A 56482-nucleotide genomic window follows, 5' to 3' on the forward strand; every position below is an offset into this window, starting at 1 on the left:
TCAACGCTATTAACAATTTCCATAGATTTACACATTATTCCTTTAAATAATATCTAACATAAGTTACTTTTAAAGTAAAGTATACTCGTTTAATTTGAAAAATTGGCGGCGTTGTCCTACAAGTACGCAGGTAACTCACGTACTTAAAGTGTACGCTCCGTTCCTCGTCTTGTGGACGTCTTGCTCTTTTCCAAATTAATACTATCGTCTACCCAGTTCTTCTCTTACTTAGGATTATATATTTATTTAAAGAGGTAAAAATGAAAGATTAAGGTAGTAGTTATAACCGGTTCAACAAGTGGTATTGGGTTTGAAATAGCAAAGCATTTTGCAAAACTTGGTACTAAGTTAGTTATTAATGATTTTGCAAAAGATGATGAAGTGAAAAAATTTCTATGGAATTAAAAAATCTTGGTGCGGCTAACGTATTTTATCAAGGAGTAAATCTTGAAAAGCCGAGCGAAATAAAAGCTATGTTTGAAAATATAGTAAAAGAATTTGGAAAAATAGATATATTAGTGAATAATGCCGGTATTCAACATGTTGCTCCTATCGATGAGTTTCCAGAAGATAAATGGGAACAGATTTTGCGTATAGATTTAATCTCTTAGGGTTTAATTCCCCGAAGGTCTGCTTCGTGATATACTAGATGCATGGAAGAAAGCAGTTATATACATAAAAGTCATAATGTCATAGTACTAATATATCATTTAGTAACACCGGCAAAGTATAGAAGAGTAATATTCAAAGAGGAACTAGACGATTATTTATGTAAAATTTGTGAGGACATAGAAGCTCGTTATGAAATTAGATTTTTGGAAATAGGAGTAGATAAAGATCATGTACATTTTTTACTACAGTCAATACTAATGTATAGCCCAACAAAAATAACAAAACTTACGCTATGTTTGGTTCTAAATATCGTAAAGATGGAGAACGAAGCTGTTGTTGCATATAGTCATCTAAAAGCCCTAACTTTATTTGGTAGACCGTTTTACCTATTTTATTTGCAGTTCTTTTGAGAAAAGCCCAAACTAGAAATGCACAACTAATGTGATTACGTTGGATACGCTGTTTTCTGCATTGGCAACGTTCTATACCAGTCAGTTGCTTAATTTTTCTATGCATGCTCTCAATTACCCATCGCAAGCCAAAATCATCTTGTGCAGCTTTAGAAGATTTTTGAGTTTTGTTATTGGTAACAACATAATCAACTCTGTTGGTAGAAACAGTAAATTTAAACAAATTAACATGCTTATTTTTGGCAAATCCTTTTATATGAATCTCCATTCCATTCTTAATTTCTTCATCTGAAAACGTCAACTTGCTAACAGCTTTATAAGGCTCGTAATCACACGTTTTACTAACATTTCTATTGGCTTTAATAGGGGCATAATAATATTTGCCCAAGGAGTCAACATGTTGCATAATTTTGTGTGTAGCATACCATGTGTCAAAAAGTACAGTTTGAAAAGGAATCTTTTTACTATAAACAGCATTATTGAACATCTTTAGTAGGTGATCTAGTTTCGTCGCTCCATCATGATCAGGTGAAAAAATGCGATAATCTATTACCCAAAACTTATCAATATCGGGGTTATAATATACAAGACTCACTACTCCTATACCGGTAGTAACTCCACCTGTAGCTCCACTATACTGCGATCTAGCAACCTCTATTTTCTTTGTGTTCCTTTTGTTTAACACCGTATCATCAAATATTGTATATCCGTTAGATGAAAAGATAACATCATTCTTAATGTGTTCCCATAACAAAGAAGGAGTATATTTTTCATTTTCTAAAAATCTATTAATAACATCATGGCTACATTTCTTGGCATGTTCAGCGTAGTAGGTTAAACTATAATTCTTTTGGCTAATTGTTAAAAATTGACAGTAATCTGTTCTATTAATTGGTATTGCTTGCAATCTGTTCCTCTTTTACATGTTTAATTATTCTTACAATAATTTATCACTCTTCCACTCATAGCGTAAGTTTTGAAATTTTACATAAATAATCGTCTAGTTCCTCATTGAATATTACTCTTCTATACTTTGCCGGTGTTACTAAATGATATATTAGTACTGTGACATTATGACTTTTATGTATATAACTGCTTTCTTCCATGCATCTAGTATATCACGAAGCAGAGCTTCGGGGAATTAAACCCTAAGAGATTAACTATTAAGCAATAACTAATGTTAGAAATTTCTTGAAAAGTCATTATTTACCTCATTACACTAAAATAAATTAATTTTTATTTCAGGAGGAAGTTATGACACAAAAAGAGCATTCACAAACAATCGAACTAAATCAAATAAAAAACGCTAAAATACTACACTTTAAAGATGAATACGGCAAAGCTGTAGATGGGCATTTAATTATAGGGGAAGTAGAACATAAAGAAAAAATAAATCTAGAAAGAAAACTATCAAAACTTACGCTATGAGTGGAAGAGTGATAAATTATTGTAAGAATAATTAAACATGTCAAAGAGGAACAGATTGCAAGCAATACCAATTAATAGAACAGATTACTGTCAATTTTTAACAATTAGCCAAAAGAATTATAGTTTAACCTACTACGCTGAACATGCCAAGAAATGTAGCCATGATGTTATTAATAGATTTTTAGAAAATGAAAAATATACTCCTTCTTTGTTATGGGAACACATTAAGAATGATGTTATCTTTTCATCTAACGGATATACAATATTTGATGATACGGTGTTAAACAAAAGGAACACAAAGAAAATAGAGGTTGCTAGATCGCAGTATAGTGGAGCTACAGGTGGAGTTACTACCGGTATAGGAGTAGTGAGTCTTGTATATTATAACCCCGATATTGATAAGTTTTGGGTAATAGATTATCGCATTTTTTCACCTGATCATGATGGAGCGACGAAACTAGATCACCTACTAAAGATGTTCAATAATGCTGTTTATAGTAAAAAGATTCCTTTTCAAACTGTACTTTTTGACACATGGTATGCTACACACAAAATTATGCAACATGTTGACTCCTTGGGCAAATATTATTATGCCCCTATTAAAGCCAATAGAAATGTTAGTAAAACGTGTGATTACGAGCCTTATAAAGCTGTTAGCAAGTTGACGTTTTCAGATGAAGAAATTAAGAATGGAATGGAGATTCATATAAAAGGATTTGCCAAAAATAAGCATGTTAATTTGTTTAAATTTACTGTTTCTACCAACAGAGTTGATTATGTTGTTACCAATAACAAAACTCAAAAATCTTCTAAAGCTGCACAAGATGATTTTGGCTTGCGATGGGTAATTGAGAGCATGCATAGAAAAATTAAGCAACTGACTGGTATAGAACGTTGCCAATGCAGAAAACAGCGTATCCAACGTAATCACATTAGTTGTGCATTTCTAGTTTGGGCTTTTCTCAAAAGAACTGCAAATAAAATAGGTAAAACGGTCTACCAAATAAAGTTAGGGCTTTTAGATGACTATATGCAACAACAGCTTCGTTCTCCATCTTTACGATATTTAGAACCAAACATAGCGTAAGTTTTGCGAGAAATTGAAGTAAAGCGTGATTTAGGGAAATTTAAAAAAATTCTAGCTTTTTTAGGTATAATTAAACGTACGGAAAAATTACTGTAAACGAAATATTTCCGGTGGAAGCAGTCCGAAAAGAAGAACAAATTATAGGTGCTTTTACTAACGATAAAAAATCAATAGAAAATTTTTTAAACGAATTAGATTTTCATGGAACAAAACTTTATGCTTATGATCTTAGTGGTAAAAAAGTTGAAGAGGTAGGTGATTTTGCAAAAATAATATTAGATGATGGTGTTAAGTTTGATGAAACTATCCTCGAAAAAAATAAAAGTATTTGCTGTTAAAAAAAATAGTGAGTTATTAAAATCATTTTCTGCAGAAAAAGATAATAAGTTTTTAGATTTAAAAGGCAAACCAATATCAAACCAAAATCAGTTTAAACAAGAAAATAATAAAATTTATTATTTAGAAAGCACTAGAAATGAAAAGCAAGCTACTAAAAATACTTTAAAAAGCGATAAACGAACTGTAAAAATAGCAGAAAAAGTAGCAACTAAAACTTTTCATAAAAGCGAAAAGGTCGATACTTCAAAAGGTAAGAAAAGTCTTGATAAAAAACCAGCTAGAAGTGCTTTAAAAGGTAGTAGAGAAGTTGCAAAAAAAATAGGTGAAGAATTACGTAAAGAGCAAGAAAAGAATTTTGCAAGAATTAATAAAAAACCGAAAGCTGCTGTACTTAAAAAAGTAGAAAGTCCAAAAGTTCCTACAAGATAAATTTAATTTAAAGATAATTTTATGGCTGGATTATTTAAAAAGAACCCTAAACTAAAAGCTAATGCTACTGATCATATTAAAAAACATCATAATACTGAGCAAAGAGAAACTCATAGAGATGTGTATGTTGATACCAACAAAGGAATTGAAAATCTAAAAAACCAACCTATTAAAGGTATTTTGAAACCAAATGAACCGCTTCCGGATTATGATTCAGACGATTCAGGCTATGGTTCTGATAAATCTAATAAGAATAAAAGAGCTGAGCCAGTACCGGATTATGATTTAAATGAGGAAAAAAATAGAGCAAGGGATAATTGGAATAAGTTAATAGGTAAATTCAAGCGAGCTGTAGTACCTGAGCAATATGAATCTGGGAAATTAACTGAAGCAATTGCTGATAGTGTACAAGTTAAAGTAACTCAACAAGAAAATTATCTTAGAGAGATAGGGCAAGGTAAGCATGTGCATGGCTCAGCAGAATTTAATATGTTACGTATGGATTCAGAACAACTAAAAACCTGTAAATTATCATACGATAAATCTCATCAAGCTCTATTTGACCATACAGGAAAACCTGCTTCTACTATTGGCAAAGAAAGTAAAGGAGTACAAAATCTTCAAGCATTTGTAATGAGTAAAGAAGGAGAAATTTATATAGCTTCCCATAAAGGAGTATATGAAACTAATAAAAAAATTCCTACTCTTAGTCATGCTTCGTTTTTAGAAGGAAGACCGGCTGAAGCAGCTGGAATGATTTTAATAAAAAACGGGAAAATAGGATATATTAGCGATAATAGCGGTCATTATCAACCTGAGGAGATAGACATGTACCGTGGTATAAAAAAGATACAGGAAAAAATGCCTGGAGCTTTAGATAAAAATTGTTTAATTCATATTCATGGTAAAAAGCCTGAGCCTTTAAGGATTTTGTAGCAAAAATGGAAATAAAAGTGCGGGGAGCAGGTGGTAAAACTCATTATGAACTGTTACGTGAAGACCGAATAGCAAGAATTAAAGAATATCAAGCTAGGTTAGAAAATGTTTCTAAGAAAACTGCAATAGCACAAGCAACGAGAATAGGTAAAAATTTAAAGAATACATTACAACAAAGAGATCAAGATGATAAAAATGCTGCTAGAGATATAGCTGCAAATGCACGACGTGCAAAAAGGGCAAATTTTATTAGATAAAAATTTACACTTTATAAATGATAGAATTTGTTTATAATAGCTAATTAGTAATTAAGTTATTTAGAGTTCAATGAACAAATCTAAATTCATTTTTCTATCTGCTATTTCAGGAAATATACTTGAATATTATGACTTTACTGTATATTCAGTTTTCTCGCCAATTATAGGGCGAGTTTTCTTTCCTGGGGAGTCAGAATTTATCCAAATTATTTTAAGTCTTGCAGTATTTGCCGTTGGGTTTTTGACAAGACCTATTGGTGGCATATTATTTGGTTATATCGGTGATAGATATGGTAGGCGTATTGCCTTGATAATATCTATGCTTGGTATGACTATCCCGACCTTTATCATGGGCTTGATCCCTTCATATGCAGATATTGGAGTTTATGCACCTTTGACTCTAATCATAATGCGGCTTATTCAAGGGCTTTGTATTAGCGGCGAAGGAACAGGAGCTGCTATTTTCATTTTAGAGCATCGCCAAAATTTAAGACCAGGATTTACAGCAGGTTTAGTAAACGGCTCAAATATCGCCGGGACTTTAATCGCAACCTTTATCGGTATTATTATAGAGCGTTATTTTTCTCATATTGATTTTGCGTGGCGGCTTGCTTTCTTGCTTGGTGGATTTATGGGGCTTGTTGGTTTTTATTTGCGATTACGCGTTTCAGAGACTCCTATTTTTAAAATGCTTGAGAAGAAGAAAAAAGTTCTTAAAGCTCCTTTTTCTAATGTAGTTAAAACAGCTTGGAAATCTATGTTTTTAACTATATGCATGGGTGCTATAGCAAGTAGCATTATGTATTTAGTAAAAACGTATATAAACGTATTTTATTATAGTGTTATGCATCTTAGTAACACTACTGCTTTATTATATATGGCTTACGGCTCCTTTATTGCTATGATCACAATGCCTTTTGCTGGGGGTATTGCTGATATTATCGGAAAATTTAAAATGAGTATGCTTGCCGGAATTGCTAATTTATTACTAATTTTACCGACTATGCTGCTTATGTCTTCAGAAGAAACGTGGCAACAGATTACAGCACTTACTATTCTTGGCATGCTTGCAGGAAGTATAGCAGGTACGGCATATATATTCGTTATTTCTTTATTTACGGCAGAACAAAGATTTACCGGCGTTGCTTTTAGCTACAACTTTGCGATAGCAATATTTGGTGGTACGTCCCCGATTATTTCTCGTTGGCTTGTAGAGCATACAAAGTTATTTTATGCTCCAGCTTTCTATATCATGATTATTGCAGCTATATTTTTAATTATTATGTATATGATGAAAAGAGTAATTAAACAGTTGTTATATAGTTATGAACATAAAAAATAGAGAACTAACAAGTAGCTGGTTTACTAATTTACGTGATTTATTATGCACGGAATTTGAGAAAATCGAAGAAGAATATGCAAAGGCAAAGGGTTTAAAGGCTGGTAAGTTTGTCCGCTCAAGCTGGGAACGTGATGGCGGCGGTGGCGGTGTTATGTCTGTCATGAAAGGGGAAGTGTTTGAAAAAGTCGGCGTTAACATATCCACTGTATTTGGCGAGTTCTCACCAGCGTTTCGTGCCGAAATTCCAGGAGCGGAGTTAGATGGTAAGTTTTTTGCCACTGGCATTTCATTAGTTGCTCACCTTAAATCTCCTTTAATCCCCGCAATGCACTTCAATACCCGTTATATTGAAACCTCAAAAAATTGGTTTGGCGGCGGTGGTGATTTAACGCCTTTTTATCCAGAAGAAGACGAGACAGCAAAATTTCATGCAGCTTTCAAAGAAGCATGCGATAAATATGATTCTGGTTATTATTCTAAATTTAAAAAGCAATGTGATGAATATTTCTATTTGAAACATAGAAAAGAACCAAGAGGAGTTGGCGGAATATTTTACGATTATCTAAATAGCGGTGATTTTAAGCAAGATTTTTCTTTTACGCAAGATGTAGGCAAAGCGTTATTATCAGTATATCCTGAAATCGTTAGAAATAAACTATTTTTACCTTGGACGGATGAGCAGAAAGAATATCAGCTCATAAGACGAGGTAGGTACGTAGAATTTAATTTGCTATATGATAGAGGTACAAAGTTCGGCTTAATGACTGACGGTAACGTTGAGGCAATATTGATGTCTATGCCGCCAGAGGTGAAATGGATATAAGGAAAGTTTCGTATGCTGCGGAATTTTCCTTGACTATTTTTTAATTTCGTTTTATTCTGCTCTACTTAGAATATTATAATATCTTGATTAGGCGATAAGCTAATGGCAAAGAAAAATAAAAACATTTTGGTAAGGTTAGTAAGTACCGCAGGTACAGGCTTTTTTTTAGTGAAAAAGCGTAATCCAAAAACGCAAACCGAAAAGCTTTCTTTTCGTAAATACGATCCAAAAGTAAGAAAACATGTTCTTTTTAAAGAAGAAAAAATAAAATAATCGAAGTAATATATGGCAGTAAAAATTCGTTTAGCTAGAGGCGGTGCTAAAAAGCGTCCTTTTTACCGTGTAGTAGTAGCTAACGCAACCGCACCACGTGATGGTGATTTTTTAGAAAAAGTTGGAACTTATAATCCGATGCTTGCTAAAGATAGTAATGAGCGTGTAGTTCTAAAGGCGGATCGTGTAGAATATTGGCTTAAATCTGGTGCTAAACCAACAGATAGAGTTGCAAAATTTATCGAGCAAGCTGGTATAGCTCTTCCTGAGAAAATCAAAAAAGAGATGGAAGTTAAGCTAAAAAACCGTAAAGCTAAACCAAGCAAAAAAGAAGCTAAAGAAGTATAGTGTTATCTAGTTGCTTGACCAGTGATACCAAATCGTCATTGTAAGCGACTGCAAGGAGTGTGCGACAATCTAGAAAAAATAATAAAAAATGCTATAAGTTAGCGTTTTTTATACTTTCTTGCTTCGTCAAAACTTACAATTTTTTCCTCGCAATGACGTTTTCAGTTCAAGCAATAAATAAAAAATAAGCCGGATTAGCTCAGTGGTAGAGCAACCGCCTTGTAAGCGGTAGGTCATCAGTTCAAATCCGATATCCGGCACCACCTTTATAGGTGAGAAATTGTAAAAATATTAGATTGCCGAGTTGAGAATTTCCGGCGTTGTTACATGATTCCGATTTCATTCCCGCTTAAGGCTTCTTTGTGTGGATCGAAAGTCGTCATTGTGAGCAAATGAAATGAGCGTGACAATCCAGTAAATAAATCACGGGATGACAGGGATAGAATGATCCACGCGGGCAATGACATAACAGGATGACACTAATAATAATGGTTTTAGAGCCATAAAAACACTGTACAGAAACACATAAACCATATCCACCCATTTCAGCGCCCTTAGCTCAGCTGGATAGAGCAACGGATTTCTAATCCGTAGGTCAGAGGTTCGAATCCTTTAGGGCGCGCCACTCTTCAATTTTATAATCCTAAAATCGTTTTGTATGTAATATACCACATTTATATGTAATGGACCCTTCTTTAATTGGTAGCAAAGTTTTAGATACTTTTCCACAAATATTATCATATATAGCTTAATGCGATAAGGTAGTGACTTTTTTAAGAGCATAGTAAACCGCATCAAAAAAGTGCTCAAAATTAGAAACAGTTTTTCTTATTTCGTTCTTGATTTTAAACCAGTAATGCTCAATAGGATTTAAATCTTACTATTACCCACAAATTTTACCACTAACAATTGATAGCATCATTACGCTCTCTTGAAGGATTTCATATCCCCGCCATAAAGACATTGCTCCGGGCAACCCATCACTCTTTCTTGCCATAAAGCCTCCTAATTTACCAAGCAAAATAATAGCTTCTTTTATATTTGGAGGCTTGCCAGGAGTATTATTTGTTCTGTGCACGCGCATATAAAGCGTTTTCCATTCTTGGGTGGTAAGTATGCTATCGCAGCTCTCTTCAGGACAAGTTGAGGCTATTTTTGATAAATATAAAATTTTAAAAGCAATGAGGCTTTTTATGGCAATTAATTTTTGTAGCTTTGTTTCGGCAGATAAGCGAGAGGCTTCTATCTTGCATCCTGATTTCAGAACTCTAAAATATTCTTCTATTTTCCATCTTAGCTTATACCAAGTTATACGCTCAACAGCATCTTCAAAGCTACTCACGGGGATGTTGGTCAGTATAGTCCAATCGATTGCCTCTACTCCAACAGGGGCATTAATTTCTTTAGCGCTTACAACATAAACAGCTAATTTGTCACTGATTTTGTGATCAGTATTTTCAGGGCCATATAAAGATACAGACCTAATTGGTATGTGCCCATATGTGTATTTAATTTCAACATTTGCTTTTCTTGCTTTATGAAGTCCATTGCCTGGGATTTTCAGTCTAATCTCTTTCTTGGACTGTAGCTTACTTATTTTCGTTTGTATTTTTGTTTTACCATTTTCCGGGCAAATAAATTTCCTATCCTGTCTGTTGCGAATTACAAATTCTGCAGCTGATTCTTCAATTTTCCATAACAAATCAAAGATATCTGCTTCTCTATCTCCAACCGTAATAACTCTAGTATTTTCAGGAATATTGGCAATTGTTTCCTCAAACGCGTTAATCCATTTATAGCTTTCTTTATCTTTGATGTGAGTGATATACTTACGCCTTGCTTTTTCCTTCTGATCCTCTTCCCTTGCGATACGTGCCCAACATTGCTGAGAGGTAAGGCCTAAAGGCAGACCTCCTGGCGTCACTATAATAGTACTATGCATAATAAGACCCTGTTTGTGCTTTGTATAAGCTTTGGAGATACTGCCTAGCCCTTTTGTCTTAATATGAGTGTCATAATCCAGGTAAGTTGTATCCTGAATTGCAAACACTAAATTTTTGCCTTGGATTCTATTTTGTGTTTCCACATGATGCGAAGAATAGACTTCATCTATATCAAACTTATCATTGCTAAATAGTCTGTAAGCTCCCTTCGCATCTTTCCAGGATCTGCAACTTTGATTTATTGTGCCGGATGCTTTGCTATCAAGTAAGTTACTGGTTTTAATAAGCCGATTTATAAGTCTTTTATCTTTAAAGTCAACATGCCTGAGCTCATTCTCTAACCAACCAGTGCTTGATATATTTATCCCGTATGTTACTATATCTTGCATATCGCCTATCCTTCTTATTTAAAATGATCAGTGAATACTCTAGCAGCATTTTATAATTGTGGGTAATAGTAAGGATTTAAATCAGGAGAGTAAGTTGGTAAAAATAAAATACTGCAACCAAAAGATTCAATTAACGTTTTCACTTTTGTACTTTTATGAAAATTAATATTATCCATTACTACTATCTGACCAGGCTTTAACTCTTTGATCAATATCTCTTGTACATAAGTTTCAAAAATGTCCTTATTACATGTCCCATCAAATATTATTGGGGCAATAATATCTTTGGCAGACACCCCAGCAATCATACTAATCAGTGATTTATGTTGATAGACCCTTTCACCATAACATCTTTGACCGATAATGCTCCACCCGTGTTCTCTACAGCTATTATCTTCTATCCCAGATTCATCGATAAATACTAAATCTTGTTTGTCTATAGTTTTTAGTTTCAATATAAACTCATTCCTTAGACCAACATCTCTTTTGGGATGAAGAAAAGTTTTTTTTATAACTATAACCTAATTTATTAAGCAATCTTGATATCGTACTTGCAGATACTTTTTGACTCCAGTTGTTAGCTAGTTCCATGGTGGTTTTATCAAAATTTAATTCTATAAATTTTTTAAATCCCTCTATGTCTCTTATTATTCTACGATGTCCTGTATGATAACCACTTTTTGCTTTGATATCGCCGGTTTGTTTCTTTAATTTTTTCCATTCTATTATAGTCTTCCTACTAATAGAGTATATCTCAGAAGTCTCTTTTATTGTTTTACCATCTGTTAAACTTTTTATTACTCGTATTCTTAAATCGTATGAATATGCCCATAGTACCCTACAATTTTGTAGAGATATTGAAGAAAGGTTGATTTAAAGGGTAATAAAGTAGTATAAGGTGGATTTTTTGGAAAACAATGCACCAAATACTACTTCGAGAATTAATTTTATATATAGATGGAAATAAATCAAGATTAAAATGTTTGTCTGGAATGATAATCAGTCTAATGACTGGAAGTTCTATTTATCAAAAAGGTTTAGCCCTTGGTATTGTAGGTGATGCTAAAATATCATCAAAAACCCATAGGATTTATCGTTTTTTGAAAGAATTTACTTTTGATTATATGAAAGTTGCATCATTGATATTAAGCTTTTTTTGTATAGAAAATTATGTTGTAGCAATAGATCGAACAAACTGGAAATTTGGGAAATCAGATATTAATATTTTATTTTTAGTAAACAAAACTTACGCTATGAGTGGAAGAGTGATAAATTATTGTAAGAATAATTAAACATGTCAAAGAGGAACAGATTGCAAGCAATACCAATTAATAGAACAGATTACTGTCAATTTTTAACAATTAGCCAAAAGAATTATAGTTTAACCTACTACGCTGAACATGCCAAGAAATGTAGCCATGATGTTATTAATAGATTTTTAGAAAATGAAAAATATACTCCTTCTTTGTTATGGGAACACATTAAGAATGATGTTATCTTTTCATCTAACGGATATACAATATTTGATGATACGGTGTTAAACAAAAGGAACACAAAGAAAATAGAGGTTGCTAGATCGCAGTATAGTGGAGCTACAGGTGGAGTTACTACCGGTATAGGAGTAGTGAGTCTTGTATATTATAACCCCGATATTGATAAGTTTTGGGTAATAGATTATCGCATTTTTTCATCTGATCATGATGGAGCGACGAAACTAGATCACCTACTAAAGATGTTCAATAATGCTGTTTATAGTAAAAAGATTCCTTTTCAAACTGTACTTTTTGACACATGGTATGCTACACACAAAATTATGCAACATGTTGACTCCTTGGGCAAATATTATTATGCCCCTATTAAAGCCAATAGAAATGTTAGTAAAACGTGTGATTACGAGCCTTATAAAGCTGTTAGCAAGTTGACGTTTTCAGATGAAGAAATTAAGAATGGAATGGAGATTCATATAAAAGGATTTGCCAAAAATAAGCATGTTAATTTGTTTAAATTTACTGTTTCTACCAACAGAGTTGATTATGTTGTTACCAATAATAAAACTCAAAAATCTTCTAAAGCTGCACAAGATGAGTTTGGCTTGCGATGGGTAATTGAGAGCATGCATAGAAAAATTAAGCAACTGACTGGTATAGAACGTTGCCAATGCAGAAAACAGCGTATCCAACGTAATCACATTAGTTGTGCATTTCTAGTTTGGGCTTTTCTCAAAAGAACTGCAAATAAAATAGGTAAAACGGTCTACCAAATAAAGTTAGGGCTTTTAGATGACTATATGCAACAACAGCTTCGTTCTCCATCTTTACGATATTTAGAACCAAACATAGCGTAAGTTTTGATTTATCCCTTGAATATCTTTATTACTTCATTTGCTTTTCTTCCTACATTCGCAATTGTTTTATATAATTATTATATGTTATAATAAACTTATTTAACCGCATAGCGAAAATCTAGGGAGCTTGCTCCCTAGATGGATAGCGTTATAATATAAGCGTTGGCATATTATAATTTAGTAGAATGGAATTGAGGCGTAATAGTCATCATGTTTTTAGAATAATGTATCACTTTGTGTGGATACCAAAATATCGTCATAAAGTGTTTATTGAACCTTATAGAGAAAGCTTAAGGTTAATAATAAAGAAGATTGGTTACGATTATAATATAGAAATAGTGGAGTTAGAGATACCTACTGATCATATTCATATGGTAGTAAAATCTGAGCCAAAAGTTTCTCCGTCGTATATTATGCAAATAATAAAAAGCATATCTGCAAGAAATTTTTTCAAGCTTTATCCAAAAATAAAGCGTAAATATTTTTGGGGTGGTAAACTTTGGACGCAAAGTTTTTTTGTAGAAACTGTAGGTAACGTTAATGATGAGGTAATTCGTGAATATGTACGAAATCAAATAAACGCAATGGATAAAATTGAAAAAGAAACAAAGCAGTTTAACCTGTTTTGAAACTCGGTCGCTTGCGGCCGAGTTCTTCATCTTAAATATGTAAAAATACAATAGTTTTTCAAGTTTAAGTTATAGTTATATTTTTGGTGCAAATGATACTCCTCGCAGCAGAGCTACGAGGTATCTATCCAAAAAGGTTTAACTGTTTTTGTTGAAATGCTTTATAAGAAGGTTTGCCTGAACCTTGATTTTTTACATAATTACGTAATTTCCGCTCATCACCATGTTTACCTACTGTGCTCATAAAATATCCTTTACTCCAAAACTCACTTCCCCATAATTTTTCTTTAAGATTTGGATATTTCTTAAACATTTCCTTAGATGTAATACTTTTTATGATTTGAGTTATTTTTGTTGGGCTATACATTAGTATTGACTGTAGTAAAAAATGTACATGTTCTTTATCTACTCCTATTTCCAAAAATCTAATTTCATAACGAGCTTCTATGTCCTCACAAATTTTACATAAATAATCGTCTAGTTCCTCTTTGAATATTACTCTTCTATACTTTGCCGGTGTTACTAAATGATATATTAGTACTGTGACATTATCACTTTTATGTATATAACTGCTTTCTTCCATGCATCTAGTATATCACGAAGCAGACCTTCGGGGAATTAAACCCTAAGAGATTAATAGAACTAGTAGAACAAAATGAATATGAAATAAAACTAGTCCAATATTATGAGCAGATAGATAGTTATAAAAATTTTGATGATATAACAAAAAATACAGAAATACCAGGAACTCAACCTACTATGTCTGTGCCAGGCTATAAAGCATTAATACAACTATATATGGCTTCACACGATGGTGATCATAAAGAATTAGAAAATTTTAGTGATAGTTTAGAAAAAATCTCTACATATTTATTTAACGACAATCATGATAAATTTATAGAACAAGTATTTAATGATTTAGAGAGAAGAATAAATCTTTTATATTTTATAATAATCTTAATAATTCGCATGCAAATTTTATAAAATATTCTAAAGAAAATAATCAATATTACAGGATATTTTATAATGTAGGTAGTGGTGATATCGAAAGTAAAAATCAATCAATACAAAAATTTGTCTCAGGAGCAGGAGTTTTATTTCAAACAAAAAAAATATTGGTTGGAGGAAAGTCTGAAATTCAAAAGAAAATAAAACAAGATATAGTTAATAGTGCTAAAGGAGTAAATAATGAGCCTGATGAGTTACTAAAAAATCAACCTTTTGAGGTTTCAGATATACAAGTAAAAGAACAGCGATATAATAATTGTAGTACAAGAGCCCTACGTGAGACTTTACGAGATAATATTTCAACAAAAGAATTTAGGGAATTTTATGAATTTATTTCAAACAATTCTTATTCCGATATGCTAAAAACAGCAGGAATTGAAAAATTAATAAAACAAGAGGATATAAAAGATTTTGAACCAGCTTTGGAAAAATACATTCAGCTTCAGAAAAAAAAGTTTGATATGACTCAAACTAATTTGAAAAAAGAAGAAGATAATAAACTGACTCAAAAGTTTAACGATCTTAAAGTTGAGTATGCAGAAGTCGTTAAAAAAATTAAAGAGCTAAGAGCTCAGCTTCCGGAATCTCAAGATAAAATAAATACTCGAAAAAAAATTAAAGAATTATTAAGTCAGCAAGGAAAATTATTAGATCAACAAACTAAAATAGTTGACCAGCAAGAACAAGAAAAACTTCTACAGAATCCTACTAATACTAGCCTTAATGGGGTCGTTGAAAGATAATTTTTGATAGTAAAATAAGAGGAAAGGAGGTAATAAATATTTTAAAAAAGAAATTCTGTTTAATATAGAGATAAATGTTATTCAATAGTGTAGTAATTTAATAGAGATTTGTTTACAGAGTTAGAATTTTTATTAATAAATTTCTTTAAGCCATTAAAGTTGTTAAAACCACTAATCGTTTTAAATTAAAACATATGGCATTCATAAATTCGGAGAATTGATTTTTGGCAATTCCTATATATCTAACCCGCTTATTATCTTTTGAAAATACCATCTCGAAAGGTGCTCTGATTTTCGTATAATATTTATCAAGGTCAAAATTCTTATCTTTCATATTATTTTTCTTTATTGCACAAAGATGGACTCCCTTTTTAGCTGCTGCATTCTTGGTAGAGATTGTACAATAACCTTTATCAACATATGTAGCACCAGAACTTGGCATAACATGCTTAAAACCTTTGCTATCGGTAACATTTGCAGGGGTAACTGCAACCTTATTGATCATGCCTGATTGAATATCAACACTCACATGTTTTTTATAACCATACCAAAATTTATTCCCTCCCTTACAGCCAATTTTGGCTTGTTTATCCTTTGCAACCTTAGGCAAAGTCTCATTATTCAATTTATCATATTTTTGTGCTCTTAGTTTATCACGTTCCTCCCAGAGATTAGCTTTTGAGATTAAATGAGAAGCATCTACAAAGGTAAATACTTCACCCATATAGCCTTGTACTCGTAGTTGATCGCGGAATTTTGTAAATATTTTTGATAGTAAATTAGTACCTATTTTTTTACGTATTTTACTAAATACACTATAATCAGGTGTCTTTTCTGTAAGAGCAAAATTACAAAACCATTTCGCCGCTGTGCTATCAGCTAAATAACGTTCTAATTCCCGATCAGATAAGTCTTCCATAAATTGTAGCAGCAAACATTTAAACAGCCTCTCTATACCATATCCTTTATAATTAGCTTCGCATTCTAATGCTAATAACTCAGCTTCAACTGCTTTGAATTTGAATAAACTTTTGAATTTACGATATTGATGATCCGCATTTACTAACTCATCTAAACTTACCATTAGCATTTGATACTCTGACATATAAACATATTTTTTATTTTTTTATTATACCTGCTACCCTCTCATCTCGCAACAGTCCCTTAATATGAAAAATCATATTTCTAATTTTAGAGATCAAGGCTTTAATATTTTGACGAAACAACAATTATTAAATGAAACAGCAAACCAATATTCAGAAGAGTTAGGTAAAGAAAGAAGCCAAAACTTATGGCTTAAGCTTTTTAAAGAAAGCTTAAATGATATTGATTTACCTTTAACTAAAGAACTAATAGAACCGGTCAAAAGACATTTTTCAAATTGTCTTGATAAAAGCAGTGATGATAATGAAATATTTAATAAATGGAAAAAGAAGTGTATAGAAGATTTTAGGATAGATCCAATAATCAAGGCACCTATTATAAAGTTGATGATTGAGAATAAAGAAGATTTACCAAAATCAATCAAACATTATGCCAAAAGCGATAATGCAGAAATAAAAAATTTAAAAGTAAATGACATATATAAAAACCTTTTAAAAGAAAATATAGCTCAAAGAGATATTAAAGCAGCTCATCGTCAACAAGAGATGGAAGAAGCTAAAAGACCTCATGAAAAAGCTTATAAAAGATATATTGAAGCAGAAGCTTCTAAAAAAACTCTCGACGATATTAAAAAAACACTAGACTCTCATTTTACAAAAAAACAGTCTAGTCCTAATATAGGACCAAATTTAAAAAAACAAGAAAGTAACAAATCTAATACACGCTAGTTATATTACATAAACGTTTATCATCATCTAATAATTCTAGATTTACCTCCATTAAAGGCATAGGTAGGAGGTGTTTAATAATTTCAGACCATTCTATTAATGTTAAATTACCACCTAATGCCTCTTCAAGTCCTAATTCATAAATTTCTTCAGGCGATTTTAGACGATAAAGATCATAATGATAGATAGTAAAATGAGGGGCTTTATATGTTTGTAATAAGTTAAAGGTTGGGCTTATAATTGAGGTATTGTCACCACAGAAATGTTTAATAATTTCACGACAAAAAAATGTTTTGCCTACTCCAAGATCACCATTTAATAATACAATATTATTAGGTTTTAAGGTTGCAGCAAAAGCCCTAGCAAAATTTTTTGTTTCTTCTTCACTATTTAATATGGTTTGATTATTTAACATTTTGAGACTATAAGCTCGATTTATCTGACTTTGTGCTAGATCCAGTTTCCAAACCATAAGTATGACAATGGATTATAAAAATGACATTACCAATTTTTCAATCTCTATCCGAGCATATCACAGATACTTTAAGACCCAGAAGCCAAACAAAGCGGTTACAGTATGCTGAAATTTGACATACCAAATCTTGAAGTATTAAATTATCTCTAGGAAATAAAGATTTTAGACGGAGTTTTATTTGAAAAAGAGCATGGAGTCTATAAGCCGAGGAGCGGAGCGTACAAAAGTACGTGAGCATCTGAGGATTACAAAGACGACATAGCCAATTTTCCAAATAAAACGAGTATACTATGCTACGAGCTTTTCGCGTAATACTTCTACTAACTTATTAATAGCTTCAGCTGAATCTATGTTTTCAAGGATAGCAAGTTCACCTGCAAGTCTATTTAGAGCTGCTTCATAAAGAGTTCTTTCACTGTAAGAGCGATCATTATCAACATTTTTGTGTAAGTCACGTAATACCTCAGCAACTGCTACAATATTACCTGAGTTAATCTTTCCTTCATATTCTTGAGCTCTTCTGCTCCACATTCTATTACCCTGTTTCGGCTTACCTTGAAGTGTGGAATATATTAAATCTAGATCTTTTTTGCTTGCAACTGCTCTAAGCCCTACAACTGTAGCTCTACTAACTGGTACTTTTAGAGTCATTTTATCTTGAGGAAAAGAGATTACATATACCTTTATCTCAGTACCTGCGATAGTATGGTTCTCTATATTTGTAATTTCACCTACTCCGTGTGCAGGATAAACAATTCTTTGTCCTATTTTAAACTCAGATTTTTGTTGTTCTGTTTTATCTTCGGATTGTGCTATATTTGCCATTATTAATTCCTCCGTGGTAATTCTTAGTGCTTAAGAATACAATGTTAGACTATTATCCTGACTAGCATAGCACATTTTGCACAAATGATAAAGCAGATAATTTTATATGACAAATTTATTTACTGTTGAAATAAAGTAAATAAAACCTTATTGTATTGTTAAATCAATATTATAAAGGGTTAAATTATGCGAAATAGTTTTATTACGTTAATATTTCTATTGCTTTTGAGTGGTTGCTCAGAAGAGAAAGTAGTAGAGCAAGAACTATCTGAATCTACAACTCCGGCTCAAGCTTCAACTTCAGATGAAAACAATAGTCAAACCACCGAAATAACAACTCCAGCTGTAATAACTCCGGTTGTGAAAGAACAAATAGAGCAAAAGCCTGAAGTAAAAACTTTTAAGGTTACTTTTAAAATTGATGAAAATGACATGGTTCTTGGGAATAAAGACTCTAAAATAGTTGTAGTGGAATATTTCTCTCCTACTTGCCCACATTGTGCTTATTATCACTCTACAATTTTTCCTGAACTCAAACAAAAATATATAGACACTAATAAAATAGCATATGTTACTAGAGAATTTATTGCTACTAAACAAGATTTAGATGCTTCTATTTTAGCACGTTGCAAAGGTGACTTAAATAGCTTTATGCTATTTCATGATATTATGTTAAAGCAACAAGATAAATGGTCAGTTAGCAATAAATATAGAGAGTTATTAACTGATATAGGTCAGCTTGGTGGCGTTACTCCAGAAGAGTACAAAAAATGTTTGAGCGATGATAGAATTACTGAAACCTTAATTGCTAACACTAATTTTATAACAAAAGCACCAAAATTTATAGGCACTCCTTCTTTCTTTGTTAACGGAGTACAAACTGATAATTATAGTATAAATAGTATTTCAGCAGCAATAGATAAAGCCATAGAAGAATCAAAAAATAAAATAGATTTATAGTGAATAATGATAAATTAAAAGATATTAAAACAAGAATTAATGAGTTAAAAACTGATAAAACCTCTAATTCTAACTTGCAACAGGAAATAAGTCCGTTTACTATAGCTATAGACTTAGTTTCCGGAACAATGATAGGGTTTGTTATTGGTTTATTAACTGATAGATTCTTCCATTCTAAACCTTTATTTATTATTATATTTACTATAATCGGAATTATAGCAGGATTTAATATAGTCAGGCAAAGACTAATCAGTAAGAAATAACAAAATGCTTCATAATCCTTTAGTACAATTTGATATAAAAAAACTAATAGAAATCAGAGTTATGGATTTCGATATCAGCTTTACTAATTCAGCTGCCTATATGCTACTTGCTAGTGTTTTAGCTTCAACTTATTTTTACTTAGCTTTTTCAAACTCTAAGTTAGTTCCATCAAGATTACAAATAAGTGGTGAAATAATCTATAATCTTGTAACTGATATGCTAAATCAGAATGTAGGCAGCAAAGGACGCAAATTTATTCCTATAATTTTTATGCTATTTGTTTTTATTTTATTTTGTAATTTATTTGGCATGATACCTTATGGGTTTACTGTTACCAGCCATATCATTATTACTTTTGCTTTAGCAATTCTAGTATTTTTAATGGTGACTATAGTTGGCTTTGTAAAGCACGGCATGCATTTTCTTTCTCTTTTCTTGCCTCATGGTACGCCTTTATGGCTTGCTCCACTAATGATCATAATTGAATTATTTACATATCTAGCAAGACCGGCTAGTTTATCCCTAAGGCTTGCGGCAAATATGATGGCAGGTCATATTTTATTAAAAGTAATTGCTAGCTTTGTTGTAACATTGATGATTTACTTGAAATTTCTACCAATACCTCTTATGGTTATATTAATTGGGTTTGAAATTTTTGTTGCAATTCTTCAGGCTTATATTTTTACTATTTTATCTTGTGTATATCTTAATGATGCAGTTAATTTACACTAGAATTTTTTAATTAATTAATTGAGTTTTTTTATGGATATGGTTTCTTTAAAGTTCATCGGTGTTGGTTGTATGGCTATCGGAATGCTTGGTGCAGCTTTAGGCGTCAGTAATATATTTAGTTCACTACTTAGTTCAATAGCTAGAAATCCTTCAGCTACCGAACAGCTTCAGAGAATGGCACTTATTGGTGCAGGTCTTGCTGAAGCAATGGGGCTTTTTTCTTTTGTAATTGCAATGCTACTTATTTTTTCCTAAAATTTGCTTTTAAATAATATGCCTCAATTTGATATTAATACATATTATTCACAAATTTTTTGGCTAATAGTTACTTTTAGCTTATTATATATTTTTGTCTACAAATTTATAGTTCCTAAAATTGAAAGAGTTTTAAATAATAGACAATCCAATATTCAAGATAATATTGCAAAAGCCGATGAATTAGCTTTAGAAATCGAAAAGTTAAATAAATACTACAATGAAGAAATAACAAGAATAAGTACTGAAATAGATAGGTTAAAAAAAGAAAAAATAGATTCTTTAGAAGCAGAATTTTTGATTAAAAAAAGTAATTTAGAACAAAACCTAAAAAAGCTAATAAATCAAAATATTAAAGATATAAAATTAGTTGCAGAAAAGTTTAGAACTAGTAACGTAGATGCAACTATAACTCTTGCTGCTAGTATTATCGAAAAAATCACTGGCAATAAAGCAGATATAAACTTACTAAAAAATATAAAATACAATAATAATGCATTTTCTAGACGAAAGCTTTTGGCTTGCTATTAGTTTTATAATTTTTGTGTGCTTAATTTATAGACCAGCAAAAAAAGCAATTTTAAAATCTTTAGATACGAAAATTTTAGAAGTACAAGAGAGAGTTCTAAAAGCTAAAAAACTAAAAGATGATGCAAAATTATTATTTGAACAAACTGAAGAGCAAATAAAAAATTTAGAAGCTTTGCAACTTCAAATGACAAAAGAAAATAACGAAATCACAGAAAAAATAGTTCAAGAAAAAACTAAAGAAATTGAAGAATTTTTAGAGCATAAGAAAATTGAAACTATTAAATTAATTGAAAGTCAAAAATTATTAGCAAGTAAAGAATTACAAGATGAATTTTCTGATGAAGTTGTTAAACTCGTTTTAGAATATTTTCACTCAACCAAAAATAATAATCTCTCAGAAACTGACATAGCTAAGAATTTAATGGATAAAGTATAATTATTAGTATTACTCACAATGACGATTTGAAGCCGCTTAACATACTTATAATAATAAAATTGTCCGGTATCATAGTTAGGTACCGGAGTACTTATAAAACTTTGTGCCAATTTTTCAATTAAACAGGTATATCACTGCCTAATTAGTCTTTTAGAACTCGGTAGAGTATAGTTTGAATCAGTTGTACGATAAGGGCAAATATCTACTCCACCTCGTCTTGTATATATTATATAGATAGAAAGAAATTCTGGATTTATAGCATTTTTGATATCAGTAAAAATACGCTCTGCACATTGTTCGGCAAATTCATTACAATTTCTAAAAGATACCAAATATTTTAAAAGTGCATCGTGTTTTAACTTTTTTCCTTTATATTTTATTATTATTGTTCCCCAATCCGGTTGCCCCGTTACTAAACAGTTTGATTTTAGTAAATTAGAGTTAAGTTCCTCTTCTACAATAGCATTCTCGCATTTGACTAAGCTATTATCAGGTAAATCAGGTCTATCACACTCTATATCTAAATCATCAATATTGACACCGCTTGGGCTACCAAATTCTATCTTTGTATTTATAGGAAATATTTCTCCTGTCACTTCGGCATGTGTAGACTTACTTAAATCCTGCAAAATAATTCTTTTTAACTCATCGATGGAATCAACAACGAAATTATTAAAAGAATTAAGATATAATTTTACTGATTTAGATTCTACGATATGAGAAGAAGTTGTTGGCACAAAAAAGGTAAAGATCGCAACGCACGGCTTACCTTTTTTATCAAGCCAAGATAGCTCATAAGCATTCCAAATATCTACACCATAAAATGGAAGCTTATCATTAACAAAGCCTAATTCTTTACGATTATCTATGCGTGGGATTTTAAATAATAAAGTTGGATCGTAAGTATCTTTATAAGTACTTTTTTTTCCAAGAGCGGAATTAGATAATGTCATAATATATTAGAGTAAATGAAAAGTTTTTTTGTCATTGCGAGGAGATGCGTAGCATTGATACGGCAATCTCAGGAATTTTATACCACTTCATGAGATTACTACGCAGCCTACAGTTGCTCGCAATGACGATTCAGTATTCACGCAACAACACCTATTTCTAAATGAAAATACATTATGCTCCTTGGGCTAAAGCTTCCTTATGTCCATTCTCATCATACTCTTTTAACATATAACCACGTCCCCAAACTGTATCTATATAGTCTTTACCACCAGCAGCATCGCTTAATTTCTTACGCAATTTACAGATAAATACATCGATAATCTTCATTTCAGGCTCATCAAGACTACTATATAAATGATTTAAGAACATCTCTTTAGTTAAAATTGTCCCTCTACGCAATATTAATAGCTCTAAAATAGCATATTCTTTATTGGTTAAATGTACTTTTTTATCATCAATTTCAACGCTTCTAGTATCTAAATTTACACTGACTTTATCAAATCTAAATACTGATGCAGCATGCCCTTTAGAACGTCTAACTATAGCTTTAATTCTAGCGATTAGTTCTTCCCTAACAAATGGTTTGGTTAAATAGTCATCAGCCCCTGAAGAAAACCCAGTAATTTTTTGATCTGTATCAGTTAAGCTAGATAAGATTAAGATAGGGGTTTTTATCTTTGCTGCACGCAATCTTAGTAATATTTCGAAACCATTAATATCAGGTAACATTAAATCTAAAATCATTAGATCATATCGACCAAGTTTACCTAGCCTTAAACCTTCTAAACCAACCGAAACTTTATCGCAAACTATTCCTTCTGAAGCTAAAGTCAGCTCAATTAGATTAGCCATTTCTGGTTCATCTTCAATTAATAAAACTCTCATTTTATTTTCTCCTAAAATTCAATTTTTATGTTCGTGCTATAATTTAATTACAGTTAATTATTGTTAAATAAATTATAATTTTTTATTAGTGCTTTATACATTTATTAGCAACGTAAGTAAAGAATTTTTAATTATATTGATAAAATTTTTACTATTAAAGTATATCTGTGATTTAAAAATTATGCCAATTAATTAAGTAAAAGGTAAGATTTCATAATAATTAAGCGGTTTTTAGTTCTGATGCTCAGACATTTTCTTATGATATAAAGCTCCAAAATCTATCGGATCAATCATTAAAGGTTGAAATCCCGCATCTTGGGTACAACTTGCTATAATTTTTCTAGCGAATGGAAATATCATTGCCGGACAATGGACTGATAGCAAAATTTGATGCTGATCAGAAGTAATATTAATTAGGTTAAATACACCTGCATATTTTAGCTCTACTTGAAATAGTTTATATTTCTCGTTTCTTGCTACTGCTTCAATATTTAATTCAACTTCATAAAAATTTTCTTCTGATAGGTTAGTGATATTTATATCAAGAGACAAATCAATTTGAGGTCTATGTTCTAAAGCTGCCAAGGAAGATGGAGCATCAGGATTCTCAAGAGAGAGGTCTTTTATATATTGTGCATTAACAGAAATATGAGGCATCGCCTCGCTTGCATCGGTATTTATTGTACTCATAAAATCCTTTATTAAGAAAAATTGTTATTAAATATATTATAAAAAATTATACTTTATGTTATCTTAAAGTAAAAATTAACATGCTTTTATATAAAATAATTTGCATGTATCTTGCAACAAAAAAAAGTGTAGAAGTCAAGATTTGATCTTACAGGCACTATAAAAATTATATCTGAATATCTGATAAATTATGACTGTCAGATGAGTATTCAAGATATAAGATTTCATTGTTCTTTTCAATAGCTAATTTCTTACTATCCTTAAAAGTTTGCATAGGCGTTTTACCATAACAATATTTTCCTGAATGTGGTCGCTCATTATTGAAATGCTCTAACCAAATATCAAGATCTAATTGTAAATCATCAAGATCAGTGTAGATCTTTTTCCGCATAGCTGTATCAAAGAATTCTTGTTTCATAGTTTTATTAAAACGTTCACACATACCATTTGTTTGAGGAGAATATGCTTTAGTAATAGTATGTTCTATACCTTCGATACTTAGAAATAATTCAAAAGCATGATGCTCTATATTTCCCTTATATTCTGACCCGCGATCTGTCAGAATACGAAGTATTGGTATGCCTTGAGTTTCATACCATGGTAACACGCGGTCATTAAGCATATCAGCAGCAGTTAAAGCTGTTTTATCAGTATATAGTTTAGCATCAGCTACTCTGCTATAGCTATCAATAAATACCTGAGAATAAACCTTACCTATACCCTTAAAATTTCCTACATAATATGTATCTTGGCATCCTAGATAACCTGAATGCTGTGTCTCAATCTCGCCATGGGCTTCTTTTTCGCTACGTCGTTTCTCTAGTACTTGTAACTGAGATTCAGTAAGTACAATACCATCCTGAGCCATCCTTGCTTCTAATGCTTTAAGCCTTTTATTGATATTGTTTAAATCATTACGTAACCAAATTGATCTCACTCCTCCAGGTGATACAAGTATACCGCTCTTCTTAAGCTCATTTGATACTCGAATCTGTCCATATGCTGGATATTCTATTGCCATATCCATTACTGCCTTCTCTATCGCTGGATCAACTCTATTCGCTATTATTGGCTTCTTCCGGCTAATCTCATACAACGCTTCTTCACCACCAGTTTCATACAGTTCTTTAAATCTGTAATAACTATCTCTGCTATAGCCCATCGCTTTACATGCTGATGATATGCTACCAAGACTCTTAGCGAGTTCTAGCAAAACTTACGCTATGAGTGGAAGAGTGATAAATTATTGTAAGAATAATTAAACATGTAAAAGAGGAACAGATTGCAAGCAATACCAATTAATAGAACAGATTACTGTCAATTTTTAACAATTAGCCAAAAGAATTATAGTTTAACCTACTACGCTGAACATGCCAAGAAATGTAGCCATGATGTTATTAATAGATTTTTAGAAAATGAAAAATATACTCCTTCTTTGTTATGGGAACACATTAAGAATGATGTTATCTTTTCATCTAACGGATATACAATGGGGTCGTTGAAAGATAATTTTTGATAGTAAAATAAGAGGAAAGGAGGTAATAAACGCGAGTTTCGTATTCAAAAAGTCGCTGTATAGCTGATAAACAGTGGGTTACGGGGATATTGATAATACTGTTTTTGTTATAAAGTCAGGAGTTTCGCACTTAGGAAAATTGCATATCAGTTAGAAGCCATCTAATGTTATTCTGAATTGATGTTTTTATAACTTCCCAAGTTTGTTGATATAAAGTAATTTTTTCATTTATCCTCCTTTTGTTCATATCAAGCCATGCCAATACAGCAAGGCAAATATGATTTCTTTGAGCTCGACCCGTGCGTGCCTGACAGCTTTCAATACCACAAGTTTGTTTTAATTCTCGATGATAAACTTCTATAGACCAACGTGCCTTAACAATTTTCTCTATTTGCTCACGTGTAGGGTTTTCTAAATTAGTTGTTATGTAATCAATGCGACCATTTTTTGCCACAAACTTAAATACCGTTACCCAACCGTATCCACGTAGATGAATTTTTAGCCCTTCATCGGGAATCTCCAAAGTGTCCAAGCTAACATTACGATTAACTTTTCTATTTCTTCTTAGGTTAGTAACCCATATCCAACCTAAATTACGTATATGTTTTAAATTATCCAAACCACTATACCAAGCATCCATGACTATGGCATCAGGATTGATACCTCTTTCTTTAGCTAAAGTAAGCATATCACAAAAATGCTCGTTCTTTGTTTTGCCATCAGTTTCTTTATCATATATTCTATAATCTACAGGAGTAGATTGATCAATTTGAGTATTGTAATGCAGTAAGTTTACCATTCCTATACCAGGTATAACATCATGTACAGCCCCAGAATATTGATACTTTACAAGCTCGATCCTCTTACTGTATTGCTTTGACAATAAGGTGTCATCTCCTACTAATAAACAAGGCTCCTCTAGATCAAGATATTTTGACACTTTGCTATAGATTTCGCTAGGGCGAAAATCTTTACTCTTTAACCATCGACTTGCACTATCGTGCGATAGATCTACTGGGCTTACTTCAGATAATGCTTTGCCAGTATATCTTACACTACTTGCTTGTAAAAACGATTGATATAAATCTTTGCTACATTTTGATCTTGTCATTTTTATCTAAAACTATTTTTCTCTAGATTACCATATTCTTTGCTAAGAGCCTATCTTGAAAGACGAATATGCTCATTAAATAGTACTGCAACATATTACTTTAGCACTGTTTGATGTATCAAAAAATTTACAATTTTTAGCAAAATTACTGCTTTTTTATACAAATTGTAAACTGCTTGCTATGAATTAGTGTATTGTTTTTGTTCTCAATACACTTTCAAGACAGGCTCTAAGTGTGAAACTCCTGAAAGTGAGTACAAAATACAAATTGCTAATTAAAATATGGTATTTATAGTATAAGAAAAAAGTTTATAGGTTATTGAAAAAACTTTAAGAGCAATAACCTATGATAATGGATTTTACAGAAATATTTTGTTACGTCGATGATTTTTTTCAAGAATTAGACAAGCATACAAATTCAATTACTAACCATAACAAACGCGAGTTTCGAATTAATATAGCATAGGATTTAGCATATCAAGAGAGATGTAATAGAAGGTTTATTATCAGACATTTGATAATTTATCAGTGCTGCAACCATATGCACAAAGGCATTTGTAACTGATCTATGCCTTGAATGCTCAAACTTCCCCAATAGTTTAATTTTACTAAACACAGATTCTATTAATGCTCTTTTAAGCAATAATATTTTATCCAACATAGACATAAGTTTATTTTTCATATTTTTCTTTACCCTAGTTACCATAAAAATTCCTTGCTCTAAAAGTTGTTGAAATAATTGTTGTGAAATATAACCACGATCTCCGAATACTTTACCAAAAAGATTTTTGATCATCAGTTCCAGCTGTTTTCTATCATCCTTATTGCCAGGGCTAAAAGATGCTTTAACTATACCACCGGCTCTATTAATTATTAGATGTAGTTTAAGTCCATAGAACCAACCTTTTGTTGTCTTACTGCGTGCTGCTATGCCGGCGAACACTTTATTCATTGAAATACGGTATCTCTTACATACCTCTATACTACTTGAATCTACAAAAGAAAGGCCATCACACTGATCCAAAATAGAATTGAATATCAGTACTAATAGTGGTAAATGTGGACCTATTATTTTTATAAATTGACTATAGCTTACTAATTGAAAATCTCTTTGATGATAAATCCATATTTGCTTCAGATAATAATTCTTAAAACAATCATAAGATGACTGCCAGTAGCCTATTATAATTGTTATTACCTCACTTCTGTTAAGTCGACTTTTAGGACCAGATTTGTTGTTATGGTTAGTAATTGAATTTGTATGCTTGTCTAATTCTTGAAAAAAATCATCGACGTAACAAAATATTTCTGTAAAATCCATTATCATAGGTTATTGCTCTTAAAGTTTTTTCAATAACCTATAAACTTTTTTCTTATACTATAAATACCATATTTTAATTAGCAATTTGTATTTTGTACTCACTTTATAACAAAAACAGTATTATCAATATCCCCGTAACCCACTGTTTATCAGCTATACAGCGACTTTTTGAATACGAAACTCGCGTTAAAAAGTATTACATCTAAGGAAATGTTTAAGAAATATCCAAATCTTAAAGAAAAATTATGGGGAAGTGAGTTTTGGAGTAAAGGATATTTTATGAGCACAGTATGTAAACATGGTGATGAGCGGAAATTACGTAATTATGTAAAAAATCAAGGTTCAGGCAAACCTTCTTATAAAGCATTTCAACAAAAACAGTTAAAACTTTTTGGATAGATACCTCGTAGCTCTGCTGCGAGGAGTATCATTACAATTCTAGATTATCAGTTTTACAAAAACTATTGCATATTTTGGCTCTATAGTTTATTTTGATTAGCAAACTAATATGCTGAATTATTTATAAATAACGGATTATTACAAATGGCAACTACCATATTAAAAAATGAAGGGCTAGATTTTCATATTAAAATTTCAACTCCTTTAAGTGAAATTGATAATGATGTTCAAAAAGAGTTACTTGATTTAATAAAAAACAAAAAAGTTAAAATTCCAGGTTTTAGAGTTGGTAAAGTACCTATTGCAATTGTTGAGAAAAAATATGGTGCTTCTGTCAGAAATGATATAATAGAAAAAAGAATTAATGATTCAGTAAATCATGTTATTAAGGAACATAATTTAAATATCGTCGGTAGACCAAAAATTGATGATTTACAAAATGAACCTAATAAGCCTTTAGAATTTACAATAAAAATGGAATTTTTACCTAAAATTGATATTCCAGATTTAAAGAAAATATCTATAAACCGTCCGAAATTAGAAGTGAGTCCTGATGACGTTGAAGAGCAGCTTAAAAAGCTTGCAGAAATGATGAAAAATTATACCAAAGAAAGCAAAGCAAAAGCTAAAGATGGTGATCAAATTACCATGGATGCAATTGGGTATGTTAAAGATGAAGCTTTTGAAGGTGGAAAACTTACTGATTTTAAAGTAGTTATAGGTAGTAATGCACTTATCCCTGGTTTTGAGAAGCAATTAATAGGTTCTAAAGCTGGTAGTGAAGTAGAAGTTAATGTAACTTTCCCTGAAAATTACCATGCTAAAGATTTAGCTGGCAAGGATGCTCGTTTTGTAGTTCAGGTTAAAGCTGTTCATACTGCAGAACCTACAGCCATTGATGATGAGTTTGCTAAAAAACTCCAAAGCAATAGCCTTGAAGAGCTACGCACTCACTTTACCAAAAAAATAGAAAATGAGTCGGAAGAAGCTATCTCTACTATCATGAAAATGAATTTATTTGATCAGCTAGAAAAGTTGTTAGATTTTGACGTGCCTGAATCTTTATTAGAGCAAGAAAAAAATATCTTAAAATCTGAAACTGATAAAAGCGAGCAAGATGATTCTGTATTTAAAGATAAATCACCGGAACAAGTGAAAGAATATTACGCTAAATTAGCATTACGTCGTGTTAGAATTGGGCTAATGCTTGCAGAATATGCAAAAGATAAAAATTTACAATTAGAGCCTGATGATCTTCGCAGAATTATTATGCAGCAAGCACGTAGCTTTCCTGGTCAAGAAAATATGTTGTTTGATTTTTATAAAAATAACCCTAGAGCTGTTGAGCAGCTTAAAGGACCTGCGTTGGAAGAAAAAGCTGTACAACATATTTTTGATAATGCAGTAAAGCTCAAAGAAAAAAAATACAACAGAAAAGAATTAGAAAAATTATTAGAAGCAGAAGAGCAACGCATTACTGAAATGCAATAGTTCTACTTACTTCCTGTCATAGCATCAATTTGGCAACCCAAAAATTTTGGGTTGCTCCACTCTTTCATAATGACGATATAACATAAGCCTTACAAACTTATTTACATAAACAAGTAATCTATGTTTCAATTTCTAGAATAATCTAGCTAATCTAGACATATTGGAATTTAAATATGAATAAATGGCAATTACACGAAGCAAAAAATAAACTACTGAAGTTTTGACAAAATCCTTTCCATAAGGAGAAATGTATTCCAATTTTTTTATATTTTTTTAGTAATAACAAAATTTATTTATTCTATTTGGGTACATAATGTGTCAAAAACTGTAGCAATTTTGTCTAATATTGCTGGTTTATACTTACTAATATTATTTGGTAATTTTAGCTTTTTATTAAATGAGGTTTTGGTAATTTGGTTACTTCCATCAAAACTTGATTTTATTGTAATTTCCAACTTACCGTGTTTATTACTTTTGCGTATTACTGGTGCAAATGGTTTGACCTGATGATTATTTCTAATATTTCTATGATCTGGTATCCCTCTGGATATAGACTTTTCTAATATTTCTTCAAGGGCAATTTGTGGCATAGATCTATAAACTTCACTTGGAGACAACATATTGCTATTGATTTTTTTATCCCATGCCCTTACTTTTCTTGCCTTAACTGAAGATTGTGCATGATACAATATGTTGTACGCTAGCATTACGAATAACATATAATCCTCATCTTTATTTGGATCATTCGTTTGAAATTTATCCATCAATAATTTTGACTTACCAAATTTAAAAAAATGCTCAATATCAAACCTTTGTCTATAGTATGCATATACTTCTTTACCACTGATTTTATCTTTTTGTTGGCCAGAAACACATAACCATACATCTCTGTTATATTTCCTATTTCCTGATGCATCTAACACCTTAACCTGAATAAAATTCAGCGGTTTATCAGACATGATATGCTGTTTCTTGCCCTTGATTAGATAATTCTTAAATAGTGAAATACTAATTGATATGTCACCATTTTTTGTAGCCTTTACTACAGTTTCTTCTGTATCTGGAATCAGTAAATTATCAGAACTACTACAAGAAATCTTAGCTCCATAAGATCTTTTACGACCTCTTGTTTTTTGCTCCTCTATATATATTTTGTAAATACTGCGATTAATTCTTTGGCGGGTTATTGTTACCGTATTTGCTTCATTGTGCAGCGGGTGAATGAAAGATAGAGCGCTATAACCTGCATCACCTACTGTTATATTTAGAGCCTTTTGTGGTATTTGCTTAACAATTTTCATTATTTGTTTGCTACCTTTGCTATACTTATTCTCATCTGATTTTACTCTATTTATAGATATTGGTACAGACCATTTAGGCTGAGCACCGATGCACACTACACTATATTCATAACCCGCAACTGGTCGGTTATTAGCATTCTGTCTAATATATGTACGATCAATTGCTTTCTTGGAATCTTTCTTGCTACTCACTGTAGTATCTATTTGCAGTAAGTTTTTACCCTCATTAATCAGTTTACTTATTAAGTATTTTTCTATATCTTCTCGAGTCTTAAAACGTTGCTCATCTCTTATATTTAATGATTCATCACGAGCACAGTAAAAATTCTCTATAGCTCTGTATACACTTGACCAACTACGCTGAAAATATTTATTAGTTGTTAATTCAACAACAGATCTTGCTTTAACGCTATCATTAGTTACTAGTGATAGTATTAATTCTAAAACCACATCTTGATTATAGGGGAAAATTTTTTATTTCTTGCAACATTTCTTGCATAATCATACACACTAAAAACCATTTTGTATTTGAGCGTATTTATATCATACTTTATAAGTTTGGTTATCTTTTTGTCAAAACTTCAGAAACTAAGTAACGCGAGTTTCGTATTCAAAAAGTCGCTGTATAGCTGATAAACAGTGGGTTACGGGGATATTGATAATACTGTTTTTGTTATAAAGTGAGTACAAAATACAAATTGCTAATTAAAATATGGTATTTATAGTATAAGAAAAAAGTTTATAGGTTATTGAAAAAACTTTAAGAGCAATAACCTATGATAATGGATTTTACAGAAATATTTTGTTACGTCGATGATTTTTTTCAAGAATTAGACAAGCATACAAATTCAATTACTAACCATAACAACAAATCTGGTCCTAAAAGTCGACTTAACAGAAGTGAGGTAATAACAATTATAATAGGCTACTGGCAGTCATCTTATGATTGTTTTAAGAATTATTATCTGAAGCAAATATGGATTTATCATCAAAGAGATTTTCAATTAGTAAGCTATAGTCAATTTATAAAAATAATAGGTCCACATTTACCACTATTAGTACTGATATTCAATTCTATTTTGGATCAGTGTGATGGCCTTTCTTTTGTAGATTCAAGTAGTATAGAGGTATGTAAGAGATACCGTATTTCAATGAATAAAGTGTTCGCCGGCATAGCAGCACGCAGTAAGACAACAAAAGGTTGGTTCTATGGACTTAAACTACATCTAATAATTAATAGAGCCGGTGGTATAGTTAAAGCATCTTTTAGCCCTGGCAATAAGGATGATAGAAAACAGCTGGAACTGATGATCAAAAATCTTTTTGGTAAAGTATTCGGAGATCGTGGTTATATTTCACAACAATTATTTCAACAACTTTTAGAGCAAGGAATTTTTATGGTAACTAGGGTAAAGAAAAATATGAAAAATAAACTTATGTCTATGTTGGATAAAATATTATTGCTTAAAAGAGCATTAATAGAATCTGTGTTTAGTAAAATTAAACTATTGGGGAAGTTTGAGCATTCAAGGCATAGATCAGTTACAAATGCCTTTGTGCATATGGTTGCAGCACTGATAAATTATCAAATGTCTGATAATAAACCTTCTATTACATCTCTCTTGATATGCTAAATCCTATGCTATATTAATTCGAAACTCGCGTTAATAGATTTTTAGAAAATGAAAAATATACTCCTTCTTTGTTATGGGAACACATTAAGAATGATGTTATCTTTTCATCTAACGGATATACAATATTTGATGATACGGTGTTAAACAAAAGGAACACAAAGAAAATAGAGGTTGCTAGATCGCAGTATAGTGGAGCTACAGGTGGAGTTACTACCGGTATAGGAGTAGTGAGTCTTGTATATTATAACCCCGATATTGATAAGTTTTGGGTAATAGATTATCGCATTTTTTCATCTGATCATGATGGAGCGACGAAACTAGATCACCTACTAAAGATGTTCAATAATGCTGTTTATAGTAAAAAGATTCCTTTTCAAACTGTACTTTTTGACACATGGTATGCTACACACAAAATTATGCAACATGTTGACTCCTTGGGCAAATATTATTATGCCCCTATTAAAGCCAATAGAAATGTTAGTAAAACGTGTGATTACGAGCCTTATAAAGCTGTTAGCAAGTTGACGTTTTCAGATGAAGAAATTAAGAATGGAATGGAGATTCATATAAAAGGATTTGCCAAAAATAAGCATGTTAATTTGTTTAAATTTACTGTTTCTACCAACAGAGTTGATTATGTTGTTACCAATAACAAAACTCAAAAATCTTCTAAAGCTGCACAAGATGAGTTTGGCTTGCGATGGGTAATTGAGAGCATGCATAGAAAAATTAAGCAACTGACTGGTATAGAACGTTGCCAATGCAGAAAACAGCGTATCCAACGTAATCACATTAGTTGTGCATTTCTAGTTTGGGCTTTTCTCAAAAGAACTGCAAATAAAATAGGTAAAACGGTCTACCAAATAAAGTTAGGGCTTTTAGATGACTATATGCAACAACAGCTTCGTTCTCCATCTTTACGATATTTAGAACCAAACATAGCGTAAGTTTTGTATCTATTTATTGCCCCAAGCTAGTGAACTAGCACAGCAATATAAAGCTCTATTAGATTTTAGAATAAATTATGGTAATAATATAACTCAAAATGAAAATAATAAAATAACCATCGATGAAAAACTTATTCCATATTTTATAATACAGACCGTTAATTATAATATAACAAATGAGGTCAGTAAATTTAAAGAATTAGTGCATGCAAAATGGGATAAAGAAAAGAGCTCGGTCTTTAAATTTAAATTTTTTGATAATACTGATAAATTAAAAAAATTAATAGAAATCATCAAAAATCATAAAGCTACAGATAATAGTAATAAAACTATAGGAAGTTTTTTAGAAGTTGTTCAAGAGTTAAATCAGATTTTAGAACTCCCAAACTCTAAATTGGAAAGCTTCCTAAATTATCTGAAATATTTTTCTAACCTTAAATTAAGTGATCAACATGATCTAAACATAATTAATGTTAAAGATTGGTTTAGCACTTTATTTGCTCCTTTTAATAAAATAAATTTAGAAGCAGAATTAATAGAGTCTTTTAAAACTGTAATGATACTCCTCGCAGCAGAGCTACGAGGTATCTATCCAAAAAGTTTTAACTGTTTTTGTTGAAATGCTTTATAAGAAGGTTTGCCTGAACCTTGATTTTTTACATAATTACGTAATTTCCGCTCATCACCATGTTTACCTACTGTGCTCATAAAATATCCTTTACTCCAAAACTCACTTCCCCATAATTTTTCTTTAAGATTTGGATATTTCTTAAACATTTCCTTAGATGTAATACTTTTTATGATTTGAGTTATTTTTGTTGGGCTATACATTGTTGACTGTAGTAAAAAATGTACATGATCTTTATCTACTCCTATTTCCAAAAATCTAATTTCATAACGAGCCTCTATGTCCTCACAAATTTTACATAAATAATCGTCTAGTTCCTCTTTGAATATTACTCTTCTATACTTTGCCGGTGTTACTAAATGATATATTAGTACTGTGACATTATCACTTTTATGTATATAACTGCTTTCTTCCATGCATCTAGTATATCACGAAGCAGACCTTCGGGGAATTAAACCCTAAGAGATTAAAAAATGATGATCATTCATTTTCAAATAAAATAGAGGATGCTGTTAAAAAGTTTTATCAAGAAATAAAAAATAATAAGACTTTAAATGCAGATCAAATAAATAATATAAATAATCTGAAAGCTTTTTTAAAATCTATACAAGGTGCCGAAATTCAAAGCGTAGATGATATTACAACTACTTTAACGGATAATATTCATAATATATCTTCTAGCCATATAAATATTTCTAACATCATAACCGATGGTATGAATAACTTTAAAAAATTAGTAAGTTCGGTTAGTGAGCAAGAAGCTAAATCTCTCTGGAAATGTGTTGCGGGATTTAAAACTATTGATGAAATAGAAAAAAATTTTACTGCAATAATATATAATAAATTACTACATAGCCAAATATTACTGTCATTGTCAAATAAAAAGGGACCAGTAAATTGCACGAAAAAGGGACCACTATATGTAAAAATTTTTATGTCAAATGACCTCCAAATTTATAGTTATTAATACGATAACTTTTACCTGTGATGTTTAGTATATGTGCATGATGTACTACTCGATCAATAATTGCATGAGTTAATAACTCATCAGCAAATATTTCATTCCATCTTTCAAAATCCTTGTTTGTGGTAATAATGGTAGATTTATTTTCATATCGTTTAGCAATAATATTAAAAAAATCATCTACTGAATGTTTTGGTAATTGCTTAAAACCTAACTCATCAAGAATTAATAAGTCAAATGATAAGAGTAATTTAACTTTTTTGTGATAGCTATTATCTGCTCTTGCAATATGTAAATTATAAAGCATATCCGATACCGTAGTAAAATATACAGAGTATTCTCGTGTTAAAGCTTTTAATGCTAATCCAATAGCAAGATGAGTTTTGCCAGTTCCAGAATTACCTATGAATATGACATTGCCCTTAGTATTAATATAATCACAAGTAGATAAATCACTTATTACTTTGGCATCAATACTTGGTTGGAACTGAAAATCAAAGTCTTCTAAATTTTTAGTGACTGGTAATTTAGCAGCACTTTTACGACGACGGTAATTATTATCCTTACGGTGAGATTTTTCATCTTCACATAATAGTGAGAGAAATTCTTTAAATCCTAGTTTATTATTTTGAGCATAAATAATCCTTTCATTTAAGCTATTGACTATACCTGATAATCTAAAACTACGTAGGTCATTAAGCAAGTTCTGCATTCTGACCTCCAAACTCTGGCAATGGTAAGTTTACTGCATTACTATTTAAGATATTTTTAATTTTAGAGTAAGAACTTATACCGTAATGTAATGCTCTATGACAAGCTTTATCTATTAACTCATCATTGTAAACCTTACGTAAAGAAATAATACCTCTAGCACAACGTTGCCAATCATTTACTCGTGTTTGTTGTAATAACTCTAATAATAAACTGCAATTATTTCCTATCTGCTGCATTTGTTGTTGATAATGTTCACTATATTCTATAAAACCTGGGCATAGACGTTTATATTTGGCATAATGAGACGGATTAGTGGTAAATATTCCTTTGCCATCTGTTCTAACGTGCCTTGCTATTAAATCATTTTGGATAGAAAATATTTGAACAAGTTTTGGTGATAATTGTACCAGTACCTCACTGTATATATATTTTGCCGGTACGGAATAATAATTATTATCTATGGTGATATGACAATCTTTTGCTACTTTTCGATTATGCCACGATGACAAATCAAACGTTTCTAATGGTAAAGGCATTAAATTATTACTTTCTTCTTGCTCAAATAGTTCCTGAGGAATTTTTTTAGTAGTACCATGTATTCGGTTATTTGCTTTATTTAACCAGTTAGCAAGATCATGTGTTAATTCTTCATATCTATGAAATTTACGTCCAGCAAAAAAATTATTTTTGACATACTTTATTCCTGATTCTACTTTGCCTTTTTCTTGAGGTTGATATACACGACAAGGAGAAAGTAAAATTCCATAATGATCAGCTAAACGTTTGTATTCCTTCTGATATACGGGCTCATAGAAATTGCTATCTACCACTCCAGCTTTAAGATTATCAAGTTTTATTACTTTTGGACTGCCAGCAAAATAATTAAATGCATTGATATGACATTGTATCCATGTTTGACAACTTTGATCAAACACTACTTCATAATAATCAAGGCGACTATAACTTAAACGCATATTAAATACATATGCTTTAACTCTACGCCCCTTAGAATTATACTGTAAGCCTATGTCACCAAAATCTACTTGTGCTTCCTCTCCTGCTAAAGTATGAAAACGAATGCAACTGTTATTTTGTATCTTATATTTTTTGATATAACGGGTTAGCGAACCATAACTTTTTGTATAACCTTGAATTTTTAACTCTTCAAAAATTCTTATGTAACTTAGATTCTTTTCTAATAACTCAATTATTTGTTCGTGCCAAGAATCCAGTGCTGAAGATCGTTCATAGGGTGCAGGAGATTCTGTACCAGACTCTACATAACGGTTTACTATTTTTCTTACTGTTTTACGGTCTATTCTCGTTAGTTTGGCAATATTTCTTTGACTATTGCCTTGCTTATAAAGGGTGATAATTGTTGTGTACATATTTATTCTTATCATTGTATCACTAGATATTTATTTTAATTAATTATCTAGTGAATATTGCACATTATAACCTTATTAGGTTACACCAAATTCTCTGGTCCCTTTTTCGTGCAATTTACTGGTCCCTTTTACTTTAGCAATGACAATATTACCAGAGCAAGAACAGTATTTTTATAATTTATTAGGAGAATTGTTAATAGAAACCCATAGATCTATCGGTTTCTATAACCAACAAGAAAAATTATACAAACATCAATTAGCTGAAACTTACTGTCAGCATGCACAAGTTGTGAGTGTTAATTCAGCAATAGAGTTGTATAAAAAAGCTACTGCCTTTGATTCTGTTAAAGCAAACACGAAGCTCGGTAAGATATATTTAAATCAGGGTGAATATAAAAAAGCATTGGAATATTTAAGAAACACTAAATGTATTGGTGATGAAAAGAAAGCATTTAAAGGATTAATCAATGAGCTGATGCTTGACTCTAAGATAGGTAGTAAGGATTTAGCAGAAGAATATTTACTACAAGCAAAATATTATAAAAAACACAATCTAACAGACGATGCGGCAAAAGCTTATCTTAAGGCTATAGGTAAGCTGGAAGAAATAGTTGAGCCTAAATATTATTTAAAATTATCTGAGATATATAGAGCTAGCAAACATAGTTCCACCGAATAATAATAAAACAGAGTATTTTACGCAAGCTATAGAGTATAAAGAATTAGCAGGAAAATTTGAGATTCCTCAAAAAATAGAGCAAGATACATCTGTAGATTTATCACGTCCTATTTATGATCCTAAGGATGTTTCACTAAGTGGGGATGATTCTGATTATTATTCAGACTCAGGTAATTAAAATATCTTAATATAATTTTTATAGACAAGTAAAAATGAGGTGATAGTATAAAATAAATATATTTAATTACAAATTAGATATGACTCAAGATTATCCAGCTGATGATACGAAAAAAATTGCTGAGCAAATAAAAGATGCTTTAATGGGTGTTAGCGACTCGCTTGTACTTGAAAGCACCGAAGTAGAAGAGCTTTTTGAGGAGTTGAGCCAAAATGAAGATTTTGAATATGAGATAGAGCAGATACTTGCTATCTTAAATGAACAAACTATGGATTTAACTCAACTCCAATCGCAAATTATTTTATTGATCCGTAAATATTTGGGTAAGACTAAAAATCTAAAGCTTAAAATGCTGAAGATGGATGAAAAACTTATCAGTAAAAATATTTCCGAAGTCAGTAACTATTTAATGCATCAGCATTCTAAAATTGTTAGAGATGCTAATAAAAATCTTGCAAACCCGAAAGATAAATTACAAGGCTTAACCAAGCAGGCAAGAATAGACCTAAAGCGTTTAATCAAAAGCTTTGCCGTTTATCAGATTTACATGTTTATGAATCCGAAAAGGATAGCAGGTGAGACAAAACTAATGAATTTTGCCTATAATTTTATTAGAGGTGGAATGAAATTAGCTCGAAAATATGAGGGTGGGAAGCCAAGAGATATCAAATCATATTCCCCTAAACTTATTAAAAAGCTTGAAAGAGCTCGTGCCGGTTTTAAAAAAAGCGGCGGCATTTCAATTTAAATATTGTCTTCTTCTACAAAAGCCTTATAGTTTAATGATACTCCTCGCAGCAGAGCTACGAGGTATCTATCCAAAAAGTTTTAACTGTTTTTGTTAAAATGCTTTATAAGAAGGTTTGCCTGAACCTTGATTTTTTACATAATTACGTAATTTCCGCTCATCACCATGTTTACCTACTGTGCTCATAAAATATCCTTTACTCCAAAACTCACTTCCCCATAATTTTTCTTTAAGATTTGGATATTTCTTAAACATTTCCTTAGATGTAATACTTTTTATGATTTGAGTTATTTTTGTTGGGCTATACATTAGTATTGACTGTAGTAAAAAATGTACATGTTCTTTATCTACTCCTATTTCCAAAAATCTAATTTCATAACGAGCTTCTATGTCCTCACAAATTTTACATAAATAATCGTCTAGTTCCTCTTTGAATATTACTCTTCTATACTTTGCCGGTGTTACTAAATGATATATTAGTACTGTGACATTATCACTTTTATGTATATAACTGCTTTCTTCCATGCATCTAGTATATCACGAAGCAGACCTTCGGGGAATTAAACCCTAAGAGATTAAGCAATCTATTATTTTTGAGACGCAAGCTATTATATCATCTAATGCAAATAGTAGTTGGGATAAGCCGTATTTTAACATGGTGGTGCAAGGTACTACTAATTTATTGCCCAATGAACTGCTAACCTTGCTTAAAAAAATTGAACAGCAAATAGGCAGAAAAGAGCCTTATAATAAATGGTCTCCTCGAGCTATAGATTTAGATATTTTACTCTGGGATAATTATTGTGTAGATACACCAGATTTAAAAATATAGCTTAATGCGATAAGGTAGTGACTTTTTTAAGAGCATAGTAAACCGCATCAAAAAAGTGCTCAAAATTAGAAACAGTTTTTCTTATTTCGTTCTTGATTTTAAACCAGTAATGCTCAATAGGATTTAAATCTTACTATTACCCACAAATTTTACCACTAACAATTGATAGCATCATTACGCTCTCTTGAAGGATTTCATATCCCCGCCATAAAGACATTGCTCCGGGCAACCCATCACTCTTTCTTGCCATAAAGCCTCCTAATTTACCAAGCAAAATAATAGCTTCTTTTATATTTGGAGGCTTGCCAGGAGTATTATTTGTTCTGTGCACGCGCATATAAAGCGTTTTCCATTCTTGGGTGGTAAGTATGCTATCGCAGCTCTCTTCAGGACAAGTTGAGGCTATTTTTGATAAATATAAAATTTTAAAAGCAATGAGGCTTTTTATGGCAATTAATTTTTGTAGCTTTGTTTCGGCAGATAAGCGAGAGGCTTCTATCTTGCATCCTGATTTCAGAACTCTAAAATATTCTTCTATTTTCCATCTTAGCTTATACCAAGTTATACGCTCAACAGCATCTTCAAAGCTACTCACGGGGATGTTGGTCAGTATAGTCCAATCGATTGCCTCTACTCCAACAGGGGCATTAATTTCTTTAGCGCTTACAACATAAACAGCTAATTTGTCACTGATTTTGTGATCAGTATTTTCAGGGCCATATAAAGATACAGACCTAATTGGTATGTGCCCATATGTGTATTTAATTTCAACATTTGCTTTTCTTGCTTTATGAAGTCCATTGCCTGGGATTTTCAGTCTAATCTCTTTCTTGGACTGTAGCTTACTTATTTTCGTTTGTATTTTTGTTTTACCATTTTCCGGGCAAATAAATTTCCTATCCTGTCTGTTGCGAATTACAAATTCTGCAGCTGATTCTTCAATTTTCCATAACAAATCAAAGATATCTGCTTCTCTATCTCCAACCGTAATAACTCTAGTATTTTCAGGAATATTGGCAATTGTTTCCTCAAACGCGTTAATCCATTTATAGCTTTCTTTATCTTTGATGTGAGTGATATACTTACGCCTTGCTTTTTCCTTCTGATCCTCTTCCCTTGCGATACGTGCCCAACATTGCTGAGAGGTAAGGCCTAAAGGCAGACCTCCTGGCGTCACTATAATAGTACTATGCATAATAAGACCCTGTTTGTGCTTTGTATAAGCTTTGGAGATACTGCCTAGCCCTTTTGTCTTAATATGAGTGTCATAATCCAGGTAAGTTGTATCCTGAATTGCAAACACTAAATTTTTGCCTTGGATTCTATTTTGTGTTTCCACATGATGCGAAGAATAGACTTCATCTATATCAAACTTATCATTGCTAAATAGTCTGTAAGCTCCCTTCGCATCTTTCCAGGATCTGCAACTTTGATTTATTGTGCCGGATGCTTTGCTATCAAGTAAGTTACTGGTTTTAATAAGCCGATTTATAAGTCTTTTATCTTTAAAGTCAACATGCCTGAGCTCATTCTCTAACCAACCAGTGCTTGATATATTTATCCCGTATGTTACTATATCTTGCATATCGCCTATCCTTCTTATTTAAAATGATCAGTGAATACTCTAGCAGCATTTTATAATTGTGGGTAATAGTAAGGATTTAAATCAGGAGAGTAAGTTGGTAAAAATAAAATACTGCAACCAAAAGATTCAATTAACGTTTTCACTTTTGTACTTTTATGAAAATTAATATTATCCATTACTACTATCTGACCAGGCTTTAACTCTTTGATCAATATCTCTTGTACATAAGTTTCAAAAATGTCCTTATTACATGTCCCATCAAATATTATTGGGGCAATAATATCTTTGGCAGACACCCCAGCAATCATACTAATCAGTGATTTATGTTGATAGACCCTTTCACCATAACATCTTTGACCGATAATGCTCCACCCGTGTTCTCTACAGCTATTATCTTCTATCCCAGATTCATCGATAAATACTAAATCTTGTTTGTCTATAGTTTTTAGTTTCAATATAAACTCATTCCTTAGACCAACATCTCTTTTGGGATGAAGAAAAGTTTTTTTTATAACTATAACCTAATTTATTAAGCAATCTTGATATCGTACTTGCAGATACTTTTTGACTCCAGTTGTTAGCTAGTTCCATGGTGGTTTTATCAAAATTTAATTCTATAAATTTTTTAAATCCCTCTATGTCTCTTATTATTCTACGATGTCCTGTATGATAACCACTTTTTGCTTTGATATCGCCGGTTTGTTTCTTTAATTTTTTCCATTCTATTATAGTCTTCCTACTAATAGAGTATATCTCAGAAGTCTCTTTTATTGTTTTACCATCTGTTAAACTTTTTATTACTCATATTCTTAAATCGTATGAATATGCCTTTGCCATAAGTTTTTCATTTAGTATAATCTAACTCATACTCTGAGTCACTATCTTATCGCATTAAGCTATACCACATTCTCAATTATTAAATAGACCGTTTCTTGTTCATCTTATTGCAAGCTTAAGCTTAGAATGTCGTTATGTTTGTGCTAATGATAACCTCTATAAAGATAAAACCTTTGCAGAAATAGCCCATTTAATCGAAAATCAAGGAGTTATACGCTCGCTCGTTTTAGAACCTCAATTTGTTGGTATTTTAAATATTACTCCTGATTCTTTTTCTGATGGAGGTTTGAGTTTTCATAAGGAAGATGCCGTTAAGAATTTTATACATTTAATGGATGTAGGATCCAGCATCATTGATCTTGGTGCTCAGTCAACACGTCCCTCTGCTTTTATGATTAGTGAGGATGAAGAATATACTAGGCTTGATAATGTTCTTGAAGAGCTAAAAGGAGTTATAGAAAAAACAGAATCCCTTATTAGTATCGATACTTTTTTACCTGAAGTGATAAAACGAATTCTAAAAAAATATCCTATTCATTGTATTAACTTAGTTAAAACTAACTTAGATAATGATACATTACGATTAATTGCAGATTATAATTGTAAAATTGTTATTATGCATTCGCTAACCATTCCGCCACAAAAACAGCAATGTCTTGATTTTAATAAATCTCCGATTATTAGTCTAAATATATGGGCAGAGCAAGAAATAGCAAAATTAGAAAAATGTGGATTTGATAGAAAAGATATAATTTTTGATCCTGGTATAGGTTTTGGAAAGTCTGTTTACCAAAATTTACATATACTACAAAATATTCAAGAATTTAAAAAATTAGGATGTAAGATATTAGTTGGTCACTCAAGAAAATCTTATATTTCTACTTTCTATAATTGTAGAGCAGAAGAAAGAGATTTAGAAACAATAGCAATATCAAAATATTTAGCTGAAAATAAAGTCGACTATTTACGAGTACATAATGTTAAGGATCATCAAAGATTCTTTGTAGCACAGGCGTATACTTTTAATAAATAAAATATATTATGAAAAATAGAAAAATTACCGGCATAATGGCATGCGATCCTAAAGGAGTGATAGGGCTTAAAGGGCAGATGCCTTGGTTTTACCCTAAAGAATTTGAGTATTTTTATCAAATAGTAAAAAATAATATTATAGTCATGGGACATAAAACCTTTGACTCACTGCCTCCTAAAATCTTGCAAAACTGTATTTGTGTTGTTTTTTCAAAAAATATACCTACTCAATCATTTGATAATGATGTGTTTTTTGTGAAATCTTTGGACGAGTTTTGGGAAGTAATAAAGCTTTTTAGCGATAAAAAAATTTTTATGGTCGGAGGTGCAGAAATAGCTACTTTTTTTCTAAAGCAAAATCTTATAAATGAATTCTTACTTACAAAGATAAATAAGGACTATGAAGGTGATACTTTTTTTCCTCTTGATCTTTTAGAAGGTTGGGATTCAATAATGATCGATAAAACAAATAATTATAAAATTTATAAGTTTGCAAAACCTAAATATCAATAATAAAATAGGAGGTAACATGAAATTTTTAGAACAACTCAATATAGATCTTAAGCAATATCACCTTTTAAATCACCCATTTTATCAATTATGGAATATGGGAAAGCTTAGTCGTTCTACTTTACAAACCTATGCAAAAGAGTATTATCATCACGTTGCCGCTTTTCCATGTTATATAAGTGCAATACATTCTAAATGTAGCGATATAAAAACTAGGCAAATACTACTTAGTAATCTTGTAGAAGAAGAACAAGGCGAAGAAAATCATCCGGAATTATGGAAACGTTTTGCTGAAGGAATAGGATGTTTAAGAAGCAAACTTACTTCAGAACCTGAATTAGACTCAACTCAAAAACTTGTTCAAGGTTATTTTAAGTTAACAGAAAAATCTTTTGCTGTAGGGCTTGGAGCCTTATATGCTTATGAGCGTCAAACCCCTGAAGTATCTAACTCTAAAATTCAGGGGTTACAAAAATTTTATGGAATTTTAGATCATAGGACTTTACAATTTTTTATTGTTCATAGTGAAGTTGATCAATGGCATACTCAAGAATGTGCAAATTTGATTGATAATTTAAGCCTAAATGAACAAGAATTAGCATATCAGGGAGCAATAAAAGGAGCAAAGCTACTATGGCAATTTCTAGACGGTATACCTCAAATAAATGAAGAGTTGGTAGACGAAGTTTAATTACAAATGAAAAATATTTTTTTACATTCTTTAGTACTTGAGAATTATCGTAATTTCAAAAATCTTGAGCTAAAAACTGATAATACTCCGATAACTATTATTGGTGAAAACGGTAGTGGTAAAACTAATATCTTAGAAGCAATATCGCTTTTCTATCCAGGTAGAGGTTTAAGATCAGCAAGACTTGCTGATATATGTGGAGAGTCAGAAGATCATTGCTTTGTTAGGGCTTTAATGCAAAGTAAGCTTGGGCTTGCAGAGTTTAACACACAAATCAAACGTATATCCAATAGAAGAGCAACTAAATATAATAATTCCAAAATCGCCAATAATGAGCTAAGTAAATTTACCAGCATGGTATGGCTTACTCCCCAAGTGGAGGGGATTTTTACAAGTGGTACTAGTGATAGAAGAAAATTTTTTGACCGAATAGTTTATAATTTTGATCCAAAACATGCAGAATTAGTTAGTAAATATGAACATTATATGCAGGAGCGGAATAAAATTCTAGCTGAAGACATGTGGGATAATAATTGGCTTAAAACTATTGAAGAAAAAATGACTGACACTTCAACCTATATTGCTAATAATCGCCTTAAAACCTTAGAGTTTATGCAACAAGCAATTGATGATCTGGAAAACGAATTTCCAAAAGCCGAGCTATCAATTGATGGAGCGGTAGAGCAGAAAATATTAAACGGCGAAGAAGATGTTGTTAGTTTTATTGCGGCAGAGCTTTATAAAACGAGAGATAAAGATAAATTACTTGGTCGTACCAGTTTTGGAGTCCATAAAAGCGACTTTTTAGTTAAACATAAACACAAAAATATCTTGGCAAAATTTTGCTCTACCGGTGAGCAGAAAGCTATTTTAATAGCAATAATACTTGCGGAAATGAATTATGCTATAAAGCTGACTAAAATAGTACCTATTTTGCTTTTAGATGAGGTGTTTGTTCATTTAGATGATAGAAGACGAAAATATTTAACCGAATTTTTTATAAATACAAATCTACAATTTTGGGTTACAGCCACCGATTTAAAAGGAATAGAAGAATTTGGAAATAAATCTCAGTTGATTAGATTATAGGCGTTACCTGCGTAGATCAAAAAACACCCTTGACCACGCTATCCAAAAAACAACTAAACATATCAATATTATTGATATGTTTAACTGGATCGCATGAATAAATCACGGGATGACATGTAGAAGTCAAGATTTGATCTTACAGGCACTATAAAAATTATATCTGAATATCTGATAAATTATGACTGTCAGATGAGTATTCAAGATATAAGATTTCATTGTTCTTTTCAATAGCTAATTTCTTACTATCCTTAAAAGTTTGCATAGGCGTTTTACCATAACAATATTTTCCTGAATGTGGTCGCTCATTATTGAAATGCTCTAACCAAATATCAAGATCTAATTGTAAATCATCAAGATCAGTGTAGATCTTTTTCCGCATAGCTGTATCAAAGAATTCTTGTTTCATAGTTTTATTAAAACGTTCACACATACCATTTGTTTGAGGAGAATATGCTTTAGTAATAGTATGTTCTATACCTTCGATACTTAGAAATAATTCAAAAGCATGATGCTCTATATTTCCCTTATATTCTGACCCGCGATCTGTCAGAATACGAAGTATTGGTATGCCTTGAGTTTCATACCATGGTAACACGCGGTCATTAAGCATATCAGCAGCAGTTAAAGCTGTTTTATCAGTATATAGTTTAGCATTAGCTACTCTGCTATAGCTATCAATAAATACCTGAGAATAAACCTTACCTATACCCTTAAAATTTCCTACATAATATGTATCTTGGCATCCTAGATAACCTGAATGCTGTGTCTCAATCTCGCCATGGGCTTCTTTTTCGCTACGTCGTTTCTCTAGTACTTGTAACTGAGATTCAGTAAGTACAATACCATCCTGAGCCATCCTTGCTTCTAATGCTTTAAGCCTTTTATTGATATTGTTTAAATCATTACGTAACCAAATTGATCTCACTCCTCCAGGTGATACAAGTATACCGCTCTTCTTAAGCTCATTTGATACTCGAATCTGTCCATATGCTGGATATTCTATTGCCATATCCATTACTGCCTTCTCTATCGCTGGATCAACTCTATTCGCTATTATTGGCTTCTTCCGGCTAATCTCATACAACGCTTCTTCACCACCAGTTTCATACAGTTCTTTAAATCTGTAATAACTATCTCTGCTATAGCCCATCGCTTTACATTAGTAATCCTAATTTTGGCTTTATTATTTTTTGATTTAAGTTCATTTCTTATCTCCATTTAATGATACTCCTCGCAGCAGAGCTACGAGGTATCTATCCAAAAAGTTTTAACTGTTTTTGTTGAAATGCTTTATAAGAAGGTTTGCCTGAACCTTGATTTTTTACATAATTACGTAATTTCCGCTCATCACCATGTTTACATACTGTGCTCATAAAATATCCTTTACTCCAAAACTCACTTCCCCATAATTTTTCTTTAAGATTTGGATATTTCTTAAACATTTCCTTAGATGTAATACTTTTTATGATTTGAGTTATTTTTGTTGGGCTATACATTAGTATTGACTGTAGTAAAAAATGTACATGTTCTTTATCTACTCCTATTTCCAAAAATCTAATTTCATAACGAGCTTCTATGTCCTCACAAATTTTACATAAATAATCGTCTAGTTCCTCATTGAATATTACTCTTCTATACTTTGCCGGTGTTACTAAATGATATATTAGTACTGTGACATTATCACTTTTATGTATATAACTGCTTTCTTCCATGCATCTAGTATATCACGAAGCAGACCTTCGGGGAATTAAACCCTAAGAGATTAAATTCTTCCTTGGTTAATTTCTCTTTCATAATTTTATCTAATTTTAATATATTGTGAGTGGTAAAAATCTATTACTAACTATTGAGAGGAAAAGCAAGTAGTTTTTTTAATATAGCCAAATTGTCATTTTATGGTGTTGTTGCTTGTGAGAGTTAGTTTTACTCTTGTCACTCTGTGAATAAACCACGAGGTAACAAAAATAGAACTAATCCACGCTGGCAATGCTTTCTTGCAATGATGTGGATTCCTCACTTCCCTATACAGAAATTCCTAAATATCTCACCGAGTATTTCTTCAACGCCGATCACACCGGTTATAGCTCCAATACTACGCATTGCCATTCGGATGTCTTCCGTTGCTAGGACTAAATCATTATTGAGGTTAAAATCTTTTAGATAAGTGAGGGCTTGTTTGAGATAATGGCGGTGGCGTTCATTTGTTATATAAGGCGTTTCAGTAAAGCCTGCTATATTTTCAGCAATTTCTTCAATGTTTTTTAATATACTCGGTAAAGCTATATTATTTTTAATTGAAACTTTTAGTATTTTATATTTTTCTTCCAGTGAAAATATTTTATTCTCTTCTATAAGATCAATTTTGTTGATTACTACAATAGTATTCTCATCAATCAAACCTGTTATATCTTTATTAGCTGTAGAGTCTAAAGTCTCAGCATCAAACATCACAATTTTAATATCAGCTTTTTTTGCTGAATCTATTGCTCGTTTAATTCCCTCTTGTTCTATAAAATCATTGCTTTCGCCTCTTATACCTGCTGTATCTTGTAAGATAATAGGGTAGCCGCCTATATCTAGATTTCCCTCTATTATATCTCTAGTAGTACCTGCTATATTTGAGACAATTGCAACATCTCTTCGCATCAGAAAATTAAGCAGGCTAGATTTGCCAGCATTCGGTGATCCTATAATTGCAAGCTTTAACCCACTTCGGAGCAACTCCCCTTTTCTCTTATCATTAAGATATTCGGATATTGTGTTTATAAGTGTTTTATGAGTATTTGTAACATCTTTTAATACGCTTCCCGGTATATCTTCGTCAGGAAAATCTATATATGCCTCGAGTAAAGATATAATCCGCAGCAACTGACTTCGCCAGCTGTTATATAGCTCTTCAAGTGCTCCCCCTGCTTGCCTAATTGCCTGTTTATGTTGCATAATTGTTTCAGCATTAATTAAATCGGCAATACCCTCTGCTGCAGTTAAATCAAATTTATTATTTAGAAAAGCTCTTTTGGTAAATTCCCCTGCTTCTGCTAAACGAACGCCTGGTATATTTAGTAAAGCATTCATAAGCATTATAGAGATGGCTTTACTACCGTGAGTATGAATTTCTACCACATCTTCACCGGTAAAGCTATTAGGTGCTTTGAAATAAACAACCATAGCATTATCAATTAAGTTATTGCTTTCTGGAGAAGCAAGTTTTTGGTAATACATAAAGCGTGGTTTAAAATTAGATTTACCAGTTAGTACCTCTAAAATCTCTAAACTTTTAGCCCCAGAAACCCTAAAAACTGCTACTCCTGCTTTACCAAAGCTAGAGCTTTGTGCAAATATCGTTTCCATTTTTTTATAATCCTAATATAAAACAATGTCATCCCGTGACTTGTCTATGGGGTGACACTGAGTACCCTAATAACTCTTCTGTAAAGCTTTAAAGCAGAAGAGTATTGTTTATTAAATAATATATAATATAATAACAAATTAAATAAGCTACATTTACTTGAGAAAATCATGACACCAAAAACACCTCTTTTAGATTCCGGTCGGTTAAACTGTCAAATACCAAATTATAAAGCTAAAATTTTAGAGCTTAGCAAAAAACATGAGCCAAATTCTTTATATGTGGAATTTATTGAAAAATTTCTAAGTTATATTCCTATTGATTATGATTTTGAGAATAAGCAAAAACTATTTTTTGATTTTGCCGATGAAGCTTTTAACTTTTTTAAGTATCGAGAAAAAGGCGAAAGAAAAATATCAATAACAAATACTGTTATTGAAAACGATCCAGCAATAAATGTGCTAATATTGCTTGATAATAAAGCACATATTGTTGATTTTATCGTATGTCTTCTTAAGAATAAGGCACTGCAAACTAAGTTTTTACTGCATCCGGTAATAAAATGTACTCGTGATAGTAAAGGCAACCTAGAAAAAATACTAGAAAATTCAGCAGCTGAAGAAAAATCAGAATCTATATTACATTTAACAATCCTCGGAAATTTTGATGATAGTGCAGCTAATTTACTAACAAAAGCTATAAATGATAGGCTAGATGAGCTTGAGGAAAGCCATAATGCCTTACCAAATATGCAGGCAAAGCTCCAAGATTTATCTAAAAATATAATCGATAATGAGAAACTGAATTCTATAGAGGCTAAAGAATTTTTAAATTGGTTACAAAATGATAATTTAATTTTATTAGGTACTATTGATTTTGAAGTAAATTCTACAAAATTAAGTAACAAGATTGGGACAACAAAAATATGGCAAGAAGTAAAAGATGAGATTGAAGATATTGTAAAATGTTCAGCTAGCCCATTATATCAAAACCAGCTAATAATACTTGGTAAGATAAATAGTGCCTCACTTATTCATACAGATAATTTAATTGATTATATTTTAGTAAAGAAATTTAACTCTTCTGGTGAGTATATTTCAGGAAGTATAATTTTTGGTATATATAACTCAAGTATGTATTACCATTCAATAAGTAATATCCCGATTCTTAGACAGAAATTTAACTTTGTGATAGGGAAAGCTGGTTTTGCATTATCTGGTTATAATGCTGATAAGTTAAAAATTTTGATGGAGTCCTTACCTCGTGAGGCTTTAATTCAAATTGATCAAGGTGATTTATATTGCATGTGTTTGCATATGCTTTCTAGTATGATGAGTAAGAAGCTTAAATTATTCATTCAATATGATTGGTCGAGTTCTTTCTTAAACATTATAATTTTCTTACCTAGAGAGCGTCTAACTTCTGAGATACATAACCTGATAGATTGTTATTTAGCTGAGAAATTCGGCAGTAAAATTCTATCTAACTATATTACCGAGGTAGCAGGCAGTTTTTCTTATCTTTTTGTTACCCTTGAAGCACAAGATAAACATAAAATAAATTTTGAAGCAGAAAAAATCCAGCAAGATTTAGATCGTATTTCTAGATGTTGGAGTGAAGATTTTTACTTGAAGCTTTCTAAAAAATTCGGTGAATATCAAGCAGGGATTAATTTAAAACTATTTGATAATATTTTTCCTGCTGATTATAGGCAAAAATTCTCTCCTGAAATAGCTTTAACAGATATTGAATATTTAACTGAAGCAAGTAGGAATCAAAGACGCATGTTTAATTTGATTGCTACAGGTGAATCAGAATTTTATCTAAAAATATATAGTCCGGAAGTTAGTCTTGCTCTTTCTAATATATTACCACCAATAGAAAATTTAGGATTTAGTGCAATCGATGAACAGAGCTTTGTAATTAAAGAAGTCGGTGAGATTAAAGAAAGCTGGATATATAATTTTATTTTAACTTCCGTAGTGCCAGTAAAAGATAATATTCAAGAGCTAAAAATAAATGTTGAAGAAGCATTAGACAAAATGGTTCTTGGCATGCTTGCTAATGACTCTTTAAGTAAATTAATAGTACTTGCCGGTTTTAACTGGAAGCAAGTTAAACTAGTCAAAGCTTTAACAAGATATTTACATCAAACAGGCTTTAGCTATGGTAAGGGTTATGTACAATTAACGCTTCTTAAACATCCTGAATATACAAAAAAATTAGTAAATCTATTTGATATAAAATTTAATCCTAAACATCTTGATCACGACTTCAAAGATATAAAAAAACAATTAAATGATTATTTATTAAAAGTTGATGTAAGTAGTGAGGATAAAGTACTTCGTAGTATGCTTGGTATTTTTGAAGCTGTTACTAGAACAAATTACTATCAACCTAACAAACATTATTTCTCATTTAAATTTGACTCCTCAAAAATACCGCACTTACCTCAGCCTATTCCATTTGCCGAAATATTTGTTTATTCAAGAAGTTTTGAAGGGGTGCATTTAAGAGGTGGTCCTGTGTCACGTGGGGGACTGAGATGGTCAGATAGAGCAGAAGATTATAGATATGAAGTGCTGGGGCTTATGAAAGCACAAATGACTAAAAATTCTGTTATAGTACCTGTCGGTTCTAAAGGTGGCTTTTATCTTCATTTTACTAATGAGGGAATGAGTCGTGATGAATATATGGCAAAGGTTGTTGAGTGTTATAAAAATTTCCTTAGAGGGTTATTAGATATTACCGATAATATAATTGATGGCAAGGTAGTACATCCTCAAGATATTATTATTTACGATAAGGAAGATCCATATTTAGTAGTTGCTGCTGATAAAGGAACAGCTTCATTTTCAGATTATGCTAATAGTGTTTCCAGAGAATATAATTATTGGCTTGATGATGCTTTTGCTTCAGGTGGTTCTGCTGGTTATGACCATAAGAAAATGGCTATTACCTCTAAAGGTGCTTGGATTTCTGTAACTAATCATTTCAAAACTTTAGGTATAGATGTACAGAAAGACCCTATTACTGTAACAGGGATAGGCGATATGTCGGGTGACGTATTCGGTAATGGAATGCTTCGCTCGAAAGCTATTAAGTTAGTTGCTGCTTTTAACCATAAGCACATATTTATTGATCCTGAACCTGATCCCTTAACAAGCTTTAATGAGCGTTTACGTCTATTTAATTTAAAAGGTTCTAACTGGTCTGATTATGATAATAAACTCATTTCCAAAGGCGGTGGGATATTTGAGCGTAGTAGCAAGTCGGTAAAATTATCACCGGAAATTAAAAAATTACTTGATGTAAATGATAGTGAAATATCACCTGAAGAGCTAATTAAAGCTGTTTTAAAAGCTGAAGTTGATTTGCTATGGAATGGCGGTATAGGCACTTACATTAAAGCGAAAACAGAGAATCATCCAGAGATCGGAGATAAAGCGAACGATAATTTAAGATGTAATGGTGAAGAAATTAGAGCAAAGGTTGTTGCAGAAGGTGGTAATGTCGGTGTATCGCAACGAGGCAGAATTGAGTATGCTAAAAAAGGTGGACGCATCAATACCGACTTTATTGATAACTCAGCAGGTGTTGATTGTTCTGACCACGAAGTAAATATTAAAGTTGCTTTTAGTAATTCTGTTGCTTCCGGTAAGGTTACTTTAGAACAGCGTAACAAGCTGTTAATTGATATGACTTGCCAAGTTGAAGAATTGGTTTTAGAGGATAATTATAAGCAAACCGAAGCAATAACGATTATGCAGTTATCGCCTACTTTAACAGTCAGTATATTCAGCCAGTTTATTGATATTTTAGAAGAAGAGAAAATATTAGTACGTGAAAATGAATTTTTACCAACTTCCGAAGAATTAAATAGAAGAGCCATAAACGGAGAAGTATTAACCCGTCCTGAACTTTGCCTATTACTTTCATATAGTAAAAGATCGGCTTCTCATGAATTACGTAATTCAACCTTTTCTCATGATAAATATTTTGATTCTTATCTTGTAAATTATTTTCCTAAAATAATGCAGGAGAAGTTTCATAAGGAAATTTTATCTCATCCTCTTAAGCATGAAATTATTAAAACTGTTGTAATAAATAAAATAGTTAATCAACTTGGTGGACCACTTATTAGCATAACAAAACGTGAAACTGGTGCTCCTCTTTGCGACATAATAAGGTCATATACTATCATTTGTGAAATTTTTGAACTTGATGATATATGGGAAAAGGTAAGTAATTTAGCTACTAATATCGATTATAACATTAAGATTGATATGTTTACTGAGATAACAAAATTAATGCGTCGTGGTATTTCTTGGGTTATCAAGAATTTAAAACATCCAATTAATATTAGTAAAACCATAGAAGAGTTTAAAAAACCTGCACAGAATTTAAGAGAAATAGTAAGTAATTTACTAGCCGGAGAAGCAAAAATAAAGTTTGAAGAAAAGTTAAATTATTATGTAAGTAATGGAATAGACAAATCATTTGCTAAAGATATTCTTACCTTTGATAGTTTGATTTCGGTATTTGATATAATACACGTAACGAAACAAATATCAGGTAATGATGAAGAAATGGCAAAAGCCTATTTTACTATCGGTAATATGTTTAGTTTAGACTGGTTACGTAAAACTTGTGATAGACAATTAAACGATTCATATTGGCGTCGTTTGGGTCTGCAATCCTTAAAAGATGACTTATATGACAAACAACGTAGATTATTAATAAAAATTATTAATAAATCTCAAACAACTATTGATTTAGATTTATGGATTGATAATAATAAAAGTTTAGTTAAGAATTTTCTTGATTTTATTAAAGAAATTAAATCTCAGGAAATTATAGACTTAAATGTAATAATTTTAGTAAATAAAAAATTTGAAATATTTTTACAAAAACTTGAATAATTATGTCATCAATGCTTAAGCAGACCAGATTAGATCTGGGTAAAACCTTAAACCAAGTATCTCTAGATTTAAAAATTAGAAAAAAATATTTAATAGCTTTAGAAGAAGGGAAATTAGATATTTTACCAGGGGAAGTATATGTAAAAGGTTATCTAAAATTATACTTAGATTACCTTAACATAAGAGATCGTAATGCTGAGCAGTTAGAAACTAAAAAAAAATAATGAACAAGAAAAATTATTAAGTAGAAATAAAAATAAAGCCTTAGTAAATTATAGACATAAAAAACAGTTAATATTTATGTCTGTTGTAATGTTATATATTATTATAATAATTTATCCATTTATAGAGTTAGCTTAAAAAATGAATAATGAAATATTAATGAGCTTAATGCAACAAGTAGAGTATAGGCTTGATAATCTATTAAATGTGCTTGCAAATAATCAATATGAGATTCATAGGTTACAAAATGAAAATAATCAACTAAGAAATGATTATGTAAGAATTTTAGATCAAATTAACATTTATGTTAATGAACTCGAAGAAATAAAAAAATTACAAAAATAATTATGGCAATTGTTACTATAACATTAAATAATAAAAACTTTCAATTATATTGTAATAGTGGTGAAGAGGAAAAATTATTATTTTTAGCAAATAAATTAAATGAAAAAATAAGCGAAATCAAAGCAGTAAATCCTGCTGCATCATTTGATTTATTGCTTGTTATAGCCCTACTCAATGCTCAATCCGAAATAACGCATCTTACTAATAAGATTGAGTCAAATAGTCTTCAAAAAAATCCTCAAGATGAAGAAAAATTTGCAGAAACTTTATCCACTATAGCAAGTTATTTAGAAAACCTTGCACGCAAAATGGAAAAGTGATATATTAACACTTGGCTGCTTGGTTCGTGAGCTTAATATTAGCCTAGGACTACCACTAACTTTTAGGACATCGTCCCTGTCTAATACTCATTTAAGTTTAGATATATGAAGTCCACCTTTACATAAAGGTCTTTGAAGGATTTTAAGTAACGACTAAAGCGGTCATGTAGACTCGTTTTGTTTAAAAAATTGGCACCGTTACTTTTTGCTTATAATCCGCTACTATACTAGTATGTACGCTGCGGTTATAAGCTTCAAAGTCGATTCCTCTTTTCCAAATAAAACTTCGTCTACCTACATTATAATCTTCTTTTAGGAGTATGAAATATTACTTTTAAAAGAAAAAAGTATACACCTCTAAAATGAAACAAAAAAAATCTGCTAATAAAGTGCTTGGTGCATTTTTAGGTACTATCATTGAATATTACGACTACAGCCTATACGGATTTTCTGCTGCAATTATTGCTGAAAAATTCTTCTCCCCTGCTACGGATCAATTAACAAAACTTGTAAATGTTTTTGCTGTATATGCCGTTGCATATCTATCAAAACCTCTTGGAGCTTATATATTTGGACGTATAGGTGATAAGTATGGCAGAAAAAAAGCCCTTAGCTTTACAATTATCGGTATTATAATCCCTACCTTAATAATAGGGTTATTACCTGACTACTCTACCCTTGGAGTTTGGAGTACGATAATCCTTGTTTTATGCCGTTTTATGCAAGGCATATTTATTGCAGGTGAGTATGATGGTGCTGCAATTTACGTTATTGAACATTTAGGTCCAAAATACCAATTTACAGCTTCAGCTATCACTAGATGTACAGGTGTTATAGGATTATTATCAGGAATTGGGGCAACTAACTTTTTTAATGCACATATTTTTCCTGATTGGAGTTGGCGTATTCCATTTTTATTAAGCTTACCATTGGGGCTTGTAACTCTTTATTATCGTCAGAAATTTGATGAGACACCTGAATTTAAAAAGGCTGGTGGTAATAATTCCATTCAAAAATTTAATGTTTTGATCCGAAAGCAATGGAAGAATATTTTGCCTCTCATATTTTTAGCAGGAGGTTTTGGAGCAACATATCAAATTGCAGTCATTTTTATGAAGCAATATTTACCGCTTGTGCTACCTGCAACTGGCGTTATAATGAGTTCCTTTTCGGTATTAGTAGTATTATGCTTTGCTGTTTTTATGCCAATCGCCGGATTTATTGCCGATCGTATTCGTGTTAATATAGTATTAAAAACTGCCCTCATATCTACCATTATAGCAAGTATAATTTTTACGATAGCGGTAGAGTATCAAATGACTAATTTGGGGCTTTTTGCTAGCTTGCTGCTTGCTGCTTCAGTTGCTCCGTTTAACGCTCTCGCTCATAGCGTAGTTATTAAATCTTTTGCAGTTAGAGAGCGTTATCGCACCATAAGTTTTGGGCATACTATAGGCTCGATGCTAATGTCTGGGACTGCTAATTATATATGTCTATTGGTAATTAAAAAATATAATTTTACTCTATTCCCTATTTTATATATTTGTATT

65 protein-coding genes, 2 tRNA genes, 1 other RNA gene and 6 pseudogenes (2 of these 74 cut by a window edge) are annotated in these 56482 nt (G+C 31.4%); 47 read left to right on the forward strand and 27 right to left on the reverse strand.

Annotated elements, in window-relative coordinates:
- Nucleotides 1-35, reverse strand: partial view of a zinc-finger domain-containing protein gene (locus ACOAL3_RS08660; protein ID WP_395476968.1) — the start only. 133 nt of this gene lie to the left of the window's left edge; the window shows 35 of its 168 coding nt (coding positions 1-35); the start codon lies at nt 33-35; its stop codon lies off the left edge, out of view.
- Nucleotides 36-315: 280 nt separating this feature from the next.
- On the opposite strand from ACOAL3_RS08660, the gene ACOAL3_RS08665 reads away from it, so the two are divergent.
- The 3 genes and pseudogenes from ACOAL3_RS08665 to tnpA (ACOAL3_RS08675) all read left to right on the forward strand — a co-directional run.
- On the forward strand, nt 316-405 hold the full coding sequence (locus tag ACOAL3_RS08665) for a hypothetical protein (protein WP_419235632.1): 90 nt from the start codon (nt 316-318) through the stop codon (nt 403-405).
- A complete protein-coding gene (locus ACOAL3_RS08670) occupies nt 396-611 on the forward strand; it encodes an SDR family NAD(P)-dependent oxidoreductase (RefSeq protein WP_419234846.1) in 216 nt (71 codons plus the stop codon). The genes ACOAL3_RS08665 and ACOAL3_RS08670 overlap by 10 nt, the downstream gene beginning before the upstream one ends.
- Nucleotides 612-653: 42 nt before the next feature.
- Nucleotides 654-899: pseudogene (gene tnpA / locus ACOAL3_RS08675) on the forward strand (IS200/IS605 family transposase); the annotation flags it as partial.
- Here the strand turns inward: tnpA (ACOAL3_RS08675) and ACOAL3_RS10955 are convergent.
- The gene (locus ACOAL3_RS10955) at nt 898-1929 is read right to left on the reverse strand and encodes an IS701 family transposase (RefSeq protein ID WP_473198135.1); all 1032 of its coding nucleotides are present in this window, start codon (nt 1927-1929) and stop codon (nt 898-900) included. The pseudogene tnpA (ACOAL3_RS08675) and the gene ACOAL3_RS10955 overlap by 2 nt on opposite strands.
- Before the next feature lie 73 nt (nt 1930-2002).
- A pseudogene (locus tag ACOAL3_RS08685) lies at nt 2003-2128 on the reverse strand (IS200/IS605 family transposase); the annotation flags it as partial.
- A 148-nt stretch (nt 2129-2276) separates the two neighbouring features.
- On the opposite strand from ACOAL3_RS08685, the gene ACOAL3_RS08690 reads away from it, so the two are divergent.
- The 12 genes from ACOAL3_RS08690 to ACOAL3_RS08745 all read left to right on the forward strand — a co-directional run bounded on the left by ACOAL3_RS08690 (nt 2277) and on the right by ACOAL3_RS08745 (nt 8909).
- Nucleotides 2277-2450 carry a hypothetical protein gene (locus tag ACOAL3_RS08690; RefSeq protein ID WP_419234847.1) on the forward strand — a complete coding sequence of 58 codons (174 nt, stop codon included), beginning with the start codon at nt 2277-2279 and terminating at the stop codon, nt 2448-2450.
- Nucleotides 2451-2505: 55 nt separating this feature from the next.
- Nucleotides 2506-3537: an IS701 family transposase gene (locus ACOAL3_RS08695; RefSeq protein ID WP_473198135.1), complete on the forward strand. Its 1032-nt coding sequence runs from the start codon at nt 2506-2508 to the stop codon at nt 3535-3537.
- 110 nt (nt 3538-3647) lie between these two features.
- The gene (locus ACOAL3_RS08700; protein ID WP_419234849.1) at nt 3648-3875 is read left to right on the forward strand and encodes a hypothetical protein; all 228 of its coding nucleotides are present in this window, start codon (nt 3648-3650) and stop codon (nt 3873-3875) included.
- The gene (locus ACOAL3_RS08705) at nt 3832-4305 is read left to right on the forward strand and encodes a hypothetical protein (protein ID WP_419234850.1); all 474 of its coding nucleotides are present in this window, start codon (nt 3832-3834) and stop codon (nt 4303-4305) included. Before ACOAL3_RS08700 ends, ACOAL3_RS08705 begins: the two co-directional genes overlap by 44 nt.
- 21 nt (nt 4306-4326) lie before the next feature.
- Nucleotides 4327-5241, forward strand: coding sequence for an IQM protein middle domain-containing protein (locus tag ACOAL3_RS08710; RefSeq protein WP_419234851.1), 915 nt, complete (start codon nt 4327-4329; stop codon nt 5239-5241).
- A gap of 5 nt (nt 5242-5246) precedes the next feature.
- Nucleotides 5247-5498, forward strand: coding sequence for a hypothetical protein (locus ACOAL3_RS08715; RefSeq protein ID WP_395476975.1), 252 nt, complete (start codon nt 5247-5249; stop codon nt 5496-5498).
- 70 nt (nt 5499-5568) lie between these two features.
- Entirely contained in the window at nt 5569-6840 is a 1272-nt protein-coding gene (locus ACOAL3_RS08720; RefSeq protein ID WP_419234852.1) for an MFS transporter, read from the forward strand.
- On the forward strand, nt 6824-7663 hold the full coding sequence (gene hemF, locus ACOAL3_RS08725) for an oxygen-dependent coproporphyrinogen oxidase (RefSeq protein WP_419234853.1): 840 nt from the start codon (nt 6824-6826) through the stop codon (nt 7661-7663). Before ACOAL3_RS08720 ends, hemF begins: the two co-directional genes overlap by 17 nt.
- A gap of 102 nt (nt 7664-7765) precedes the next feature.
- The gene (gene rpmG, locus ACOAL3_RS08730; RefSeq protein WP_011478029.1) at nt 7766-7936 is read left to right on the forward strand and encodes a 50S ribosomal protein L33; all 171 of its coding nucleotides are present in this window, start codon (nt 7766-7768) and stop codon (nt 7934-7936) included.
- 12 nt (nt 7937-7948) lie between these two features.
- Nucleotides 7949-8284, forward strand: coding sequence for a 30S ribosomal protein S16 (gene rpsP, locus ACOAL3_RS08735; RefSeq protein ID WP_419234854.1), 336 nt, complete (start codon nt 7949-7951; stop codon nt 8282-8284).
- A 188-nt stretch (nt 8285-8472) separates the two neighbouring features.
- Nucleotides 8473-8547: transfer RNA gene (locus ACOAL3_RS08740), tRNA-Thr, on the forward strand.
- Between the two features lie 285 nt (nt 8548-8832).
- Nucleotides 8833-8909 (forward strand) — tRNA-Arg (locus ACOAL3_RS08745).
- A gap of 258 nt (nt 8910-9167) precedes the next feature.
- On the opposite strand, the gene ACOAL3_RS08750 is transcribed toward ACOAL3_RS08745, so the two are convergent.
- From ACOAL3_RS08750 to ACOAL3_RS08760, 3 genes are read right to left on the reverse strand one after another with little or no spacing between them, the layout of a single operon-like run.
- Nucleotides 9168-10616, reverse strand: coding sequence for an IS4 family transposase (locus ACOAL3_RS08750; RefSeq protein ID WP_419234585.1), 1449 nt, complete (start codon nt 10614-10616; stop codon nt 9168-9170).
- 50 nt (nt 10617-10666) lie between these two features.
- Nucleotides 10667-11071 carry an IS630 family transposase gene (locus tag ACOAL3_RS08755; RefSeq protein ID WP_419234855.1) on the reverse strand — a complete coding sequence of 135 codons (405 nt, stop codon included), beginning with the start codon at nt 11069-11071 and terminating at the stop codon, nt 10667-10669.
- A 7-nt stretch (nt 11072-11078) separates the two neighbouring features.
- Nucleotides 11079-11489: a helix-turn-helix domain-containing protein gene (locus ACOAL3_RS08760; protein WP_419235634.1), complete on the reverse strand. Its 411-nt coding sequence runs from the start codon at nt 11487-11489 to the stop codon at nt 11079-11081.
- A gap of 134 nt (nt 11490-11623) precedes the next feature.
- Here ACOAL3_RS08760 and ACOAL3_RS08765 point away from each other — a divergent pair, with 134 nt between their 5' ends.
- From ACOAL3_RS08765 to tnpA (ACOAL3_RS08775), 3 genes are all read left to right on the forward strand, one after another.
- Complete coding sequence (locus ACOAL3_RS08765; protein WP_419234856.1) at nt 11624-11908, forward strand: hypothetical protein; 285 nt, start codon at nt 11624-11626, stop codon at nt 11906-11908.
- A gap of 20 nt (nt 11909-11928) precedes the next feature.
- Nucleotides 11929-12960, forward strand: coding sequence for an IS701 family transposase (locus ACOAL3_RS08770; protein WP_473198143.1), 1032 nt, complete (start codon nt 11929-11931; stop codon nt 12958-12960).
- A gap of 224 nt (nt 12961-13184) precedes the next feature.
- Nucleotides 13185-13589 (forward strand): IS200/IS605 family transposase, encoded by a 405-nt coding sequence (gene tnpA / locus ACOAL3_RS08775; protein WP_419234538.1) that lies wholly within the window; start codon nt 13185-13187, stop codon nt 13587-13589.
- A 124-nt stretch (nt 13590-13713) separates the two neighbouring features.
- Here tnpA (ACOAL3_RS08775) and tnpA (ACOAL3_RS08780) read toward each other — a convergent pair whose 3' ends face one another.
- Nucleotides 13714-14172 (reverse strand): IS200/IS605 family transposase, encoded by a 459-nt coding sequence (gene tnpA, locus ACOAL3_RS08780; RefSeq protein ID WP_419234857.1) that lies wholly within the window; start codon nt 14170-14172, stop codon nt 13714-13716.
- 215 nt (nt 14173-14387) lie between these two features.
- Here tnpA (ACOAL3_RS08780) and ACOAL3_RS08785 point away from each other — a divergent pair, with 215 nt between their 5' ends.
- The gene (locus tag ACOAL3_RS08785) at nt 14388-14573 is read left to right on the forward strand and encodes a hypothetical protein (protein ID WP_419234858.1); all 186 of its coding nucleotides are present in this window, start codon (nt 14388-14390) and stop codon (nt 14571-14573) included.
- Nucleotides 14574-14704: 131 nt separating this feature from the next.
- Nucleotides 14705-15340 (forward strand): hypothetical protein, encoded by a 636-nt coding sequence (locus ACOAL3_RS08790; protein WP_419234859.1) that lies wholly within the window; start codon nt 14705-14707, stop codon nt 15338-15340.
- A gap of 145 nt (nt 15341-15485) precedes the next feature.
- Here the strand turns inward: ACOAL3_RS08790 and ACOAL3_RS08795 are convergent, their stop codons facing one another.
- Nucleotides 15486-16445 (reverse strand): transposase, encoded by a 960-nt coding sequence (locus ACOAL3_RS08795; RefSeq protein WP_419234543.1) that lies wholly within the window; start codon nt 16443-16445, stop codon nt 15486-15488.
- 64 nt (nt 16446-16509) lie between these two features.
- Between ACOAL3_RS08795 and ACOAL3_RS08800 the strand changes: the two genes are divergently transcribed.
- Complete coding sequence (locus ACOAL3_RS08800) at nt 16510-17172, forward strand: hypothetical protein (protein ID WP_419234860.1); 663 nt, start codon at nt 16510-16512, stop codon at nt 17170-17172.
- On the opposite strand, the gene tsaE is transcribed toward ACOAL3_RS08800, so the two are convergent.
- Nucleotides 17159-17587 (reverse strand): tRNA (adenosine(37)-N6)-threonylcarbamoyltransferase complex ATPase subunit type 1 TsaE, encoded by a 429-nt coding sequence (gene tsaE, locus ACOAL3_RS08805; protein WP_395476754.1) that lies wholly within the window; start codon nt 17585-17587, stop codon nt 17159-17161. The genes ACOAL3_RS08800 and tsaE overlap by 14 nt on opposite strands.
- 348 nt (nt 17588-17935) lie before the next feature.
- Nucleotides 17936-18472 (reverse strand): CarD family transcriptional regulator, encoded by a 537-nt coding sequence (locus ACOAL3_RS08810; protein ID WP_419234861.1) that lies wholly within the window; start codon nt 18470-18472, stop codon nt 17936-17938.
- Nucleotides 18473-18658: 186 nt separating this feature from the next.
- Between ACOAL3_RS08810 and ACOAL3_RS08815 the strand changes: the two genes are divergently transcribed.
- The 6 genes from ACOAL3_RS08815 to ACOAL3_RS08840 are packed head-to-tail and all read left to right on the forward strand — an operon-like array spanning nt 18659 to nt 21650.
- A complete protein-coding gene (locus ACOAL3_RS08815) occupies nt 18659-19432 on the forward strand; it encodes a DsbA family protein (protein ID WP_395476756.1) in 774 nt (257 codons plus the stop codon).
- Complete coding sequence (locus ACOAL3_RS08820) at nt 19432-19695, forward strand: AtpZ/AtpI family protein (protein ID WP_419234862.1); 264 nt, start codon at nt 19432-19434, stop codon at nt 19693-19695. The genes ACOAL3_RS08815 and ACOAL3_RS08820 overlap by 1 nt, the downstream gene beginning before the upstream one ends.
- A 4-nt stretch (nt 19696-19699) precedes the next feature.
- Nucleotides 19700-20428, forward strand: a complete 729-nt coding sequence (locus ACOAL3_RS08825; RefSeq protein WP_419234863.1) for a F0F1 ATP synthase subunit A — start codon at nt 19700-19702, stop codon at nt 20426-20428.
- Between the two features lie 30 nt (nt 20429-20458).
- Nucleotides 20459-20683 carry a F0F1 ATP synthase subunit C gene (locus ACOAL3_RS08830; RefSeq protein WP_395476759.1) on the forward strand — a complete coding sequence of 75 codons (225 nt, stop codon included), beginning with the start codon at nt 20459-20461 and terminating at the stop codon, nt 20681-20683.
- Between the two features lie 18 nt (nt 20684-20701).
- Nucleotides 20702-21214, forward strand: coding sequence for a F0F1 ATP synthase subunit B family protein (locus tag ACOAL3_RS08835; RefSeq protein WP_395476760.1), 513 nt, complete (start codon nt 20702-20704; stop codon nt 21212-21214).
- Nucleotides 21177-21650, forward strand: a complete 474-nt coding sequence (locus tag ACOAL3_RS08840) for a F0F1 ATP synthase subunit B (protein ID WP_419234864.1) — start codon at nt 21177-21179, stop codon at nt 21648-21650. The genes ACOAL3_RS08835 and ACOAL3_RS08840 overlap by 38 nt, the downstream gene beginning before the upstream one ends.
- Before the next feature lie 131 nt (nt 21651-21781).
- Here ACOAL3_RS08840 and queF read toward each other — a convergent pair whose 3' ends face one another.
- The 4 genes from queF to ACOAL3_RS08860 form a co-directional block, all read right to left on the reverse strand.
- Nucleotides 21782-22603, reverse strand: coding sequence for an NADPH-dependent 7-cyano-7-deazaguanine reductase QueF (gene queF, locus ACOAL3_RS08845; protein ID WP_419234865.1), 822 nt, complete (start codon nt 22601-22603; stop codon nt 21782-21784).
- Between the two features lie 172 nt (nt 22604-22775).
- Nucleotides 22776-23489, reverse strand: a complete 714-nt coding sequence (gene ctrA, locus ACOAL3_RS08850; protein WP_419234866.1) for a response regulator transcription factor CtrA — start codon at nt 23487-23489, stop codon at nt 22776-22778.
- 231 nt (nt 23490-23720) lie between these two features.
- Nucleotides 23721-24179 (reverse strand): protein-export chaperone SecB, encoded by a 459-nt coding sequence (gene secB, locus ACOAL3_RS08855; protein ID WP_419234867.1) that lies wholly within the window; start codon nt 24177-24179, stop codon nt 23721-23723.
- A 166-nt stretch (nt 24180-24345) separates the two neighbouring features.
- Nucleotides 24346-25392 carry an IS481 family transposase gene (locus tag ACOAL3_RS08860; protein ID WP_419234868.1) on the reverse strand — a complete coding sequence of 349 codons (1047 nt, stop codon included), beginning with the start codon at nt 25390-25392 and terminating at the stop codon, nt 24346-24348.
- A 69-nt stretch (nt 25393-25461) separates the two neighbouring features.
- On the opposite strand from ACOAL3_RS08860, the pseudogene ACOAL3_RS08865 reads away from it, so the two are divergent.
- A pseudogene (locus tag ACOAL3_RS08865) lies at nt 25462-25671 on the forward strand (IS701 family transposase); the annotation flags it as partial.
- Between the two features lie 154 nt (nt 25672-25825).
- Here the strand turns inward: ACOAL3_RS08865 and ACOAL3_RS08870 are convergent.
- A complete protein-coding gene (locus ACOAL3_RS08870; protein ID WP_419234551.1) occupies nt 25826-26806 on the reverse strand; it encodes an IS701 family transposase in 981 nt (326 codons plus the stop codon).
- A gap of 469 nt (nt 26807-27275) precedes the next feature.
- Complete coding sequence (locus ACOAL3_RS08875) at nt 27276-28133, reverse strand: IS982 family transposase (protein ID WP_419234519.1); 858 nt, start codon at nt 28131-28133, stop codon at nt 27276-27278.
- A 162-nt stretch (nt 28134-28295) separates the two neighbouring features.
- Between ACOAL3_RS08875 and ACOAL3_RS08880 the strand changes: the two genes are divergently transcribed.
- Nucleotides 28296-28526 carry a transposase gene (locus tag ACOAL3_RS08880; protein ID WP_419234870.1) on the forward strand — a complete coding sequence of 77 codons (231 nt, stop codon included), beginning with the start codon at nt 28296-28298 and terminating at the stop codon, nt 28524-28526.
- 144 nt (nt 28527-28670) lie between these two features.
- On the forward strand, nt 28671-30017 hold the full coding sequence (gene tig, locus ACOAL3_RS08885) for a trigger factor (RefSeq protein WP_395476843.1): 1347 nt from the start codon (nt 28671-28673) through the stop codon (nt 30015-30017).
- A gap of 293 nt (nt 30018-30310) precedes the next feature.
- On the opposite strand, the gene ACOAL3_RS08890 is transcribed toward tig, so the two are convergent.
- Nucleotides 30311-31768: a transposase gene (locus ACOAL3_RS08890; protein ID WP_419234871.1), complete on the reverse strand. Its 1458-nt coding sequence runs from the start codon at nt 31766-31768 to the stop codon at nt 30311-30313.
- Between the two features lie 326 nt (nt 31769-32094).
- Between ACOAL3_RS08890 and ACOAL3_RS08895 the strand changes: the two genes are divergently transcribed.
- The 3 genes and pseudogenes from ACOAL3_RS08895 to ACOAL3_RS08905 all read left to right on the forward strand — a co-directional run bounded on the left by ACOAL3_RS08895 (nt 32095) and on the right by ACOAL3_RS08905 (nt 34518).
- Complete coding sequence (locus ACOAL3_RS08895) at nt 32095-32952, forward strand: IS982 family transposase (protein ID WP_419234519.1); 858 nt, start codon at nt 32095-32097, stop codon at nt 32950-32952.
- A gap of 29 nt (nt 32953-32981) precedes the next feature.
- Nucleotides 32982-33899 (forward strand): annotated as a pseudogene (locus ACOAL3_RS08900) (IS701 family transposase); the annotation flags it as partial.
- Nucleotides 33900-33915: 16 nt separating this feature from the next.
- Nucleotides 33916-34518, forward strand: coding sequence for a hypothetical protein (locus ACOAL3_RS08905; protein WP_419234873.1), 603 nt, complete (start codon nt 33916-33918; stop codon nt 34516-34518).
- On the opposite strand, the gene tnpA (ACOAL3_RS08910) is transcribed toward ACOAL3_RS08905, so the two are convergent.
- Entirely contained in the window at nt 34488-34943 is a 456-nt protein-coding gene (gene tnpA / locus ACOAL3_RS08910) for an IS200/IS605 family transposase (protein WP_419234874.1), read from the reverse strand. The genes ACOAL3_RS08905 and tnpA (ACOAL3_RS08910) overlap by 31 nt on opposite strands.
- Before the next feature lie 299 nt (nt 34944-35242).
- Between tnpA (ACOAL3_RS08910) and ACOAL3_RS08915 the strand changes: the two genes are divergently transcribed.
- Nucleotides 35243-35494 carry a hypothetical protein gene (locus ACOAL3_RS08915; RefSeq protein WP_419234875.1) on the forward strand — a complete coding sequence of 84 codons (252 nt, stop codon included), beginning with the start codon at nt 35243-35245 and terminating at the stop codon, nt 35492-35494.
- On the opposite strand, the gene istB is transcribed toward ACOAL3_RS08915, so the two are convergent.
- Together istB and istA are read right to left on the reverse strand one after the other, a co-directional pair.
- On the reverse strand, nt 35460-36203 hold the full coding sequence (gene istB / locus ACOAL3_RS08920) for an IS21-like element helper ATPase IstB (protein ID WP_419234522.1): 744 nt from the start codon (nt 36201-36203) through the stop codon (nt 35460-35462). The two genes, ACOAL3_RS08915 and istB, sit on opposite strands and share 35 nt — an antisense overlap.
- Complete coding sequence (gene istA / locus ACOAL3_RS08925) at nt 36187-37593, reverse strand: IS21 family transposase (protein ID WP_419234561.1); 1407 nt, start codon at nt 37591-37593, stop codon at nt 36187-36189. The genes istB and istA overlap by 17 nt, the downstream gene beginning before the upstream one ends.
- Nucleotides 37594-37732: 139 nt before the next feature.
- On the opposite strand from istA, the gene ACOAL3_RS08930 reads away from it, so the two are divergent.
- Entirely contained in the window at nt 37733-38272 is a 540-nt protein-coding gene (locus ACOAL3_RS08930; RefSeq protein ID WP_419234876.1) for a hypothetical protein, read from the forward strand.
- Nucleotides 38273-38529: 257 nt separating this feature from the next.
- Nucleotides 38530-39198 (forward strand): DUF5394 family protein, encoded by a 669-nt coding sequence (locus tag ACOAL3_RS08935; RefSeq protein ID WP_419234877.1) that lies wholly within the window; start codon nt 38530-38532, stop codon nt 39196-39198.
- A 93-nt stretch (nt 39199-39291) separates the two neighbouring features.
- Here the strand turns inward: ACOAL3_RS08935 and tnpA (ACOAL3_RS08940) are convergent, their stop codons facing one another.
- Entirely contained in the window at nt 39292-39723 is a 432-nt protein-coding gene (tnpA, locus tag ACOAL3_RS08940; protein WP_419234878.1) for an IS200/IS605 family transposase, read from the reverse strand.
- Between the two features lie 85 nt (nt 39724-39808).
- On the opposite strand from tnpA (ACOAL3_RS08940), the gene folK reads away from it, so the two are divergent.
- A complete protein-coding gene (gene folK, locus ACOAL3_RS08945; RefSeq protein WP_419235635.1) occupies nt 39809-40030 on the forward strand; it encodes a 2-amino-4-hydroxy-6-hydroxymethyldihydropteridine diphosphokinase in 222 nt (73 codons plus the stop codon).
- Nucleotides 40031-40166: 136 nt separating this feature from the next.
- Here the strand turns inward: folK and ACOAL3_RS08950 are convergent, their stop codons facing one another.
- The 3 genes from ACOAL3_RS08950 to ACOAL3_RS08960 are packed head-to-tail and all read right to left on the reverse strand — an operon-like array spanning nt 40167 to nt 42413.
- Entirely contained in the window at nt 40167-41615 is a 1449-nt protein-coding gene (locus ACOAL3_RS08950) for an IS4 family transposase (protein WP_419234585.1), read from the reverse strand.
- A 50-nt stretch (nt 41616-41665) separates the two neighbouring features.
- Complete coding sequence (locus ACOAL3_RS08955) at nt 41666-42070, reverse strand: IS630 family transposase (RefSeq protein ID WP_419234855.1); 405 nt, start codon at nt 42068-42070, stop codon at nt 41666-41668.
- 7 nt (nt 42071-42077) lie between these two features.
- The gene (locus ACOAL3_RS08960) at nt 42078-42413 is read right to left on the reverse strand and encodes a helix-turn-helix domain-containing protein (protein ID WP_419235606.1); all 336 of its coding nucleotides are present in this window, start codon (nt 42411-42413) and stop codon (nt 42078-42080) included.
- A 325-nt stretch (nt 42414-42738) separates the two neighbouring features.
- On the opposite strand from ACOAL3_RS08960, the gene folP reads away from it, so the two are divergent.
- From folP to recF, 4 genes are read left to right on the forward strand one after another with little or no spacing between them, the layout of a single operon-like run.
- Nucleotides 42739-43485 (forward strand): dihydropteroate synthase, encoded by a 747-nt coding sequence (folP, locus tag ACOAL3_RS08965; RefSeq protein ID WP_419234879.1) that lies wholly within the window; start codon nt 42739-42741, stop codon nt 43483-43485.
- Between the two features lie 8 nt (nt 43486-43493).
- The gene (locus tag ACOAL3_RS08970; protein ID WP_395476902.1) at nt 43494-43997 is read left to right on the forward strand and encodes a dihydrofolate reductase; all 504 of its coding nucleotides are present in this window, start codon (nt 43494-43496) and stop codon (nt 43995-43997) included.
- Nucleotides 43998-44013: 16 nt separating this feature from the next.
- Nucleotides 44014-44685: a CADD family putative folate metabolism protein gene (locus ACOAL3_RS08975; protein ID WP_419234880.1), complete on the forward strand. Its 672-nt coding sequence runs from the start codon at nt 44014-44016 to the stop codon at nt 44683-44685.
- 6 nt (nt 44686-44691) lie between these two features.
- A complete protein-coding gene (gene recF / locus ACOAL3_RS08980) occupies nt 44692-45774 on the forward strand; it encodes a DNA replication/repair protein RecF (protein WP_419234881.1) in 1083 nt (360 codons plus the stop codon).
- 154 nt (nt 45775-45928) lie between these two features.
- Here recF and ACOAL3_RS08985 read toward each other — a convergent pair.
- The 3 genes and pseudogenes from ACOAL3_RS08985 to mnmE all read right to left on the reverse strand — a co-directional run bounded on the left by ACOAL3_RS08985 (nt 45929) and on the right by mnmE (nt 49125).
- Nucleotides 45929-46979: pseudogene (locus ACOAL3_RS08985) on the reverse strand (IS481 family transposase).
- Nucleotides 46980-47027: 48 nt separating this feature from the next.
- Nucleotides 47028-47486 (reverse strand): IS200/IS605 family transposase, encoded by a 459-nt coding sequence (gene tnpA, locus ACOAL3_RS08990; protein WP_419234534.1) that lies wholly within the window; start codon nt 47484-47486, stop codon nt 47028-47030.
- Nucleotides 47487-47787: 301 nt separating this feature from the next.
- A complete protein-coding gene (gene mnmE, locus ACOAL3_RS08995) occupies nt 47788-49125 on the reverse strand; it encodes a tRNA uridine-5-carboxymethylaminomethyl(34) synthesis GTPase MnmE (RefSeq protein ID WP_419234882.1) in 1338 nt (445 codons plus the stop codon).
- A 168-nt stretch (nt 49126-49293) separates the two neighbouring features.
- Here mnmE and ACOAL3_RS09000 point away from each other — a divergent pair, with 168 nt between their 5' ends.
- The 6 genes and pseudogenes from ACOAL3_RS09000 to ACOAL3_RS09020 form a co-directional block, all read left to right on the forward strand.
- Complete coding sequence (locus ACOAL3_RS09000) at nt 49294-54045, forward strand: NAD-glutamate dehydrogenase (RefSeq protein WP_419234883.1); 4752 nt, start codon at nt 49294-49296, stop codon at nt 54043-54045.
- Nucleotides 54046-54047: 2 nt separating this feature from the next.
- Nucleotides 54048-54405 (forward strand): annotated as a pseudogene (locus ACOAL3_RS09005) (helix-turn-helix domain-containing protein).
- Between the two features lie 3 nt (nt 54406-54408).
- Complete coding sequence (locus ACOAL3_RS09010; RefSeq protein ID WP_012151542.1) at nt 54409-54612, forward strand: hypothetical protein; 204 nt, start codon at nt 54409-54411, stop codon at nt 54610-54612.
- A gap of 2 nt (nt 54613-54614) precedes the next feature.
- Nucleotides 54615-54932, forward strand: a complete 318-nt coding sequence (locus ACOAL3_RS09015; RefSeq protein WP_395476912.1) for a cell division protein ZapA — start codon at nt 54615-54617, stop codon at nt 54930-54932.
- A 9-nt stretch (nt 54933-54941) separates the two neighbouring features.
- A non-coding RNA gene (gene ssrS, locus ACOAL3_RS10960) (6S RNA) lies at nt 54942-55101 on the forward strand.
- Nucleotides 55102-55294: 193 nt separating this feature from the next.
- A protein-coding gene (locus ACOAL3_RS09020; protein WP_395476913.1) for an MFS transporter crosses the window boundary here: on the forward strand, nt 55295-56482 show its 5' portion. It continues 54 nt past the right edge of the window; 1188 of the gene's 1242 nt are visible here — the first part of the coding sequence; the start codon lies at nt 55295-55297; its stop codon lies beyond the right edge, outside the window.

The sequence above is a fragment of the Rickettsia endosymbiont of Nabis limbatus genome, assembly GCF_965196655.1.
Classification (GTDB): Bacteria; Pseudomonadota; Alphaproteobacteria; order Rickettsiales; family Rickettsiaceae; genus Rickettsia.

Excerpts from the sequence above, each read along its gene's own strand:
- ACOAL3_RS08840 (WP_419234864.1), top strand. The coding sequence starts at position 21,177 with ATGCATTTTCTAGACGAAAGCTTTTGGCTTGCTATTAGTTTTATAATT.
- ACOAL3_RS08975 (WP_419234880.1), top strand. The coding sequence starts at position 44,014 with ATGAAATTTTTAGAACAACTCAATATAGATCTTAAGCAATATCACCTT.
- ACOAL3_RS08670 (WP_419234846.1), top strand. The coding sequence starts at position 396 with ATGGAATTAAAAAATCTTGGTGCGGCTAACGTATTTTATCAAGGAGTA.
- rpmG (WP_011478029.1), top strand. The coding sequence starts at position 7,766 with ATGGCAAAGAAAAATAAAAACATTTTGGTAAGGTTAGTAAGTACCGCA.
- ACOAL3_RS08950 (WP_419234585.1), bottom strand. The coding sequence starts at position 41,615 with ATGCAAGATATAGTAACATACGGGATAAATATATCAAGCACTGGTTGG.
- ACOAL3_RS08815 (WP_395476756.1), top strand. The coding sequence starts at position 18,659 with ATGCGAAATAGTTTTATTACGTTAATATTTCTATTGCTTTTGAGTGGT.
- tnpA (WP_419234538.1), top strand. The coding sequence starts at position 13,185 with ATGTATCACTTTGTGTGGATACCAAAATATCGTCATAAAGTGTTTATT.
- queF (WP_419234865.1), bottom strand. The coding sequence starts at position 22,603 with ATGACATTATCTAATTCCGCTCTTGGAAAAAAAAGTACTTATAAAGAT.
- mnmE (WP_419234882.1), bottom strand. The coding sequence starts at position 49,125 with ATGGAAACGATATTTGCACAAAGCTCTAGCTTTGGTAAAGCAGGAGTA.
- tig (WP_395476843.1), top strand. The coding sequence starts at position 28,671 with ATGGCAACTACCATATTAAAAAATGAAGGGCTAGATTTTCATATTAAA.
- ACOAL3_RS08830 (WP_395476759.1), top strand. The coding sequence starts at position 20,459 with ATGGATATGGTTTCTTTAAAGTTCATCGGTGTTGGTTGTATGGCTATC.
- tnpA (WP_419234857.1), bottom strand. The coding sequence starts at position 14,172 with ATGGAAGAAAGCAGTTATATACATAAAAGTGATAATGTCACAGTACTA.
- tsaE (WP_395476754.1), bottom strand. The coding sequence starts at position 17,587 with ATGTTAAATAATCAAACCATATTAAATAGTGAAGAAGAAACAAAAAAT.
- ACOAL3_RS08810 (WP_419234861.1), bottom strand. The coding sequence starts at position 18,472 with ATGGCAAATATAGCACAATCCGAAGATAAAACAGAACAACAAAAATCT.
- ACOAL3_RS08835 (WP_395476760.1), top strand. The coding sequence starts at position 20,702 with ATGCCTCAATTTGATATTAATACATATTATTCACAAATTTTTTGGCTA.
- ACOAL3_RS08765 (WP_419234856.1), top strand. The coding sequence starts at position 11,624 with ATGACTGGAAGTTCTATTTATCAAAAAGGTTTAGCCCTTGGTATTGTA.
- tnpA (WP_419234874.1), bottom strand. The coding sequence starts at position 34,943 with ATGGAAGAAAGCAGTTATATACATAAAAGTGATAATGTCACAGTACTA.
- istB (WP_419234522.1), bottom strand. The coding sequence starts at position 36,203 with ATGCAGAACTTGCTTAATGACCTACGTAGTTTTAGATTATCAGGTATA.
- hemF (WP_419234853.1), top strand. The coding sequence starts at position 6,824 with ATGAACATAAAAAATAGAGAACTAACAAGTAGCTGGTTTACTAATTTA.
- ACOAL3_RS08970 (WP_395476902.1), top strand. The coding sequence starts at position 43,494 with ATGAAAAATAGAAAAATTACCGGCATAATGGCATGCGATCCTAAAGGA.
- ACOAL3_RS08785 (WP_419234858.1), top strand. The coding sequence starts at position 14,388 with ATGGCTTCACACGATGGTGATCATAAAGAATTAGAAAATTTTAGTGAT.
- ACOAL3_RS08800 (WP_419234860.1), top strand. The coding sequence starts at position 16,510 with ATGAAAAATCATATTTCTAATTTTAGAGATCAAGGCTTTAATATTTTG.
- rpsP (WP_419234854.1), top strand. The coding sequence starts at position 7,949 with ATGGCAGTAAAAATTCGTTTAGCTAGAGGCGGTGCTAAAAAGCGTCCT.
- secB (WP_419234867.1), bottom strand. The coding sequence starts at position 24,179 with ATGAGTACAATAAATACCGATGCAAGCGAGGCGATGCCTCATATTTCT.
- ACOAL3_RS08825 (WP_419234863.1), top strand. The coding sequence starts at position 19,700 with ATGCTTCATAATCCTTTAGTACAATTTGATATAAAAAAACTAATAGAA.
- tnpA (WP_419234534.1), bottom strand. The coding sequence starts at position 47,486 with ATGGAAGAAAGCAGTTATATACATAAAAGTGATAATGTCACAGTACTA.
- ACOAL3_RS08795 (WP_419234543.1), bottom strand. The coding sequence starts at position 16,445 with ATGTCAGAGTATCAAATGCTAATGGTAAGTTTAGATGAGTTAGTAAAT.
- ACOAL3_RS08715 (WP_395476975.1), top strand. The coding sequence starts at position 5,247 with ATGGAAATAAAAGTGCGGGGAGCAGGTGGTAAAACTCATTATGAACTG.
- istA (WP_419234561.1), bottom strand. The coding sequence starts at position 37,593 with ATGTACACAACAATTATCACCCTTTATAAGCAAGGCAATAGTCAAAGA.
- recF (WP_419234881.1), top strand. The coding sequence starts at position 44,692 with ATGAAAAATATTTTTTTACATTCTTTAGTACTTGAGAATTATCGTAAT.
- ACOAL3_RS08915 (WP_419234875.1), top strand. The coding sequence starts at position 35,243 with ATGAATAACTTTAAAAAATTAGTAAGTTCGGTTAGTGAGCAAGAAGCT.
- ACOAL3_RS08935 (WP_419234877.1), top strand. The coding sequence starts at position 38,530 with ATGACTCAAGATTATCCAGCTGATGATACGAAAAAAATTGCTGAGCAA.
- ACOAL3_RS08710 (WP_419234851.1), top strand. The coding sequence starts at position 4,327 with ATGGCTGGATTATTTAAAAAGAACCCTAAACTAAAAGCTAATGCTACT.
- tnpA (WP_419234878.1), bottom strand. The coding sequence starts at position 39,723 with ATGGAAGAAAGCAGTTATATACATAAAAGTGATAATGTCACAGTACTA.
- ACOAL3_RS08895 (WP_419234519.1), top strand. The coding sequence starts at position 32,095 with ATGATAATGGATTTTACAGAAATATTTTGTTACGTCGATGATTTTTTT.
- ACOAL3_RS08690 (WP_419234847.1), top strand. The coding sequence starts at position 2,277 with ATGACACAAAAAGAGCATTCACAAACAATCGAACTAAATCAAATAAAA.
- ACOAL3_RS09015 (WP_395476912.1), top strand. The coding sequence starts at position 54,615 with ATGGCAATTGTTACTATAACATTAAATAATAAAAACTTTCAATTATAT.
- ACOAL3_RS08875 (WP_419234519.1), bottom strand. The coding sequence starts at position 28,133 with ATGATAATGGATTTTACAGAAATATTTTGTTACGTCGATGATTTTTTT.
- ACOAL3_RS08750 (WP_419234585.1), bottom strand. The coding sequence starts at position 10,616 with ATGCAAGATATAGTAACATACGGGATAAATATATCAAGCACTGGTTGG.
- ACOAL3_RS08930 (WP_419234876.1), top strand. The coding sequence starts at position 37,733 with ATGACAATATTACCAGAGCAAGAACAGTATTTTTATAATTTATTAGGA.
- ACOAL3_RS08870 (WP_419234551.1), bottom strand. The coding sequence starts at position 26,806 with ATGACAAGATCAAAATGTAGCAAAGATTTATATCAATCGTTTTTACAA.
- ACOAL3_RS08720 (WP_419234852.1), top strand. The coding sequence starts at position 5,569 with ATGAACAAATCTAAATTCATTTTTCTATCTGCTATTTCAGGAAATATA.
- ctrA (WP_419234866.1), bottom strand. The coding sequence starts at position 23,489 with ATGAGAGTTTTATTAATTGAAGATGAACCAGAAATGGCTAATCTAATT.
- ACOAL3_RS09010 (WP_012151542.1), top strand. The coding sequence starts at position 54,409 with ATGAATAATGAAATATTAATGAGCTTAATGCAACAAGTAGAGTATAGG.
- ACOAL3_RS09000 (WP_419234883.1), top strand. The coding sequence starts at position 49,294 with ATGACACCAAAAACACCTCTTTTAGATTCCGGTCGGTTAAACTGTCAA.